This window comes from Stenotrophomonas chelatiphaga (genome assembly GCF_001431535.1).
Classification (GTDB): domain Bacteria; phylum Pseudomonadota; class Gammaproteobacteria; order Xanthomonadales; family Xanthomonadaceae; genus Stenotrophomonas; species Stenotrophomonas chelatiphaga.
In genome coordinates this window covers 1-56,748 of sequence record NZ_LDJK01000019.1, presented here as the reverse complement: position 1 = coordinate 56,748, position 56,748 = coordinate 1, and the positions used below count along the sequence as shown (strand labels likewise).

The window sequence follows — 56,748 nt, the reverse complement described above, 5'->3', positions numbered from 1 at the left end:
GGCCAGCTGCCCGCGTCGGCTGAGTGAGCTGGTGGGCGCGCTGCGTGGCGCGATGGCCGCCAACGACGTCAATCGGCTTTCCACGCTGTACCTGTGGGGAGCGGTATCCGACGCCGGTGCGCAGCGCATCCTGGGCCAGCTGGAGTCCATCGCACGGCGTCCGCTGGTGGATATCGTGCCGGTCTACCCGCAACGGCAGGAACCGCTGCTGCCGGCGGCCGATGGCATGGTCGAAGCCGGGGACGACCGACCCAACCCGATCGCACTGCGGTTGGAACAGGTACTGCCGGGCACCGCCACGCCGGCGCGCAGCGTGCTGGGACTGCGGCGGCAGTACGGGTGTTTCTGGATCACGCTGTAACCGCTGCGTCGCCGATCTTGAAGCTAGCGCCGTGCCATGCTCGGCGGCGCTCCGTTCCGGGATCGCGATGCCGGACGGGATCGCGATGCCGGACGGGATCGCGATGCCGGACGGGATCGCGATGCCGGACGCGAGCCGCGCTACGCGCTCGCCGGGCATGGCTGTGCCGGTCGTCCTGACCGGCACCCTGCGGGCCGTCGCAAGCGACGTTGGCGGCCGCTCCTGCCGCCGCCTTCGGCGCTACCGGTCGGTCGGACGGTCGGTCAGCCTGTCAGGCTGGCCACAGGCCGCGGATGGCGGCGATGCCCTGGGCGCCGTGGCGGCGGGCGGTGACGATGTCATCGGGCCCCAGTCCGCCCAGCGCGTAGATCGGCAGGGCCACCTGCGCGCGCAGCTCGGCGAAGCGCTCCCAGCCCATCGGATCAGCACCGGGATGGCTGGCCGTGGCCTGCACCGGGCCCAGCACCACGAAATCACAGCCCAATTGCTGTGCGGCGCGCAGCTGCGCCAGGTCATGGCATGAAGCCGCGACCAGCTGGTCGGCCGGCAGCGGCCGCTCCTGCAGCGTGGCCAGTTGCTCGGCCCCCAGGTGCACGCCGACACCGAGCGTGCGGGCCAGGTCGATATCGCGGTTGAGCAGCCACTGCCCTGCACGGCGATGGCCGCGTATCACTGCTTCGCACAGCGCCACGCGCCGCGGATGGTCGGGCGGCAGGCGCAGCTGGATGCGCTGGTGCCCGTCCGCCAGGGCACGTCGCAGCTGCTCGTTCCAGCGCAGCTGGTCGCTGTCGTCGTCGGCCGGCGGCGGGGTGATCAGGTAGCGGTCGGGCTGGCGCAGCGCGGCCACCACCGGCAGGTCGGCCGGCGGCATGGAATAGCGTCCCAGCTTTTCCGGCGCCACCCAGGTGATCGCCTGGCCTTCGCGGCCACGCGGAGTGCCCTTCCAGCTGCGGATATGCCGCACCTCCAGCACCAGGTCCTTGTCCGGGTAACACTGCGGCACGTCCATCAGCCAGTCGCCGACGTCGGCCTCGATGCCGAGTTCTTCGTGCAGTTCGCGGGCCAGCGCCTGTTCGGAGCTTTCGCCGGGTTCGCGTTTGCCGCCTGGGAATTCCCACAGGCCGGCCAGATCGCTGTGTTCAGTGCGACGGTTGAGCAGCACCCGACCGCGTGCGTCGGTGATGACGCCAGCCACCACATGGATGGATCGTTTGGGAGAGGACATGGAGGCAGCATGCCGAAAACGGCGGAGATGACGCAAGCTGCATGGATAGGCCGTGACGACCAGCGGTCCTCACTCACCGGAGCAGCAGCTTGACGGCCAGCGGCCGTCACTACCGGAGCAACAGCGGCTGGCGGCCACCGCAGCGGCCGAACGAAAACGGGCTCCCGAAGGAGCCCGTTGCCGTCCTGCTGCTGCTCAGCGATGGATCAGAACGCCACGTTCCAGTTCAGCTGTGCACCGACTTCGCGCTGGCCATCACCGGCACGGCCCTGCGCGGCGAAGGACAGTCGGCTGCGGCTGGAGGTATTGACCGACACGCCCAGCTCGGCGATGCCGACGTTGCGCGCCAGCGGCAGGCCCTGCACGGTGAAGCCGTCGCTGCCGGCCACGAAGCGGTGCGTCGAGTCCGCGCGCAGCTCACCGGCCGCATTCTGCCAGGCCAGCCCCGCTTCCAGCCGCGCACCGTCCTGCTGGCCGCCACTGATGTCCCACGCGGCGCGCACGCCGGCCGTGGTGGTCCACGCTTCGTCCTTGCTGGCAGCGATCGCCAGGGCGGCACTGCCCCCGGTTTCGACGCCGGCATCGGTGGACAGGCGGGTGTAGGCCACGGCCACGTACGGGGTCAGCGTCATTGCATCGTCGATCTGGAAATCCCAGCCGCCTTCGACGAAACCACTGACCGCATGCGCGTCACGGCGGTTGGCAAGGCTCTGCCCCCATGCCGTGCCGGCACCGACGGTACGCCGGGTATCCAGCTGGTAATCGGCATAGCTGGCGCCGCCGTTGAGGTAGGCAGTGTCGCCGCGGAAACCGACATACAGGCCACCGTGCACAGCATCCACGTCGGTTGTCGCGTTGCGCGCATTGACCTGCTGGCGCAGGGACTCCGGGCCACCGGCCACGCCGACGATCCAGCGCTCGCCGATGCTCCAGTCGGCACCGGCCATCAGGCCCTGGCGGTGGTCGCGGGTGCGTGCTGCACTGCCGTTGCCATCGCGCTGGCTGGAGGCACCGCTGCCGCCGATCCAGGCGGACGGGCCGTCGCCGGCCGGCATGCCGCTGCGCAGGCGCTGGCTGATGCCATCGCGCAGGAAGCGGTCTTCCAGCAGCAGGGCGCGGTTGCTGGCGTGGATTTCACCGGACAGGTCATCAAACGCCAGGCGGGCACTGTCCGCGTCCAGCATCAGCAGGCGGTTGTACAGCGCAAGCGCCTCACCGGACTGCTGCAGCGTATCCAGCGCGGCCGCCGTGGCCAGCTGGTTGCCGGTCGCTGCGGCGGTGACGAACACCTCCAGCGGCGGCGGCGGCGGGGTGACCGGATCGACCGGCGGGGTGATCGGATCCACCGGCGGTTCGACCGGCGGGTCGACCGGATCCACCGGCGGGTCCACCGGCGGATCAACCGGGCCGGTGCCCTTCACGGCGATGTTCAGCCGCACATCGTTGGCGGTGTAGCTCAGCGAAGTATCCAGGAACGCCGAACGCGAGATCACATCGTCGAAGGTACCGGCCACGCCCTGTGCTGCGCTCAGGATCGTGTAGGTCTGCCCGTCCTGGTAGCTGGTGGCCGGATCCAGCGCGGTGACGCGCACGCCGGTGTCGCCCATCTGGCCGACGTTGGCACCCCGCCCGATGTAAGCCTTGCCGGTCACGGTCAGCAGGTCGGCCTGCCCGTTGCCCAGCACGTCCACGTCGAAGAAGGCCTTGTTGGCGACCTGCTCAGGCAGCAACCCGTTGGCGTTGTAGAACAGGTCACCGTCGATGGTCATCGTGCCGACGCCGGCATTGCCCGGCGACAGCGCGCCACCGTTGCGCACATAGGTGGTGCCCACCGTGGCGTTGCCGGCCAGCACGCCGCTGCCGCTGACTTCGGCCAGCGAACTGCGCCGCACTTCGCTGCCCAGCCCCGGGCCGAAATCGATGTTCTGCTGGAAGCCTGCCGCGCCGTTCAGCACCAAGGTGCCGCCGCGCACGTCGATCAGCTGCTGCACGGCCTGGCTGGGGCCTGCGTAGCCTGCACCGGTGTACATGTCCGAATTGATCACCAGGCTGCCGCCGTTGACGGTGATATCGCCACCGAAGGCGCGCAGGTCACCGTCCAGCGTGGTGTTGCCGGCAACCTGGGTCAGTGCGCCGCCATGCAGGTGGCCATTGGACGTTCCCGAGGAAACGGTCTGGATGGTGTTGCCCAGGGTGATGTCACCGGTGTGGTTGAACACCAGCCCGCCCGCGTTTGCGTCCATCGAGATCGCCGCGCCGTCCAGCGTGCCGGCCTGTTCGGCGGCCAGCCACTGCGGGCCGCCATCGGCGACCGACCACGTGGCCATGCCGCCGCCCAGCACCAGGTAGCCGCTCTGGTCCAGCAGGATGCCGCTGCCACCGGCCACCCGCCCACCGTTGTTCACGCTCAACATGCCGTAGGGACCGCGCATCAGCACCGCGCCCACGGTCAGGCCGTTCACCGCTTCGATGGCCGAGCCGGCGCCACTGACACGCGTCTGTTCGTCCAGCAATGCCGGCGACATGGTGACGTCGTTGAGGCCGCCGCTGATGTTCACCGAATCACTGCGGATGACCGCACCATCGAGCACGTCCAGATTGGTGCTGATGGCCATGACACCGGTGTTGCTCCAGCGCGTATCCGCACCGGTGATGCGCGCCGTGCTCGCGGTCGGGCCGAAGCTGTCCTTGATCGCCGCGCGATCGGATTCGATCACGCCACCGGCTTCCAGCAGCAGGTGGTTGCTTGCGTCCACGCGCGCGGCGCGGATCGCCGAGCCTGCGCCGGTCACCACGATGCTGCCGGTCTGGCCGAAATCACCACTGCCCAGTGCGTCGTACTTTTCCGCATTGACCTCGTCGGCAGTAACCACGCCGCCGCCTTCGACACGCAGCGTGCCGTCACCGTTCTGGCCTACCCGCACGGTGGTGGCGTCGACCACCGATCCCGCCCCGCTTACCGTCAGCGTGCCGGTGGCGTTGTTGGAGGTGCCGAGCACCAGATCCTGCGATACCAGCTGGCCGCCGCCACTGACGGTGATCTCACCGCGGCCGCCTTGGGTGGCACCGGACTGGGTGCCGGCGCCGACATAGATGCCGCGACCGGCTTCGACCCGGCCGCCGTCCACGTTGAGGCGACCCTGGCCGACCTGGCCGACCAGCAGGTGGTTGTCGGTGACGATCAGCTCGCCGCCGTTGCGGACGTTGATCGTGCCGCTGCCCGCCGTATCCGAACCCAGGCTGATGCCGAAGTTGTTCACCACCGTATACGCCATGGTGCTGGCGACGCGCCCGCCGTCGATGTCCAGCGAGCCGGTGCCCTGACGGCCGACCAGCAGCTGGCGTGCGGTCAGGCTGGAGCCGGCGCCGCTTACCAGCGCGTTGCCGGTGCCGCCTGCGCCATACCCCAGCGATACGGTGTTGTTGGACGTGGCCGTGCCACCGTCGATCAGCTGCAGGGTGCCGGTGCCTGCCTCGCCGACGCGCAGCGCCGCGCCGGTCATCTGCAGGTAGGCGGTCGGGCCGATCACCCGCAGGGTGCCATTGGCGCCGGCAACCGTGCCCAGCGACACCAGGCCATTGGAGGTCAACTGGCCGCTGCCGACCAGGTCGATCGCCACCGTGCCGGTATTGCCGATGAAGAAGCCGTCGGCGTACGCACGGGTGTCGCCGATCACCTCATCGGAGGTGAAGTCGTAGGGCACGGCGAAGGCCGGTGCCGAGGCGGCACCCAGGCCCAGTGCAGCGACCACGGCGATGCCCAGCGTCGAACGGCGGCGCGCTGCACCGACCGCGCGACCCGGCGAGGACGTGCCGGAGGTGAGTTCGGAGGCGACCTGCATGGCGCCAGTGGCGCGGTTGAAGACCAAGCGGTAAATCCTGTTCATGAAACTCCTTGGATGACGATCAGGACGCGGCGAACCGCGTCGCGCGCGGGGGATGCGCGAGAGACCCTGCGTGTGGAAGAACGCGCGGGGCCTGTGACCCTAAGGGGCGTGTCAGGTTAATCCGAGGGGGTGCGCCCTACTTTCGTGTGGGGATATGCCCTACTTATTGGTCAGAGAATTCCGATTAGCTTCAATCGGTGACAGCAATCACACGAGGCACATCGCATGTGATGTGTTTGTGGTCGCGAATTTCTTGCAATTCATGATCTGTTTTCATGGCAGCAACGACGCGGTCTGCCGCTGGCGCTGCAACCGCGACATGTCGGCGCGACGGATACAGCGCAAAAGAAAGTTCATCGCGCGTTGGCGGGACGTTCCAGGTTGATGTTCACCGGAAGTAGCGAAAGCCGAAGCGGCGATAAGGACGACTGGAAGCTCGCCACATCATCGCTGCTGTCACCTGCGGCAACGATCACGTCGAAACAGGCGCACAGCGATGAACACGGACTCGGCGTGATCCACGTCAGGCAGTGCGCTGAGGTGTCGTAGCCAGTCCTTGCAACTGAGCATAGTTGAGTGCGCTTAGGCACTTGCGATGCCGTCGCTTTTCGCCACGGCGGCGGCGAAACAATCATCGCCCACGGGGCTCATTACCCCCGCTACGGGCGTCAACTTGGACTGCGCCTGCGGATGACGCGTTCCGCCTTGATCCATTTTTTTCCGGGGTGATAAGAATCGAGCCTCACAGAAAAAATGCCTTTCGGACGTTGTCTGACGCTCTGTTCCGCAGAGAGGTGCTGGGAGTGCGATGAACAACGCCCAGAAGGCTGCCATGGCTGGCGGATAGCCGCCGCCTGCGGCGGGTGCAGCGGCCTGACCGAGCGCGCTGCTGCCGGTTTTCGGCGTGATTGGCGGCGTGTCCGGCTTGGCAGTTTGTCCATAAGGAGAAGTCATGTTCCTGGTAAAAACCAGTAATTCCAATGCCGTCGTTCCCGGCTTCCTGCTGGGTTGGCGCGGTGGCGTCATGTTGCCCGACTACACGCGCTACATGGCCACGCTCCCGCTTTTCGCGTTGGCCAACTTCGCTTCGGCCGCGCTGGGAACCTATGCACTGGCTGCTGGCGGCAGCTCGCTCGCATTCATTTCATTTTCCGCCTGCATGGCCATCTTCTCGGCAACGATGTTCACCCAACGCCTGGTGCGGGTCGATTTCCCGCAGGCCGGCGCTACCGCAGTGGCCGCTCCCCTCGCCGTAAGGCTTAACACGTTGTTTCGCGCAGCGAGCCTCGCCGCGACAGGCACGGCATTGATTCGGCTTGAAGGCGATTCGACCAGTCCACTCTTCAAGGTGCTTGGCCTGGGACTGCTCGGGGTAGCCGCCGGGCTGGTACTGGCGCTGCGCCGCGGCGGCGCGCATCCCGCCCAGTGACGGCGCCGACCGCTTACGCTGGATGTGCAGATTGTGCATGAGTTCCGCCCGCAAGCCGCGATGTCGTCATCACCTACGGCTTGAAACGAAGAAGCCCCGCTTGGGCGGGGCTTCTTTTTCATCACTACACGCTGTCGATCAGCTCAGCTGGCCGTGGCAGTGCTTGTACTTCTTGCCGCTGCCGCACGGGCACGGATCGTTGCGACCGATCTTCGGCTCGCCGCCCTGCGCCAGGCCGTCCTGCTGCGCGGCCTGCACCTGCGCGGCTTCTTCGTCGGCGCCGTAGCCGCCGGCATCCTGGTGCTGGAACTGCGACTGGCTCAGGCGCGCCTGCACCTGCTGGCGTTCGGCCGCTTCCAGTGCCGCCACTTCCTCGTCGCTGCGGATGCGCACGCGCGAGAGCATGGTCACCACTTCGCGCTTGACGTCTTCCAGCATGCCGGAGAACAGCTCGAACGCTTCCTTCTTGTATTCCTGCTTGGGCTGCTTCTGCGCGTAACCACGCAGGTAGATGCCCTGGCGCAGGTAATCCATGCGTGCCAGGTGCTCCTTCCAGCTCTGGTCGAGCACGGTCAGCATGACGTGCTTTTCCAGCGCGCGCATGGTCTCCGGGCCGACGCCGGTTTCCTTCGCTTCGAAGTGCGCGTTGACGCGCTCCTGCACCTTCTGCGCGATGCCTTCGGCGTCCAGTTCTTCGTGGGCCTTGACCAGGTCGGTGACCGACATCTCCAGGCCGAAATCGGACAGCAGCGTGGCTTCCAGGCCCGGCAGGTCCCACTGTTCGTCGATCGAGTTCGGCGGCACGAAGCGCGCCACGATGTCGAACACAACGTCGTCGCGGATGCCATCGACGTTGTCCTTCACCGACTCGGCGTCCAGCAGCTCATCGCGCTGGGCGTAGATCACCTTGCGCTGGTCGTTGTTGACGTCGTCGAAGTCCAGCAGGTTCTTGCGGATGTCGAAGTTGTGCGCTTCCACCTTGCGCTGCGCCTTTTCGATCTGGCGGCTGACCAGGCGGTCTTCGATGACGTCGTCTTCCTTCATGCCCATCATGCGCATCGCCTTCTGCACCCAGTCCGAGGCGAAGATGCGCATCAGGTTGTCTTCCAGCGACAGGTAGAAACGGGACGAACCCGGGTCACCCTGGCGGCCGGAACGGCCACGCAGCTGGTTGTCGATACGACGCGATTCGTGGCGCTCGGTGCCGACGATGTGCAGGCCGCCGGCGGCCTTGACCGCGTCATGGCGGACCTGCCATTCGGCCTTGGCGCTGGCGCGCTGCGCGTCGCTGGCTTCTTCGCCCATTTCATGCAGTTCGGTTTCCAGCGAACCGCCCAGCACGATGTCGGTACCGCGACCGGCCATGTTGGTGGCGATGGTCACCGCGCCCGGACGACCGGCATTGGCGACGATGGTCGCTTCGCGGTCATGCTGCTTGGCGTTGAGCACTTCGTGGTGCACGCCGGCCTTGCGCAGGTGCTCGGACAGCATCTCCGAGGTTTCGATCGAGGTGGTGCCGACCAGCACCGGCTGGCCGCGCTTGTTGCATTCCTGGATGTCGGCCAGCACCGCGTTGAACTTGCCCTGGCGGTTGAGGAACACCTGGTCCGGCGAGTCCTTGCGGATGGTCGGGCGGTTGGTCGGGATGACCACCACTTCCAGGTTGTAGATGCTCTGGAATTCGAACGCTTCGGTATCGGCGGTGCCGGTCATGCCGGACAGCTTGCCGTACATGCGGAACAGGTTCTGGAAGGTGATGCTGGCCAGGGTCTGGTTTTCACGCTGGACCGGCACGCCTTCCTTCGCTTCCACGGCCTGGTGCAGGCCGTCGGACCAGCGGCGACCGGCCAGGGTGCGGCCGGTGAACTCATCGACGATGACCACTTCGCCATCGCGCACGATGTAATCCACGTCGCGCTGGTAGATGGCGTGCGCGCGCAGGGCGGCGTTGAGGTGGTGTACCACGGTCAGGTTCTGCGCGGCGTACAGGCCTTCGGTTTCCGCATCGAGGATGCCGGCTTCCACCAGCAGGCGCTCGGCGTGTTCCATGCCCGCTTCGGACAGGTGCACCTGCTTGCCCTTCTCGTCGATCCAGAAATCGCCGTCGCCCTCTTCGCTTTCCTGCTTGACCAGGTTCGGCACGATGCGGTTGACGCGGATGTACAGCTCCGGGGAATCATCGGCCGGACCGGAGATGATCAGCGGGGTACGCGCTTCGTCGATCAGGATGGAGTCGACTTCATCGACGATGGCGTAGTGCAGGCCGCGCTGGTAGCGGTCGGCCTTGGACAGCGCCATGTTGTCGCGCAGGTAGTCGAAGCCGAATTCGTTGTTGGTACCGTAGGTGATGTCGCTGCCGTAGGCTTCGCGCTTGTCGCCGTGCGGCATGCCCGGGTAGACCACGCCCACGCTCAGGCCCAGCCAGTTGTACAGCTTGCCCATCTGCGCCGAGTCACGGCGGGCCAGGTAGTCGTTCACCGTGACCACGTGGACGCCCTTGCCTTCCAGCGCGTTCAGGTACACCGGCAGGGTCGCCACCAGGGTCTTGCCTTCACCGGTGCGCATCTCGGCGATCTTGCCCAGGTGCAGCACCATGCCGCCGATCAGCTGCACATCGTAGTGACGCATGCCGAGGACGCGGCGGCTGGCTTCGCGGCAGACCGCGAACGCTTCCGGCAGCACCTTGTCCAAGGCCTCGCCGTCGGCGATGCGCTGCTTGAACTCCGGCGTCTTGGCCTGGAGCTGCGCATCGCTGAGCTTCTCCATGTCCGGCTCCAGCGCATTGACCTTGGCGACGATGCGGTTGAGCTGGCGCAGCTGTCGTTCATTACGACTGCCGAAAACGCGGGTAAGCAGGCTGTTGATCATTGAGGGAACCGGTTGTCAGGTGAACGCCGGCACGGCTCCCTTCAGGAATCCGCCCGCCGCAAACGAAACGGGGCGCCCAGCGCCCCGTCGATGGCATCACCCATTGTAACTTGGGATGGAGGTCGGGGGTTTCAAGCGCTTGGCGGTTCGCGGGCCGGGGGGCCGGCATCGCCATGTTCGGCGGTCGCGGTAGCGCATGTGACGACCAACGGTCGCCACCCACCACTGCGGGGCCCTGAGGCTGCCGCTGCGCTCGCCGGGCATGGCCCGGCGCTACCGCAGGACGATCAGCCGCGGGAAACGCGCCCCACCGGCGTGTTGCCGCCATCGCCGAGGAACTTGCGCGGATTGACCACCCGGCCGCTTTCCCAGACTTCGAAGTGCACGTGGGCACCGGTGGAACGACCGGTGGAACCGGCCTTGGCCACTTCCTGCCCGGCACGGACCAGGTCACCGACCTTCACCACCAGGCGCGAGTTGTGCGCGTAACGGGTGACATAGCCGTTGCCATGGTCGACATCGACCACGTTGCCGTAGCCGCCCTTCACGCCGGAGAAGCTCACCACGCCGTCGGCCACCGACATCACCGGGTCACCGACCTTGGCATGGAAATCGATGCCCTTGTGGTTGCCGGCACCGCGGCCGAACGGATCGGCGCGGGTGCCGAAGCCGGAGGTGACGTAGCTGTTGCGGATCGGCATGCGCGAGGGCACCGCGTTCTGCTGCAGCTGGTGGTCGAACATCAGCGATTCCATCACCGAAAGCTGGCTGCCTGAAGCAGCGAAACGCTGCTCCAGCACCTGTAAGTCGGCGTTGATGTCCTTCACCGGGATGTCCACGGTCGGGCCGCCGGCATCGCCGTCACCCAGGCCGGGGGTTTCCTGGAAGTCGAACTCGCCGTCTTCCAGCTTGCCCATCTGGGTCAGGCGCTCACCCAGGGCGTTGAGCCGGGTGGCCTGCGCCTGCAGCTCGCCGAGGCGGGCCGCCAGTGCGTTGACTTCGGTCTGCGACTGCAGGCGTACCTGCGCCAGTTCGCGTTCCTGGCGGTCGACCTTGGCCTGCAGGCGGGAGTCGCCGAGCAGGTTGGCGCCCATTCCACCGGCGAAGCCGATAATGCAGCCCATGCCCAGCACGCTGCCCAAAAGGGCGCGGGGGCGGTCTTCGAAATAGAAGCGAAGACGCGCAAGGGGCGTTTTTGCCTTTCCATCACGCGTTTTGATTACGATCTTTTTAAATGCCATCAGTGAGTTTTCATGTCTGAGCCGAAATCCAGTACCCGTCCTGCCTCAGCACCGAAACCGGCACTGGATGCAGTCATGGGTGACAAGAGCGGGAACCCGCTGCGTCGTGCCTTGTGGCTCGATGCGTTGGACCTGCAGTTGCGCCCCCATCTGCCGCCCAGCCTGCGCAGCCATTGCCGGCTGGCCAACGTGAACGACGAGCACCTCGTTTTTCTCGTTGAATCTCCCGTGTGGCATGCCAAGGTGCGGCTTGCCGAAGCACAGTTGATCAACGCGGCCCGGTCCATCGGGCTGAAGGCCACCAAAGTGACCATCAAGACTGCGTCCCCCGCTCCACCACGCTCCCCAGCGATCGATAACCGGAATGGACCCCACGCAGTTTCAGCCGCCACGCACAAAGGGCTACGCGACGCCTTGGCTAGCCTCCAGGACACGAAACCGTCCAGGTCCTGATGACGGCGGAGCATCCGGCTCCGCTTCCCCGCGATGCCAACATTCCGTGGAAGTGGCGTGAAACATTTGCGAGGACCGTGGGGCATCCTAACGGCGGATGGCCGATCAGTCGTTAGGGTTTTGTTATTTAAACGTTAAGTTCAGGCTTCCGGCGGAACAGGTTCACAAACTGTGACGCGCTGATCGCTTGGACGCGGCGCGTCACTCAGTGCCGCGCCGCAAACGCAAACGCCGCCCGAAGGCGGCGTCAACCTGTTGAATATCAAGCCTTTTATCAGGCGTATGCGGGTGCGCCGTAAGCGACAGGTTCGGCTGCAGCAGGTGATTCGTAGCTCACCCACTCCCAAGCGGTGGCATCGGCCATCAGGGCCCGCACCAGCTTGTTGTTCAGTGCATGGCCCGACTTGAATCCTTCATAGGCGCCCAGTACCTGGCCGCCGGCCAGGTAGAGATCGCCGATCGCGTCGAGGATCTTGTGACGGACGAACTCGTCGGCGTAGCGCAGGCCGTCTTCGTTCAGCACGCGGAACTCGTCCAGCACGATGGCGTTGTCCATCGACCCGCCAAGGCCGAGGTTGCGCTCGCGCATGTATTCCAGATCGCGCATGAAGCCGAATGTGCGCGCCCGGGAGATTTCCTTGGTGTAGGCCAGGGTCGAGAACTCGATTTCCTGCCGCGACTGCTTGGCCGGGATCATCGGGTGGTCGAACTGGATGGTGAAACCCAGCTTGTAGCCTTCATACGGGTCGAAGCGCGCGACCTTGTCGCCTTCGGTGACTTCGACGGTCTTCAGCACGCGGATGAAGCGCTTGGCCGCGTCCTGTTCGATGATGCCCGCCGACTGCAGCAGGAACACGAACGGACCGGACGAACCGTCCATGATCGGCAGTTCGGCCGACGACAGTTCGACGATGATGTTGTCCACACCCATGCCGGCCAATGCCGACATCAGATGTTCGACGGTCTGGATCTTGGCATCGTTGCAGGTCAGGCCGGTGCACAGGGTGACCTCGGTGACGAGCTCTGCCTTGGCCGGCACGTCGACCACCGGGTCCAGGTCCACGCGACGGAACACGATGCCATGGTTGACCGGTGCCGGGCGCAGGGTCATGTAGACCTTGTCACCACTGTGCAGGCCAACGCCGGTGGCACGGATCGTGTTCTTGAGGGTACGTTGCGGGATCATGGGGTGTGGCCAAGTGCATGCGGCGGGCCGCGATGGCCTGCCCAGGGGGTGGGACAGATTAACACGCGACCGCCCCTACCCCGGCTGAAGCCAAGCGGGTCACGGCGCGATGCAGGTGCAGCTCACGCATGACAGGGCGGCCGGGCCCATCCTGGCCCGGCGCCTGCAATGCAGGACATGGTGCTTGCCGCCGGGGAGGACAACCCCGGCGTCGGCGATCAGTCCGCCTGGCGGCGCAGGAACGCCGGGATGTCCAGGTAGTCGTTGGGCAGTTCGGCGGTCGGCGTGGTGGCGCTGCTGGACGCCGACGACGAGGGAGCCGAGGAGGTCGCAACGCTGTCGCTGCTTGCCCGACGCAGGCCCAGGCCCACGCCGCCGACGGCCTTGGACACGGCGTCGCCGCCGTTGTCGAAGTCGGAGAACTCCGGCTGGCCGGTGGTGGCGTTGCGGACCAGCTTGATCGGCGCACGCTCGCCCGGACGCTGGGTCTTGCCGGCAACGACGCGGTTCAGGCCGGTGGCGACCACGGTGACGCGTACTTCGTCCTGCATGTCCGGATCCAGCACGGTGCCGACCACGACGGTGGCGTCTTCCGATGCGAAGCCGTCGATGGTGCGGCCGATCTCGTCGAATTCGGCCATGGTGAAGTCCGCGCCGGCGGTGATGTTGACCAGAATGCCGTTGGCGCCGGCCAGGTTCACATCGTCCAGCAGCGGGTTCTGGATGGCCGATTCGGCCGCGGCCTGCGCCCGATCATCGCCGCGGGCGGTGCCGGTGCCCATCATCGCCAGGCCCATTTCGGACATCACGGTGCGCACGTCGGCGAAGTCGACGTTGATCAGGCCCGGACGCACGATCAGGTCGGCAATGCCCTGCACGGCGCCCTGCAGCACGTCGTTGGCGGCACGGAAGGCCTGGATCATGGTGGCGTTGCGGCCCAGCACGGTGATCAGCTTTTCGTTCGGGATGGTGATTAGCGAGTCGCAATGCTGGCTCAGCTCCTCGATGCCCTTCAGTGCGACCTGCATGCGGCGACGGCCTTCGAACGGGAACGGCTTGGTGACCACGGCCACGGTCAGGATGCCCATTTCCTTGGCCAGCTGTGCCACCACCGGCGCAGCGCCGGTACCGGTGCCGCCGCCCATGCCGGCGGTGATGAAGACCATGTCCGCACCCTGCAGCGCGTCCATGATGCGTTCGCGGTCTTCCAGCGCGGCCTGGCGGCCGACTTCCGGATTGGCGCCAGCGCCCAGGCCCTTGGTGACGTTGGTGCCCAGCTGCAGCTGCAGCTTCGCACCGCAATTCTTGATGGCCTGCGAATCGGTGTTGGCGGTGATGAATTCCACCCCGTCCACCGCAGAGTTGACCATGTGCGCCACGGCGTTGCCGCCGCCGCCGCCCACGCCAACGACCTTGATCACCGCATTGGGTGCCATCTTTTCGATCAGTTCAAAATGCGCCATGTCCGTGTCCTCGGTTGTATCCGCTTCCTTTGGCATGTTGCGGGGGAGGCATCCTGCCTTCCGCTGCATGCCGCCGTTGCGGCTGTAGTGGTGTGTTGTTGCGATGTGTTGCGGTGTTGCGGTGTTGCGTCTCAAAGCAGCCGGCCGGGGCCGGCATTGCCGCGGTCAGAACTCACCGCGGAACCACGTTTTCAGTTTCTTGAACATGCTTCCCGCGCGCCCGGCCGGCAGTGACGGCCGGCGCGGATGCTCGATCTGGCTGCCCATCAGCAGCAGGCCGACGCCGGTCGCGTGGACGGGGTTGCCGACCACTTCGCCCAGCCCGGTGACGTGCTGCGGAATGCCCACACGTACGGGCATCTGCAGCATTTCCTCGGCCAGTTCGACCACGCCTTCCATCTTCGAAGCACCGCCGGTGAGCACCATGCCGGCGCGCACCAGTTCTTCGAAGCCGGAACGGCGCAGTTCGGCCTGCACCATTTCAAAGATTTCCTCATAACGCCCCTGCACGGCCTGGGCGAGTGCATGGCGCGGCATGCGGCGCGGCGGGCGGTCACCGACGCTCGGCACCTGGATGCTTTCCTCGGCGGTGGCCAGCTGGGCCAGCGCACAGGCGTAACGCACCTTGATCTGCTCCGCTTCCGGGGTCGGCGTGCGCAGCATGTGGGCGATGTCGTTGGTGACGTGGTCACCGGCGATCGGCAGCGAGGCGGTGTGGCAGATCGCGCCCTGCACGAACACCGCGATGTCGGTGGTGCCCGCGCCCATGTCCACCAGCACCACGCCCAGTTCGCGCTCGTCGGCGGTCAGCACCGCCACGCTGGAGGCCAGCGAAGACAGCACCAGGTCGTCCACCTGCAGGCCGCAGCGCTGCACGCACTTGCTGATGTTGGCTGCAGCGGACTGCGCGCAGACCACCAGGTGGGCGTGTACTTCCAGGCGCACGCCGGTCATGCCGACCGGATTGCGGATGCCTTCCTGCGAATCGTCCAGCACGTATTCGCGCGGGATGGCATGCAGGATCTTCTGGTCAGCCGGGATCGCCACGGCCTTGGCCGCGTCGAGCACCCGGTCCAGGTCGCCCCAGGTCACTTCGCCATCGCGGATCGGCACGATGCCGGGCGAGTTCTTGCACTGCACGTGGTTGCCGGAGATCGAGGCGTACACCGAACGGATCTCGCAGCCGGCCATCAGCTCGGCTTCTTCCACCGCCCGCTGGATCGACTGCACCGTCGATTCGATGTCCACCACCACGCCGCGCTTGAGGCCACGCGATTCGTGCGATCCGATGCCGATCACCTCGATCGGGTTGCCCGGCGAGTACTCACCCACCAGCGCCACCACCTTGGAGGTGCCGATGTCGAGGCCGACGATCAACGATTTGTCACCCTTGCGATTCATGTCCTGTCCTGCGTTTTCTTCGGCGCTGCGGCCGGCGGTTCACCCCAGCTGAGGGTGAAGCCATTGGTGTATCGGAGGTCGGCGCGCTCGATCGGCGCGGCCTGGCTGGCCAACTGCGGCAACACACGTACATAGCGCTGCAGGCGCGAACGCGCATCGTCGCGCCCCACCACCACTTCGGTGCCGTTGCTCAGCAGCAGCGACCAGCTGCCACGCGCGTCCATGCTCAACCGGGTCACGTCCAGCCCGGACGGGGCAAACATCGAACGCGCCTCGTTGTACAGGGTCACCACTTCTTCGGTCTGGCTGTCCGGGCCATCCAGCTGCGGCAGCTGCAGGTCGGCCAGCTTCTTCGGCGTGGGGAACAGCTTGCCCTGCTCGGACAGCAGGCGATCGTTGCCCCAGCGCGCGAACGGCTTGTGTTCGACCAGCGTCACTTCCAGCACGTCCGGCCACTGCTTGCGCACGCGGGCGCTTTCCACCCACGGCAGGCGCTCGATGCTGTCCTGGGCGTCCTGCAGGCGCACCGCGAAGAAGCCGGCGTGCGCATACGGCAGCAGTACCTTCTGCAGCTGTTCGGCCGGCACCCGCTTGAACTCACCGTGCACGCGCAGCTTGGCCAGCGGCCAGCGTTCGGCGCCCACCCAGCCGTTGAGCACGGCCACCACGGGCAGTGCCACCACGGACAGGGCGATCAGCCAGACGAAGATGCGCAGCACCGCGTTCATGCGTGGCGATTCTCCTGCGACGGGTCGGCCAGGGTCTGTTCCAGCACGCGCCAGACCAGCTCTTCGAAACCAATACCGGCCTGCCCGGCCGCCTTGGGCACCAGCGAGTGGCTGGTCATGCCCGGGGCGGTGTTCACTTCCAGCAGGAACAGGCGGCCGGTACTGCGGTCACGCATCACGTCCACCCGGCCCCAGCCGCGGCAGCCGGCGGCGCGGAAGGCGGCCAGCGCGAGGTGCCGGATGGCCTCTTCGTCCGCACCGTCCAGGCCCGGGCACAGGTACTGGGTATCGTCGGCCTTGTACTTGGCGTCGTAGTCGTACCACTGGCCTTTCGGCACGATGCGGATCGACGGCAGCGCGACATCGCCGAGGATGCCGACGGTGAGCTCATCGCCGACCACCATCTGTTCCATCAGCAGCTGGCCGTCGTAGCGGGTGGCCAGCGCCACCGCTTCGTCCAGGCCGGCGTCGTCGAAGACCCGGCTGATGCCGACGCTGGAGCCTTCGTTGGCCGGCTTGACCACCACCGGCAGGCCCAGCTCGGCGGCCTGCGCATGCACGTCCGCTGCGGTCACCTTGCGGTACTTCGGGGTGGGCAGGCCGACCGACAGCCACACCTGCTTGGTGCGGATCTTGTCCATGCTCAACGCCGAACCCAGCACGTCAGAGCCGGTGTACGGCACGCCGAAGGCTTCCAGCAGGCCCTGCACGATGCCGTCCTCGCCCCCGCCGTTGTGGCCGTGCAGGATGTTGAAGACACGATCGACCTCGCCGGCGACCAGCGCCCTGGACAGGGCCGGGATGCCATCGATGGCGAACGCGTTCACCCCGCGCGCCTGCAGCGCCTCGAGCACGTTGCGGCCGGAATCCAGCGACACTTCACGTTCGCTGGAGGTGCCGCCGAGGAGCACGCCGACCCGACCGAAGTCGGCCGGATCGCTGCTGCGCGGCGCCGGGAAAGCAAAGCCGCTCATGCCTGGCCCTCCACGCTGAAGCCTTCGGTGGCGATCTGCTGTGCCACCGCGCCGATGTCACCTGCACCCATCATCAGCAACAGGTCACCGTCCTGCAGTACATCGGGCAGCACGTGTGCCAGCTCGGCGGCCTTGCCGACCACCACCGGTTCACCACGGCCGCGTGCGCGGATGGCGCGCGCCAGCGCTTCGGAGTCGGCGCCGGCGATCGGTTCTTCACCGGCCGGGTAGACCTCGCTCAGCACCAGCGCATCGACGCTGGACAGCACCGCGGCGAACTTGTCGAACTGGTCGCGGGTACGGCTGTAGCGGTGCGGCTGGAAGGCCACCACCAGGCGCTTGTCGGCCCAGCCACCGCGGGCGGCGGCGAACACTGCCTCCAGCTCGCTGGGATGGTGTCCGTAATCATCGATGACCTGGACCCTGGCGCCGCTGGCGGTGGTGACTTCACCCAGGTCGTTGAAGCGGCGACCGACGCCGGCGAAGCTTTCCAGCGCGCGCGCGATGGCATCCGGGGCCACGCCCAGCTGCCAGCCGACCGCGGCGGCGGCCAGCGCGTTGAGCACGTTGTGCCTGCCCGGCAGGGCCAGCAGCACTTCCTGGCTGGTGCCCTGCGGCAGGCGCAGGGTGAAGCGCATCCGCGCCCCTTCCTGCACCACGTTTTCGGCGCGCACGTCGGCGTGGTCGCTGAGGCCGTAGCTCATCACGTGGCGCGGCGTCTTCGCCGCCAGCGCGGCCACTTCCGGGTCATCGATGCACAGCACGGCCAGGCCGTAGAACGGCAGCCGCTGCAGGAATTCGGCGAACGCTGCCTGCACCCGGGCAAAGTCGTTGCCGTAGTTTTCCAGGTGGTCGGCATCGATGTTGGTGATGATCGACATCAGCGGATTCAGGCGCAGGAAGCTGCCATCGCTTTCGTCGGCCTCGGCCACCAGCCACTGGCCACTGCCCAGCTTGGCATTGGCTCCGGCCGCCAGCAGCTGGCCACCGATGACGAAGGTCGGATCCAGTCCACCTTCGCTCAGCACCGCCGCGGTGAGGCTGGTGGTGGTGGTCTTGCCGTGCGTGCCCGCCACCGCGATGCCGCGGCGGAAGCGCATCAGTTCGGCCAGCATGGCCGCGCGCGGCATGATAGGGATGCGCTGGCTGCGCGCTTCCATCAGTTCCGGGTTGTCTTCGCGGATCGCGCTGGACACCACCACGCAATCGGTGCCGAGCACGTTGGCAGCGGAGTGGCCGCGCATGATGCGCGCGCCGAGGCCGGCCAGGCGACGGGTCGCGGTGTTGTCGGCGTTGTCCGAACCGGACACTTCATAGCCCAGCGTCAGCATCACTTCGGCGATGCCGCTCATGCCGGTGCCACCGATGCCGACGAAATGCACGCGCGGGAACGCGCGCACCAGGTCGTTGGTGTCGTGCAGGCGGCGGATCATGCGCAGCTCCGCGTGGTGTCGGCGCGGTGGCGCGGCACGTTGTTCATACAGCTTCCTCGAGGATGATATCGGCGATGCGCTCTGCGGCATCGACCTTGGCCAGCGCACGTGCGGCTTTCGCCATCTGCATGCGGCGGGCGGGATTTTCGGATAGTTCACGCAACAGTGACGTGATGCCGGTCACCAGCGCGTCGCCCTGCTTCAACAGCACGGCGGCATCGCGCTCGACCAGGTACTCGGCATTGCGGGTCTGGTGGTCGTCGACGGCGGCCGGGAACGGCACCAGCACGCTGCCCACGCCGACCGCGCACAGCTCGGCCAGGGTGGAAGCACCGGAACGGCAGACCACCACGTCCGCCCATGCGAAGGCGTCGGCCATGTCGGCGATGAAGGGGGTGATCTCTGCCTCGACAGCCGCCTTGGCGTACGCATCCACGGCTTCGCCGTGCATCTTTTCACCGCTCTGGTGACGCACCGTCACCGGGTGCGCTGCACCCAGCGCGGCGATCGCCTGCGGCACGCCGGTGTTGAGTGCGCGCGCGCCCTGGCTGCCGCCCACCACCAGCACGCGCAGCGGACCGCTGCGGCCGGCGAAGCGCTGTTCGGGCGGCGCGATGGCGGCGATCTCGGCACGCACCGGGTTGCCAACGGCTTCTTCGCGGGCGGCGAAGCTGCCGGGAAAACCGGTCAGCACGCGCTGCGCGAAGCGCGACAGGAAGCGGTTGGTCATGCCGGGGGCACGGTTCTGTTCGTGTACCAGCAATGGCAGGCCATGCAGGCGCGCGGCCAGCCCGCCGGGTCCGGAGGCATAACCGCCGAATGCAATCACCGCGCGCGGATGGCGGTCACGCAGGATGAAGCCAGCCTGGCGGATCGCGCGCAGCAGTCGCCACGGCGCGCCCAGCAGGGCCAGCTTGCCCTTGCCGCGCAGGCCGGCGATGTCCAGCGTGTCGATCGGCACGTCATGCTGCGGCACCAGGCGCGTTTCCATCTGACCCACGGCGCCCAGCCAAGTCACCGGGATGCCGCGTTCGCGCAGCACGCGGGCCACGGCCAGGCCCGGGAAGATGTGGCCGCCGGTGCCACCGGCCAGGATCATCACCGGGCGATCGGCAGAAGCGCGCGCGCTCATGACAGCCTCCCGAAGGTCGGCTCGATGCGCGTCTGCAGGCGGCTGGTGCCACGCGGAGCGGTGTCCTGCGCCGGTGCGTCCGCGCTCGTCTGCTGGCGGCTGGCGACGTTGGCCACGCGTCCGGGAACGGCGGCGGGCGCGGCGCCGGCCGGTGCGCGCACCACGTCCTCGCTGGCATCGTCTCCACCGCCCATGCGCACCGCGTGGCGGCGCTCGGCGCGGTCCAGTTCATAGGACACGCGCAGCAGCAGGCCCATCGCCACGCAGGTCATCAGCACGCTGGAACCGCCCGACGAGATCAACGGCAGGGTCAGGCCCTTGGTCGGCAGGATGCCCAGGTTGACGCCGATCGACACGAAGCTCTGCATGCTGATCCACAGCCCGATACCGAAGGCGATGTAGCCGGAGAAGTGGCGCTTCATTTCCACGCAGCGCATGCCCAGCCACATCGTGCGCCCCACCAGCAGCGCATACAGCGCCACGATCAGGCAGGTGCCGATGAAACCGAGCTCTTCGGCGGTCACCGAGAAGATGAAGTCCGTATGGGCTTCAGGCAGGTAGTACAGCTTCTGCACCGAATTGCCCAGGCCGACGCCGGTCCATTCGCCGCGGCCCACGGCCATCAGCGCGTTGGACAGCTGGTAGCCGTCGCCCTGCTGGTCGGCCCACGGATCCAGGAACGAGGTGATGCGGCGCATGCGGTAGGGTTCGAAGATCGCCAGCGCGGTCATGCCGATCATGCCGAAGATGATCGGCATGGACATGCGCGGCATGTTGACCCCACCCAGCACCAGCATGCCGGCGGTGATCGCCAGCAGCAGGGTGGACGAACCGAAATCGGGCTGCAGCAGCATCAGCACCACCAGCGCGCCGGCCACGCCGAGCGGCTTGAGCATCGCCGGCCACGTGGCGTTGACCTCATCGCGGAAGCGCACCAAGTAGCTGGACAGCCACACGATGTACAACACCTTGACCGCTTCGACGGTCTGGAATTTGGAGACGCCGAGATTGATCCAGCGTCGGGCACCGTTGACGCTGCTGCCGAGGCCGGGGATGAACACCACGATCAGCAGCGCGAAGCAGCCCAGCAGCAGCAGCTGGTTGTACTGCTCGATGGTTTTCAGTTCGGTGCGCATGGCCAGCCCGGCCAGCACGATGCCCACCGCCAGGAAGATCAGGTGGCGGTTGAGGTAGTAGAACGGGCTGCTCATCAGCGCGATCGAACTGGACGCGACCATCACCACGCCCAGCCCGGTCAGCGCGATGATCGCGCCGAGCAGCCACTTGTCGAAGTGGCCTCCGATGGCTTCAAGGCGTGTTGCCTGTCGCGACAGGTCATTCATCAGCGCACCTTCAACGTGGCCAGGCCGACCAGCACCAGCACCACCGAGATGATCCAGAAGCGCACGATCACGCGCGGCTCCGGCCAGCCCTTCAGTTCGAAGTGGTGGTGGATGGGGGCCATGCGGAACACCCGCTTGCCGGTGAGCTTGAACGAGGCGACCTGGATCATCACCGACAGCGTCTCGACCACGAACACGCCGCCCATGATCACCAGCACCAGTTCCTGGCGCACGATCACCGCGATGGTGCCCAGCACCGCACCCAGCGCCAGCGCGCCGATGTCACCCATGAACACCATGGCCGGATAGGTGTTGAACCACAGGAAGCCCAGACCGGCACCGGCGATCGCCGCGCAGATGATCACCAGCTCGCCCGCACCCGGGATCTGCGGGATCTGCAGGTAGTTGGAGAACACCACGTTGCCCGATGCGTAGGCGAACACGCCCAGCGCGCACGCCACCAGCACGGTCGGCATGATCGCCAGGCCATCCAGGCCGTCGGTCAGGTTGACCGCGTTGGAAAAGCCGACGATCCAGAAGTAGGCGATGGCCACGAAGCTGATGCCGGCCAGCGGCAGCGCCACTGACTTGAACATCGGGATGTAGAAGGTGAGCGCGGACGGCACGTCGGCGGTGAAGTACAGGAACAGGCCCGCGGCCAGGCCGAAGATCGACTGCAGCAGGTATTTGTAGCGCGACTTCAGGCCGTTCGGGTCGCGGCGCACGATCTTGATCCAGTCGTCGTACCAGCCGATGGCACCGAAGCAGATCATCACCGCCAGCACCAGCCACACGTAGCGGTTGCTCAGGTCGGCCCAGGCCAGCACCGCCAGGGTGACGGTGAGCAGGATCAGCGAGCCGCCCATGGTCGGCGTGCCGGCCTTGGCGAAGTGGGTCTGCGGGCCATCGGTGCGGATCGGCTGGCCGCCCTTGAACTGGGCCAGCCGGCGGATAACCGCAGGGCCCATCCACAGCGACAGGAACAGCGCCGTCAGCGCCGCCAGGATGGCGCGGAACGTCTGGTAGTTGAACAGCCCGAACGAGCTCTCCAGCTGCTGCAACCATCGAGCCAGTTCATACAACATGGGGGGCTTCCTCTCCTTGCGCGAGCAGCGCTTTCACGATCTTGTCCATGGCGCTGCCACGGGATCCCTTGACCAGGCAGCGCACGCCGGCCTGCAGGTCGTCCTGCAGCGCGCGCGCCAGGGCGTCATGGGTTTCGAAATGTCGTCCACCGTCGCCGAATGCAGCCGACGCGGCAGCGCTGAGCGGACCCAGCGTATACAGGCGCTTGATGCCGCCCTGGCGCGCGCGCTGGCCGGCCTGCGCATGCAGTGCCACCGCGTCCGGACCGAGTTCGCGCATGTCGCCCAGCACCAGCCAGCCGTCCTGGCCGCTGCCGGCAAGGGCATCGATGGCCGCCGCCAGCGAGCCGGGGTTGGCGTTGTAGCTGTCATCCACCAGCACCGCGCCATTGGGCAGGCGATGGGCGATCTGGCGGCCCGGCACCGGTTCGGTGACCGCCAGCGCGGCCACGATCTGCTGCAGCGGGATACCCGCCGCCAGCGCCAGCGCGGTGGCTGCCAGCGCATTGCCGATGTTGTGGCGGCCCGGCAACGGCAGCGATACCGATGCCTCGCCGGCCGGCGTGTGCAGCACGAAGTGGCTGCCCGCGGCGTCGAAGCGGATCGCCGATGCGCTCACGTCCGCGCTGTGGTCCAGGCCGAAACGCAGCACGCCGCAACGCGGCGGGGTACCGATGAAATGCTGTTCGAACCACGGCGCGAAGGCGTCGTCGGCGTTGATCACCGCTACGCCATCGGCCGGCAGCGCGGCGTAGATCGCACCCTTGGTGCTGGCCACGCCCTGCAGGCTGCCCATCCGCTCCAGGTGCGCGGCGGCGATGTTGTTCACCAGCGACCAGCGCGGACGCACGATGTCGGTCAGGTAGGCGATGTCGCCGGGCTTGCCGGCGCCCATTTCATAGACAGCGAAGTCCGCATCTTCCGGCGCGGCGATCACCGCCAGCGGCAGGCCGATTTCGTTGTTGAAGTTGCCCGGATTGGCATACACCACCTTGTGCGCGGCCTGCGCATGCTGGCGCAGGATATCCAGCAGCAGGGTCTTCACGCTGGTCTTGCCGTTGCTGCCGGTGATGGCGAACACGCCGGCACTGCGATCGCGCTGCATGCCGGCGGCGATGCGGGCCAGCGCCAGCTCGCTGTCGGCGACCAGCACCTGCGGCAGGTTCAGCGGCAGCAGGCGCTCGACCAGCAGCGCACTCGCACCGCGCGCCTGCGCATCGGTGCCGAAATCATGCCCGTCGAAGCGCTCGCCGCGCAGCGCCACGTACAGGCTGCCGGAGCTCATCTGGCGGGTGTCGTTGCTGATGGCATCGATGGCGACGTCGTCGCCATGGATTTCGCCACCGGCCCAATGCGCGATCAGCGAAAGCAGGGTGCGCCTCATGCCACGCCCTCCACGTGCGCACGTGACGCCAGCGCTGCCGCGGCCACGTCGGTGTCATCGAAGGCGTGGCGGATGCCGTTGATCTCCTGGTAGGGCTCATGGCCCTTGCCGGCGATCAGCACGATATCGCCGTCGCCTGCCGCGGCAACGGCCGCCGCGATGGCGAGCGCGCGGTCGCGCTGCACGTGCACCGCCGAAAGATCACTGAAACCGGCCAGGATGTCGGCCACGATGCGGTCACCGTCTTCACCGCGCGGGTTGTCGTCGGTCACCGTCACCCGGTCGGCGAGGCGTTCGGCGATCGCCGCCATCTGCGGGCGCTTGCCGGCATCACGCTCGCCGCCACAACCGAACACGCAGGCCAACTGGCCGGCGACATGGCCGCGCAGGCTGGACAACGCCTGTTCCAGGGCGTCCGGGGTATGCGCGTAATCGATGACCACGGTGGGCTCGCCCGCCGCGCCGCCGAGGCGGTTCATCCGCCCATGGATCGGCTGCAGCTGGCCCAGCACCGCCGCGATGGTGGCCAGCGGATGGCTCAGCGCATGCAGGGTGCCTGCCACGGCCAGCAGGTTGTCCACGTTGAAGCGACCGAGCAGCGGCGAGCGCACCTCTGCGGTGTCGGCCGCGATCTGCAGGGTGAACGCCAGGCCCTGCCCGTCCAGCACGATGTCGCGCGCGCGTACGGCAGCGCCGGCGGCATCGCGCGAACTCACGCCGATCGCCTGCTGGCCTGCCGGCAGGCGCGCATGCAGCACGCGGCCGAAGGCATCGTCGAGGTTCACCACCGATGCACGCAGGCCCGGGCGGTGGAACAACCGCTCCTTCGCCGCGCCGTAGGTGTCCATGTCGCCGTGGTAATCGAGGTGGTCGCGGGTGAGGTTGGTGAACACCGCCACGTCGTAGTGCACGGCATCGACGCGGCCCTGGTCCAGCGCGTGCGAGCTGACTTCCATCGCCACCGCCTGCGCGCCGGCGTCACGCAGCTCGGCCAGCAGCGCATGCATCTGCAGCACCAGCGGGGTGGTGAAGCCGGTCGGCTGCACAGCGCCGAACAGCCCGGCGCCAAGCGTGCCGATGCTGCCGCTGCGGGTGCCCAGTAGGTGCCAGGCCTGGGCCAGCAGCTGCACGGTGGAGGTCTTGCCGTTGGTGCCGGTCACCCCGACCATGCGCATCGCGCGCGATGGCGCGCCATGGAACTGGTCGGCCATCGCGCCCATGCGCGCGCGCAGCCCGGGCACGGCGATGGCATCGGCCGGTGCGGGCAGCTCCTGCGGCGCAGGGGGTTCGAACAGGATCGCCGACGCACCGGCGCCACGCGCCTGGTCGACGAAACCAAGGCCATGCGCGCCGAAGCCGGCGATGGCCACGAACGCATCGCCGGCACGCACCGCGCGGCTGTCCATCACCAGGCCGGTGATGGTCACCTCGCGGCCGCCCAGGGCGACATCGGGAAGCAGGGTCGAAAGCAGCATGCTACGGCTCATTGCGTGCCTCCCGTCGGTGCGGGGGCAGGCGCGGGGGCCTGCGCGGCGGTCGGCAGCGCGGCGTCGAATTCAGCAGCGGCATCGGCCGGCAACACCACGTCGGCCGGCGGCGTCGGCAGCACCGAGGCCGAATGCCCGGTCTTGCCCGACTGCTGCGCGGTCAACCAGGACTGGATGTCATCCGGCGGCACGTCCATCAGGCGCAGCGCGCCGTCCATGACGTTGTGGAACACCGGCGCCGACACCAGGCCGCCGTAATACTTGCCCGCCTGCGGATCATTGATGACGATCACCGTGGCGAAGCGCGGGTTGCTGGCCGGCACCACGCCGGCGAACAGCGCGTTGTAATGGCCGCGTTCGTAACCGCCGGGGCCGGCCTTGCGTGCGGTACCGGTCTTGCCGGCCACGTGGTAACCCAGCACCGCCGCCTGCTTGGCGCCGCCCTGGGTGACCACGGTTTCCATCATCGCCACCACTTCCTTGGCGACTTCCGAATCGACCACCTGGCGCGCTTCGTTGTGCTGGCCCTTGACGAAGGTCGGCGGGATCAGCTTGCCGCCGTTGCCCAGCGCCGAGTACGCCGTGGCGATCTGCAGCGGGGTCACCGAAAGGCCGTAGCCGTAGGACATGGTGGTCTTGGACGAACCACTCCAGCGCGCCGGGCGCGGCAGCACGCCACCGGATTCACCGGGGAAGCCGCTGCCGGGACGGCTGCCGTAGCCGAAGTTGTGCACCGAATCGTAGAACACCTGGTCGGTCATCTTGGCCACGACCTTGGCCGCGCCGACGTTCGAACTGCGGGTGATCACGCCGGTGACGTTGAGCACGCCGTTGTTACGCGGCACGTCGCGGATGGTGTACCGCCCCAGCGACATGTAGCCGGGGTTGGTGTCGATGATGGTGTCCTTGGTGACCACGCCGGCCTGCAGCGCGGACGCGATCGTCAGCGGCTTCATCGTCGAGCCCGGCTCGACCAGATCGGTCACCGCGCGGTTGCGCCGCGTGTCCGGCACCGCGCCATCCAGCGAGTTCGGGTTGTAGGTGGGCAGATTGACCATCGCCAGCACTTCGCCGGTGGCCACGTCCATGATCACGATCGAACCGCCCGCCGCCTTGTTGGCAACCAGCGCATTGCGCAGTTCGCGGTAGGCCAGGAACTGGATCCGGCGATCGATGCTCAGGGTCAGGTCCTTGCCCGGCGTGGCGGCGCGCAGCAGGTCGCTTTCCACCGTTTCGCCCTTGCGGTTGCGGATCACCCGCTTGGCACCGGCTTCGCCGCGCAGCCATTCGTCGAAGGCCAGCTCCAGTCCTTCCTGGCCGCGGTCGTCGATGTTGGTGAAGCCGAGCACGTGCGCCATCGCTTCGCCCTGCGGGTAGAAGCGGCGGAACTCGCGCTGCGCGGCAACGCCGGGAATCTTCAGCGCGACCACTTTTTCCGCATCGTCCGGGTTGATGCGCCGACGCAGGTACATGAACTCCTTATCCGCCTTCTGGCTCAGGCGGCTGCTCAGGTCGTCCACCGAAAGGCCCAGCGCGGTCGCCAGCTCCGGAATGCGATCCGGCGTGCGCAGCAGTTCCTGCGGGTTGACCCAGATCGAAGCGACCGGGGTGGAGACCGCCACCGGCTCGCCGTTGCGGTCGGTGATCATCCCGCGCGAGGTCTTGATCGGCAGCTCGCGCAGGTAGCGCGCCTCGCCCTGGCGCTGGTAGAAATCACTGTTGATCAACTGCACGTACGCGGCACGACCAACCAGCGACACCGAACACAGGCCGAGCGCCAGCGCCACCCAGCGCAGGCGCTGGCGCAGGTTGAAGGCGTTGCGGGGACGGTTGCGGCCGGTCTTGTTCATGGACGGACCACCACCACGTCGGCGGCTTCCGGGAACTTCATGCCGAGTTTTTCACGCGCCACCTGGTCGACCCGGTTGGCCTCGGCCAGGGTCGCCTGTTCCAGCTGCAACCGGCCGAATTCGATGTTCAGCTCATCGCGCACGCGCTCGGCGCGGGCCAGTTCGATGAAGGTCTGGCGATGGCGATGGCGCACGAACACCACCCCGATCGCCGAAGCGACCGTGCAGGCCAGCAGCACGATCAGGATCAACCGGCTCATCCGGCGACCTCACGCTTCTGCGCCACGCGCAGCACCGCACTGCGGGCGCGCGGGTTGCCGGACAGTTCGTCGTCGTTGGCCTTGATGGCACCGCCGATCAGGTCCAGCGTAGGCACGAACACCTGCTGTTCGGGCAGGCGACGATTGCTCGGAGGCGCTTTGGCCAACCGGTTCATGTACTGCTTGACGATGCGGTCTTCCAGCGAATGGAAGCTGATCACGGCCAGCCGGCCACCGGGCTTGAGCCGTTCCACCGCCGCATCCAGCCCGGCCTCGAGGTCGGCCAGTTCGCGGTTGATGTGGATGCGGATCGCCTGGAAGCTGCGGGTCGCGGGATGAATCTTGTCCTTGCCACGCGGCATCACCGAAGCGATGGCATCGGCCAGTTCGGCGGTGCGGGTGAAGGCCTGCTTCTGCCGGCGGGCGACCAGGGCCCGCGCGATGCGGCGGCTCTGGCGCTCTTCGCCATAGGTCCACAGCACGTCTGCGATTTCGGTGTCGTCGGCGCGCGCCAGCCACTGCGCCGCGCTTTCACCGCTGTCCGGGTCCATCCGCATGTCCAGCGGGCCGTCCTTGCCGAAGCTGAAACCGCGCTCGGCAACGTCCAGCTGCGGCGAAGACACCCCGAGGTCGAACAGCACCCCGTCCAGGCCGGCGGCGGTTGCGTCCCACTGCAGCAGTTGGGCGAAGCTCCCACGGAAAATCGACACGCGCGGGTCCGGCGCGAAGTCGCGCTCGGCCACCGCGATGGCGTCCGGGTCCTTGTCCATGACCAGCAGCCGGCCACCCGCGCCGAGCTGCTCCAGCACGCCACGCGCATGACCGCCGCGGCCGAACGTGCCGTCCAGGTAGGTTCCGTTTTCGATCACCCTCAGGCCGTCAAGGACCTGGGTGTACAGCACCGGCAGATGACCCGCCGGCGACTGCGACACCGGGAGGTGACCGGTCTGCGCTGCTCCGCGCACCCGGGCACCCCGGCTCACAATTTCAGGTCGAGAAGCCCATCGCCCAGATCCTCGTCAGACAACGTCTGCTGGATCAATGCGCGGTGTGCCTGCTCGCTCCACAGTTCAAATTTGTCACCCATGCCCAGCAATACCGCCTTTTTTTCGATGCCCACCGCGCCGCGGTGGCTGGCGGGGATGCTGATGCGGCCATTGCCGTCCAGCTCCAGATGTGCGGCCGAACCGACCAGTTTCTGCTGCAGCAGGCGTACTACCCGCTGCGTGTTCGGCTTGGCCATGACGTCGTCACGGACACGCTCCCACTCCGATTCGGCATACAGCCACAGGCAGCCGGATTCGAAGGGGTTGTAGGTCAGGACCAGGCGGTTGTTGCTCACGCGCGCGACCAGGTCGCGATGAACGGTTGGAACCGCCATGCGCCCTTTATCGTCAACTGTGATGGCCGTCTCGCCCTGAAACACGACGCGTGCACCTTTCCTTCAGCGTGATGAAACATTGAACCACGAAAAACCACAAAAGACCCGGTTTTCCCTCCGTTGCCCACCTTATCAGCGGTCAAAGGGTTGTCAACAACTTTTGGAACAGGAAATCGCCTGTCTCATCAATAGCTTGCAGCGATCTTTAGAGACTTGTTCAAGGCTTATCCACAAGTGGCTGTTTCGTCTCAAATTTTGAGATTTCGGCGAAGTTCAGGGGTGTGCAGAGGGCGTGAAACCGCCGCCTCGCATTCATTGATCGTGCGGATTGCGTAGCGGGCAACTGCGCAAACCAGCACAATGGAACGCATGTGCCTGCTTGCTTTGGCCTGGCTGCATCATCCGCACTGGCGCCTGGTGATGGCCGGCAACCGCGATGAGTTCCACGCCCGGCCGACCGCGCCGCTGTCACGCTGGGCCGACGCGCCGCAGGTGATGGGCGGTCGCGACCTGCGTTCAGGCGGTGGATGGACAGGCGTCGGTGCGGGCGCGCGGATGGCGGTGGTGACCAACGTGCGCGATCCGCTGGCCTCGCAGGCCGGGCCGTCGCGCGGTGCGCTGGTCGCCGATTACCTGCGCGGCAGCGCAGCGGCTGCCGTGCACGCCGACCGGCTGTCGCGCGTCGCCGCGACGTACGCCCCGTTCAATCTGCTGCTGGCAGACGCGCAGGCCCTGCACTTCCTCGGCAACCACCCAGCCGAACAGCAACAGCTGGCACCCGGCATCCACGGCCTTTCCAATGGGGCGCTCGACGCACCGTGGCCGAAGACGCGACGGCTGATGGACGCGCTGGGCACGTGGATCGATACCGGCACGTCGTCGCTGGAGCCCTTGTGGACGGCATTGGCCGATGAGCACCGGCCTGCCGATGCCGACCTCCCGGACACCGGGATCGGACTGGAACGGGAACGCTGGCTCAGCCCGGCCTTCATCCGCGGCGACGACTACGGCACCCGCGCCAGCACCCTGATCCTCATCGACCATGACGGCCGGGGTGCGATCCACGAACGACGGTTCGGGCCGCAGGGCGCGGCCACCGGCAGCGGGCACCTGCATTTCTGAACCGCAGGCCCGGGCAACGTCGTCCGCAGCGAACGCCGACAACTATCCACGCCCCTCCCACTCAACAGCCCCACCGCTACCGCGGATCATTGGTACCTGACAATCGTCCAGGACACTTCAGATGATCACGCGACGCCTCACCCTGCTGTCCGCTTCCCACCTGCTGGTCGCCTGCCTGGGCTTCGCACTGGGCGTTTACCTGCTGCCCATCCTGACCGCACCGCCCGATCCCCCGGCCGCAGCGGTCACCGAGATGATCGACGCGGCCAAATACCGCAGCAATTTCAGGCGCAACCTGCCGGGCAGCGACGCGCTGCATTGGGCCGAAGGAACCGTCGCCGTCAGTCCGGGACGGATCGCATTCGACGGCAAGATGGCGCCCGGACCGGATTACAAGGTCTACCTGACCCGAGAATACGTGGACACCATCGATGGCTTCCTGCGGATCAAGGACCAATCGCGTCGCGTAGGCGAAGCGAAGTCGTTCAAGCGGCTCTCGCTCGAGCTGCCCGCAGACGTCGACGTGGAGGACTACACGACCGTCGTCGTATGGTGCGAGACCTTCTCCAAATTCATTTCCGCGGCTCAGTACCGGCAGATGGCCGAGTCCGGACACGGCATGCAGGGACCGCGAGGGCCCCTGGAAGAAAGTGGCGGAGCCGGCCGATAAGCCGGGTTCTGTCGTGGACAGTCATTCCTCTAGGCGTTACGTCACCGCAACGCTCAAGCAACCTACCCGGACCCGACGCGGGCCGCGCCATGAGGTCCCTATTTGGTCTTGCTCCAGGTGGGGTTTGCCGTACCGGTCTGTTGCCAGACTCGCGGTGCGCTCTTACCGCACCATTTCACCCTTACCACGCGCCCGAAGGCCGTTCGGCGGTATCTCTCTGTTGCACTTTCCGTCGGCTTGCGCCGCCCAGGCGTTACCTGGCACCTTGCCCTGTGGAGCCCGGACTTTCCTCGGCATCCCGAAGGATGACGCGACTGTCTGGCCGACTCCGCCGCGTGCATTCTCCCATATCCGCCCGTTTCCGGGGGCGGCGATGATCAGCTGCCGTACAGCGCCTTGCGCGGGGCACCGGTCAGTTCGGCCGCCAGCTTGGCCGCAGTGGACGGCGGCAGGTGCTCGCTGAGCGTGGCGTAGACCCGACGGCCTTCGGCCAGCTGCGCCTGTTCGTCATCGGCCGCGCCCTGCACCATCACCACGAACTCGCCCTTGCGCTGGTTCTCGTCGGCGTCGACCTGCTGCTGCAGGCTGTGCAGGTCCCCGTCGAGCACGGTTTCGAACAGCTTGGTCAGCTCACGCGCCAGCACCGCCGGGCGCTCTCCGCCGAACACCGCGGCCATGTCGGCCAGCGACTCGGTGATGCGGTGCGAGGATTCGTAGAACACCATCGTGCGCAGTTCCCCGGCCAGGCCCTGCAGCCGATCACGACGGCCACTGGCCTTGGCCGGCAGGAAGCCTTCGAACGTGAAGCGATCACTGGGCAGGCCGGCCACGCTGAGTGCGGCGATCGCCGCGCACGCACCGGGAATCGGGCTGACCCGGATCCCGGCCTGGCGCGCCGCGCGCACCAGCCGGAAGCCTGGATCGCTGACCAGCGGGGTGCCGGCATCGCTGACCAGCGCCAGCGACTCGCCGGCCTGCAGGCGGGCCACGATGCGCTGCGCCAGCAGCTCTTCATTGTGGTCGTGCAGGGCCACCAGCGGCTGGGAGATGCCGAAATGCGACAGCAACTGGCCGGTACGCCGGGTGTCTTCGGCACAGATTGCCGCCACCGTGCGCAGCACCTCCTGCCCGCGCGGGCTCAGGTCGGCAAGGTTGCCGATCGGGGTGGCGACGACATACAGCGTGGCAACGGTCATTTCAGCGGCACTCCAAGGTCAAGGGTAGAATCCTAGCGTGTACCCGGCCACGGCCGCTGCCCTTCCTGCATGGACCTGATCATGAACAAGCCTGTCGTCCGGATCTCCGCCCTGTCCTTGTCGCTGCTGCTGCTGGCTGGCTGCGCCACGACCAGCCTCACCAGCGCACCGGAGTCACCGGCCCAAGGGCAGGCCCTGCTGCTGATCGAACAGGGCCGGCCGCGCGATGCGGCGATGCAGCTGGAAAGCCTGGCAGGCACCCTGCGCGGCGCCGCACGCAGCAATGCGCTGGCCGACGCCGCGTTCGCCTGGCATGAAGCCGGCGATGCAACGCGCGCGCGCAGCCTGCTGTCCCAGCTGCAGCCGCGCCAGCTGTCCGCCGCCAGCCGCCAGCGCTACCTGCTGACCACCGCCGAGCTGGCACTGGCCGACAAGCAACCCGCGCAGGCGCTGGCCGCCCTGTCCGAACCGTCCACCGAGCTGTTGCCGGCACTGGCACCGCGCTGGCAGCTGGCCCGCGCCGCTGCCCTGCAGGCCACCGGGGACACCTTCGGTGCCGCGCAGGAACGCGCCCGCGCCAATGTGGGTCTTGCAGGCAAGCCGCGCACCGACAACCAGTCGGCGATCATCGGCCTGCTCGGCACGCTCGATGACGCGACCCTGCAGTCGCGCGCCGCCGCGCTGCCCGCCAATGACCCGCTGTACAACTTCGCCGGCCGTGCGTTGATCGCACGCGGCCTGCCGCTGCCGCGTCCGTTCGACCGCGATGCAGCCACCGCGCAGTTCGACACCAGCAAGCGCCCGCCGGCGATGAGCGATGGCTACCGGCCGCCGGTGAAGCTGGCCGTGCTGCTGCCGCTGACCGGCCGCCTGGCCACCGCCGCGCAGCCGGTGCGCGATGGCCTGCTGACCGGTTATTACGGCGAAACCCGGCGCAAGCCGGAGATTGATTTCATAGATACCGCCGGTACTGCGGCCGGCGCGCTGTCGGCATACGACCGGGCCGTGACCAGCGGTGCCGACTTCATCGTCGGCCCGCTGGGGCGCGACGAAGTGGATGCCGTCTACGGCCGCGCCCAGCTGCCGGTGCCGGTGCTGGCGCTGAACCGCGGCAAGGACGCACCGCCGGCCGGCAGCGCCGGCTTCTCGCTGGCGCCGGAAGACGACGGCGTGATGGCTGCCGAGTACCTGCGCGGCCGTGAGCGCGCCAAGGTGATCGTGCTGCACAGCGGTGACGACACCGGCCGCCGCACCGCCGCCGCGTTCGCCGAACGCTTCACCCAGCGCGGTGGCCAGGTGCTGGCCACGATCGGCGTGGCGGACACCGTGGGCGACATCAGCGCGCGTCTGCGCGCTGCCGGCCAGGCCGACGGCGTACTGCTGGCGGTACGCGCGCCGCAGGCCCGCCAACTGGCCCCACAGCTTGCCCTTGCCGGCGTCGGCGGCGGCACCCGCGTAGGCACTTCGCAGCTGACCGTGGGCAGCGGCAAGCCCGAAGAAGACGTGGCGCTGGACGGCATCATCTATCCGAACGAAGCCTGGAACGTGCGCGGCGTGGCCGGCCTGCCCAGCGCCGGCACCGCCGGCCAGATGCTGCCGAGCGCACGCGGTGCGGCCGGTCGCCTGTTCGCCTTCGGCTTCGATGCGTGGAAGATCAGCGCGTACATGGAATCGCTGGCCGCCCAGGGCGGACTGTCCGGCGCCACCGGCACCTTGTACCTGGACGGCGGTGGCAACATCCTGCGCGTGCCGGCGTGGTCGACCTTCAGCGGCGGGCGGCCGATGCCGATCGCCAGTGCCAACTGACAGGGCCCGGCGTGGCGCGGCGGTCGAAGCGGCCGCCGAGCGCCTGCTGTGCGAGGCCGGTCTGACGGTGCTGGACCGCAACGTGAACTTCCGCGGCGGTGAGCTGGACCGGGTAATGGACGACGGTGGCACCGTGGTGTTTGTCGAAGTGCGCTACCGCGCCCGCGCCGATTTCGGCGGCGCCGCCGCCTCGGTGGACACCCGCAAGCAGCAGCGGCTGGTGCTGGCCGCGCAGCTGTACCTGCAGGCGCACCCGGCGCTGTGCAACCAGCCGTGCCGCTTCGACGTGGTGCAGGCCAGCGGCGACCCGCCGCGCCTGCAGTGGCTGCGTGACGCGTTCCGGCTGGACGGCTGAGCGCATCCTCCCTTTGCTTCTGCTGGAATCAACATGAACACCGAACTGCCCGCCGCGCTGGTTGCCGAACTGTCCCTGCTGCTCGGTACGGATGGCTGGCGAACCGATGCCGCTGCACGGGATGCAAACGCGCAGGACAATTCCTGGCGCCGCCAGTTGCCGTTGGCGGTCGCGCTGCCGTCCACCCGCGAGCAGGTGCAGGCCATCGTCCGCGCCTGCCGCAGGCATCGGGTGGCCGTGGTCGCGCGCGGCGCAGGCACCGGCACCACCGGCGCCGCCGTCCCGCTGCAGGGCAGCGTGGTGCTGTCGCTGGCACGCATGGCACGGATCCTCGAGGTACGTGCGGGCGATCGCTGTGCAGTGGTGGAACCGGGGGTGCTCAACGGCGACCTGCAGCAGGTGCTTGCGCCGCACGGGCTGTTCTGGCCGCCGGACCCTTCCAGCGCCGACATCTGCAGCATCGGCGGCAACCTGGCCTGCAATGCCGGTGGGCCGCGCGCGGTGAAGTACGGCACCAGCCGCGACAACGTGCTCGGCCTGGTGGCGGTGACCGGTAGCGGTGATCTTATCCGCTGCGGCGGCGCCTACACCAAGGATGCCACCGGATACGACCTGACCCACCTGCTGGTAGGCAGTGAAGGCACGCTGGCGATCATCGTGGAGGCCACCCTGAAGCTGACCCCGCTGGCAGTCGCCCAAGCTGGCCTGCGGGTGCTGTACCGCGATGCCGATGCCGCCGCGCAGGCCGTATCGCGGGTGATGGGGCAGCCGGTGGTGCCGACGCGACTGGAGTTCATGGACGCGCGCAGCCTGGAGTTGCTGAGGCGCAATGGCGCCGATGTACCCGACGCCGGGGCCATGCTGCTGATCGAAGCCGACGGCGACCACGATACCTTGCCCTACCTGCTGCAGGCATTGGCCAACGCCGCCGAGGGCGAAGGCATGATCGCGCTGGACGTGGCGATGGAAGGCGCAGCGCGCGAGAAGCTCTGGGCGGCACGCAAGGCGCTGTCGCCGGCGCTGCGCAGCATCGCGCCGGGCAAGATCAACGAAGACGTGGTGGTGCCGGTATCGCGCATTCCGGAACTGGTCCGCGGCGTGCAGGCACTGGCCGCCGAGTTCGACCTGACCATCGTGACCTTCGGCCATGCCGGCAACGGCAACCTGCACGTGAACATCCTGTACCACCCCGACGACGCGGATGAAAACGCGCGCGCGCAGGCCGCCCTGCCGCGCATCTTCGCGCTGACGCTGGCGCTTGAAGGCACGCTGTCCGGCGAGCATGGGATCGGCCTGGCCAAGCGTGATTTCATGGCGCAGGCCTTCACCCCGGAGACCCTGGCAGCAATGCGCGCGATCAAGGCCGCGTTGGATCCGGACGGTATCCTCAATCCAGGCAAGGTGCTGCCCGGGCCGGACTGAACGCGCCCCGCGAGGCGAGGCACGGGGGGCCTGATCGCTTCAGGCATAGTCGGCGGTCAGCCGCGCCTCGCCGCGCAGTGCCGTCGGTGCGTATGTACTGCGCCTCCAGGCGGATCGTATTGTTACCGTCCTGCCGCGGGTCGTGATCCCACGGCACGCCGAATGCCACTGGCTGGCCGTCGCGCAGCACGCGCAGCTGTCCCCCCTTTACCGTGGCGCCTGCGGCCGGTACCAGCGCGCCGATGCGTGTGCTGGAACCCGTTGCCTCTTCCAACATCAGGCGCACGCTGCTTCCCGCCGAGGGGCAGCGCATGGCCACCTCCTGCAGGCGTGTCTCTGCCGTCGCGCCCGGCTGCCAGGACTGCGCCCCTGCTCATTTGTAATCCGCGGTGATGGTGATTTCGGTGCTGACCTCCCCCGGTGCCAAGCCCGACGCGGGTCCGGCGAGATGGTAGCCGCTGCGGATTTCCAGCTTGCCGGCATCCCCGCTGACCTGCACCGCAACGCTGTCGCCTTTTTTCAGATAGGTGGTGCCGGTGGTACCGGACAGCAGCGCAATGGTCACTCCCGCCGCAGGTGTCTTGCCCGCGGTGTTTTTCCACCGTTCTGCATCGCCATCAGCCGCCGTGCCGTCAAACCTCAGGGTTGCAGTGGATACGCCGACACAGTTCTTTAGTTCCAGCGCACTCGTCTTGATCGCATTGTCGCCCTGCTTCAACTCGTCTGCACGCAACGGGGCGAGTTGGATCGGCGCCGCAACCAGGGTGCAGGTGCCAGGGTTCACCCGGCCGGAAATGCTCAGTTTGGCGGTATCGGCATGACTGGAGGACGCGAAAACAAGCAGGCTGAGCGGCAGCAGTGCACAGGCGGTGGATCGAGCGAAACGATTCATGGGGAACTCCATTGTGGGTTGAAAGAAATCGAGGTCATCGCGCTGCGGAAGCGCTGGGGGTTGAAGTGTCCGTAGACGCGAAGGGCAGGCATTGCGCCGCATCCCACAGCAGTCCGTAGGCATCGGCGGTGGTGGGGATGCGGTACTGCAGACGGCAACGATGCGGTCCATGCGGATCCACGATCAGCACGCCGGCGTCCGACGCGCCGCGCAGCTGGATGACGCCACCCTGCCCTACTGCGCCCTTGGCGTGCCCGTGCTCATCGTGCAGCGCGGCGGCGAAGGGAAGCGGCTGGCCTGCGGCATCGGTCGCATCGATGAACAGCGTGCGGTCGGTACGCGTAGTGAACGTCACCCGCACGATGCTGCCTGCGGTCGGCGCGACGCGCTGCGCGGTCTGCTGCAGTTCAACGTCCAGTGGCAGATCGGCCGGCTCCAGCTCGATCCGGTTCCAGCGGTAAGGGCTGATATGCGGCAGCACCGCGAAGCCGTCGCGCGAGACGCGGATGCCATCCGCGCTGCCGACCCGTGCACCGCGTGCACCCTTGGCCTGGATCAACGCGAACCCATCGCTCACTGAGGGCCCCGCGGTGACACCGCCGGCATGGATGACCACACTACCCGCTACCCCCAGGTTGCCGCTGCGGCTGTCCCCCTGCTGGCTGTAACCGGCCGACAGCGTGCCAGCGCTGGTGCGGTAGGCCGCGTTGCTGCTGAAACTGCGCGCCTGCCCGCCCACGGCATGGGCAGATGCGCTGTAGTTGAGGTTGTGCGTTTCGCCGGCGGTTCCGCTCAGCCCCAGCTGCAGCCGTGAACTCCGCTGCGCGGGGTTCAGCAGGGCGTGCGCACGCGGTGCGCCGGCGCTGTTGCCCAGCGGCAGGCTGGCGGTGAGCGCATAGTGGGTCGTCTGCTGCGATTGTGCAGCCTGGTAGTGCATGACCGAAAGGCCATAGGTGAGGTGGCCGAACGAACCCTGGAAGCCAAGCTGCATATCACTGCGCGGACGTTCTTCGCTCCCGTAGGTGGAGCGCCCGCCGCTGAAGAACAGCGAGCCCCGTGACCCCAGCGGCTGCGACAGCGTCGCCTGGTAGCGCTGCCGCGGACGTGCACCCACGCCCCCCCGGTCGACATCCGCACGCGCTTTTTCCGCCAATGTCACAAAGCCGCTGCGGCTGTAGCGATGGGCCGTCATCGCCACATGGCTGCCGGTAGCGGCGATAGAGCGCTGATAGTTCAGGCGGATGCTGTTGCCGGCAACCGGCTCATGCCCAGGCCACGCCAGCCGTGACCGGGTCAGGTCCAGTCCCACTGCACCCAACGGTGTAGCGAACGCTGCACCCACCAGCGCCGCGATATAGTGATCGGCAAGCTGCGTGCCGGCGAGCAGGGTCAATGGATTGCTGATGCCGCGTGCGTAGGTAGCCTCTACGAAACGCCAGTGGTCTGCCCGACCTCCCGCTTCACGCAGCGTGCCGGCGGTCGCGCTGAGCCGCGTCGCGCCGGGTCGCAGCGCCTGCGCCGCCGCGGAAAATCCCACGCGGAACCGCTGCTCGCGTCCGTCGGCCTCGGTGACGGTGACCTGCAGGTCACCGCCGAAACTGGTCGGATAGAGATCGTCGATCAGGAACGGTCCCGGGGCGACGTGAACTTCATGGATCAACAGACCGTTCTGATGAATGCTGACCCGCGCGTTACTGTTGGCGACGCCCCGAACGGCTGGCGCATAGCCCCGAAGCGCGTCCGGCAGCATGCGTTCGTCGGTGGCGATGCGCACGCCGGTGAAGCCGACCGCAGCGAACAGTTCGCCGCCGGTGTGGGCCTGGCCGATCACCAGCTGGCTGTTCCAGGCAGGCAGGTCGCGCTGCAGTTCGGTGCCCAGCACGGCGTAGCGCGTGGAGGCGGCGTCCTGGCTGAGCGCGGCCCTGTGCCGCAGCCGCCAGGCGCCAGCATTCAGCCCGGTCCGCAGCGCCAGATAGCGTGCACTGCGACGCTGGCTGCGACTTTCACTGAAACTGTAATCGATGAATCCCGCGGTGATTCCCTGATCGCGCTGCCGCATCGGTACGTCACCGCGTCCGCTGGAGGCGAGCGCCGCCTGTGGAATACCGATGCGCAGCGCCAGCTCTGCCTGGTCCACGACGACGGTCGCGCCCTCGATCACCTGTCCCAACGGGCTGCACGCCTCGGGCTGCGCGATCAGTTTTTCCAGCTGATCAGCCTTCAATCCAAGACTCTCGAGGATGGACTGGCCTATGCAGGGTTCGCCGCTCTCGAACGCGATGTCAGCGGTCGCGTGCCTTTCCCCATTTATCACGACGTCGAGTGCGTGCACGCCGTCGGGAAATCGAGCTTGGTCAAGATAATGCTGTGTATCGATTGATTTCCCACCCAGCATGAATCCCGCGCTGAACTGCGGCGGGGGGACGGCTGCTGCGCTTACGGGGGAGCCGGCCAGCAACCACGCAACTGCGACGGCAAGTCGATTTAGCTGTTGAATTGGATCTACGCACTTGGTGGACATTACGTATCGGGCACGCAGCCCGTCGCGTTGGAAGGAGTGCGACGTTAGGAGCCCAGCCGCGTCCGCACCATCGGGAAAATTGTATTTTTTGCAGTGCACAAAACCATCAGATGGAGTAATGACCGAATACAGGTTTTCCCATGGCAACACGAATCAGCCGCGTCAACACTATGCGCATCGCGCTTTTCCGTTCGCCTTCGCGTATTCGTCCTGCAGATTCAAGAGAACCTTGTGACCCTTATTCAACGCCCCTTGCTCGGTTGCACCCTGCTCATCACCGGCATCCCCACCGCGCTCGCCGAGCGCCTGGAGATTACCGGTGAACTGACCCCTTCCACCTGCGTGGTGCAGGTGATCGACGGCACCGTCAGCGTGCGGATGGGAAAGGTCGATCTGGCTTCGGTAAATACCCTTGCACGCGCCGGCCAACAGAATTTCAGCCTCCATCTGGACTGCAGGGGATTGGGCGCAGCGCAGACGGTCGCGGTGCGCTTCAGCGGCGCCCCGCATGGCCTGACCGGCAACCTGGCGCTGACCCCGTCATCCACCGCGACCAACGTGGGCGTGGCGCTTTACGACGTCGATGGCCGGCACCAGAAAATAGACGCCTCACCCACGACCGCCGTCCTGATCGCGGCCAATGGACAGGGCCGCCTCGATTACAGCGCGTGGTATGCCGCGCCCTTCAGGAACGCCACCGCAGGCACCGCCAATGCGCAGGCCAGCGTGGTGGTCCTCTACCGATGAACCCTCCGACGTACCTGCCGCGATCCGCTACCGGCATCGCGCACTGCCGCTCAACGAGGCACCCCCGATGAAACTCAATGACCTGCGTTACAGCATCCTGCTCTGCTCCCTCGTGGCGATTGCGCCGGTATCGGCCGCCGTGACACTGCAGGCCACCCGTATCGTGCATGACGACGCCAAAGGCCGTGATGCGACGCTCCGCGCCGCCAATACCGGCGACCAGCCCGCGCTGACCCAGGTGTGGATCGACGACGGTGACGGTCGTGCGCGTCCTGAAGACATCCGCACGCCGTTCCGCCTGACCCCGGCCGACCCTCGCCTGTTGCAGCCCCGCCAAGGACAGGCCTATCGCATCACCTATGCACCGCGTCCGTCCGACCCGGCGCTGCCCCGCGACCGCGAGTCGGTGTTCTATTTCAATCTGCTGGATATTCCGCCGGCGCCTGCCGGCGCGGAGCAGGCGAACCTGCTGCAATTCGCGGTGCGCACGCGCGTCAAGCTGTTCCATCGCCCGAAGGGCCTGGTCGGCAAAGCAGAAGACGCAGCAGCCGGCCTGCGCTGGAGTGTCGGCGACGGCCGCCGCACGCTGCGCATCCACAACGCCTCTGCATTTCACGTCAGCCTGGACCACATCACGCTGGAAGACGGCACGTCACCGCCGGTGGACATGATCGCCCCGCTCAGTACGGTCGATGTACCCATGCATCAGCCCCCGCGCCTGCCTGCCACGGTCACGTACTGGTGGCTGGACGATTACGGTGCGCAACGTGAGGGCCGCAGCCCCATCAACCCGGCGCCCGCACCATGAGCATTGCCACCCATCCTTGCGCCCAAGGCGATGATCGCGCCACAGCGTTACCAGCGGTTCTCATCGCCGGCGTGCTGCTGGGCCTGCTCAGCACGGACGTGTCAGCGTGCACCGTGACAAAACGTGCCGATGCGGTTGCCGACGGACAGATTCTGATTCCCGACGAAATGCGGCCCGACATCATGCTGCATCAGGGAAGCAACGGCCGCAGCGGATTGCAGTTCAACAACTGCCCGCCGGTGCAGCGGATAGACATTGACAGTATTCCCGCCATGCCTGGCCTGACCTACGTCAGGAATATCCGACATTACGAGGAAGACTATCCAGCCTTCGGCTGGCACCCGACCTCGCCGCTCATTGTGTTCAACCTGCACAAGTACAGTCCGGGTGCTCCGCCGGGTGGGGCCAACACACCCTTCAGGGCGGATCAGGCGAACAGGATTCAGGTCACCACGGGATTCGGCGGCAGATTTACAATGGATCTGAACCTCGGCTACACCATTTACTCGCGCGGCGGGCCGATGTCATCCGTCGACCCGGTGATGCTGTCAGCCGTCACCACGACGCCGGGCTTCCCTGGCAACGGGCCCATGCACCATTCCCTGTCGTTCAGTCTGGTCATTCCCGCCCGCACCTGCACACTGTCCGACACAAACCTGCAGCTTGCACCGGTGACGGCCAATGCGCTGCTCCGGGTGGGGCAATCAGCGGGTGAAATGCCCTTGCGTGTGAAGATGCAGTGCCCCCGCGATGGGATCAGGGTCGATCTGACGCTGCGCGATGCCCTGGACCGCAGCAACACGGGAAGCGCGCTCACGCCGGTGCCAGGGCATGGAAGCGCGGGCATTGCGGTGCAGTTGATGCGTGACAACGCACCGGTACGCTTGGGCAGCACGTGGACGCCGCCGCTACCACACGCCGGCGAACAGACCATCGACCTGGCCGCGCGCTACCTGCGCACCGCCGGTGCGTTGCAGCCAGGCACCGTAGAGGGCCAGGCGATACTGACTGCCGATTACCGCTGAACGCCTTGCGCGTGAGCGTTGCTGAAGTGCACGTAGCCCTGAGCGACCGGCATGCCGGGACAGTCGACGCCGGCACCGTCGACCATCCCGCCGATGCGGGTCAACGGGGTGCCCAGTTGCTCCGCCACGGCATGCAGTCGCGAGCTGTTCGCCGCAGGTGCGCAGAAACACAGTTCGTAATCGTCGCCACCGGCAAGCGCGCTCGAACGCGCACGTTCGAGCGTCATCGTGCGCTGCAGCGCAGGTGACAGGGGCAGCCTATCCGGCTCCACACAGGCCCGCAGGCTGCTGCGTGCCGCAATATGGCCGATATCGGCCAGCAGGCCATCCGACACATCCACGGCGGCTGTGGCAAGGCCGCTCAGGGCCAGGCCCAGCGCCACGCGCGGTGTGGGCCGCAGCAGGCGCTGGCGCAGGAACTCGCGATCAGCATCCTGCGCGACTGCAGTGACATCGAGTTCGCCGCGTTGCCACAGGTGCAGCGCAGCAGCGGCATCACCCAGCGTGCCACTGACCCAGATGTCATCGCCGACCTGCGCGCCATCGCGGCGCAGCGCCTGCCCATGCGGGACCTGCCCGAAGGCGGTGACCGACAGAGAAAGCGGGCCACGCGTGGTGTCGCCGCCGATCAGCCGCCATCCATGCGCATCGGCCAGTGCGAAGAACCCATCGGCGAAGGCATCGATCCATTCTTCGCTGGCTTCCGGCAGGGACAAGGCCAGCGTGCCCCAGGCCGGGGTGGCGCCCATCGCGGCAAGATCGGAAAGATTCACCGCCAGGGTCTTCCAGCCGATATCGGCCGGCATCGTCTCCGGCGGGAAATGCACGCCGCTGTTGAGCGTATCGGCGGTCACTGCCAGCCAGTGGCCGGCCAGTGGCTGCAGCAGCGCCGCATCGTCGCCGATGCCGAGTACGATGTCATCGCGCCCCTTGCTGCGGGCGCGGATACGATCGATCAGGGCGAATTCGGCGAACGACATCGGATGTCAGCGGCGCTCAGTTTCCGCTTTCGGTCTTGCGCCATTCCACGGCGGCACGATCCAGCACGCCGTTTACATAGGTGTGACCGTGTTCGGACCCGAAACGCTTGGCCGATTCGATGGCCTCGTTGATCACCACCCGGTAAGGGACGTCGGCGCGGAAACGCAGTTCGAAGGCCGACAGCCGCAGCACCGCCCGTTCGATCGCATCGACTTCTTCGATGGTACGGTCCAGGTACGGCGCCAGCGCCTGGTCGATATCACGACGGTTGTCGAGCACGCCGTGCACCAGTGCTTCGAAGTACGCCAGGTCGGCGACTTCGCGTGCCTGTTCGTGGGCGAACTGGGCGACCAGCGATTGACCATTGCCGCCGGAAATCTGCCAGGCGTAAATGGCCTGCACGGCACGGCGGCGCGCGCGCGAACGCAGTACGGGATCGACGCCATCGCGGCGCACGGGTCTGCCGGACGGCCTGCCCTGGGAATTATTGTTCATGGCAGCTGCTCCAGAAGATTGATCATTTCCAAGGCGGCCAAGGCCGCCTCTTCACCCTTGTTGCCGTGGCTGCCGCCGGCGCGGGCTTCGGCGTCCTCGGCACGTTCCACCGCCAGTACGCCGTTCAGCACCGGCACGCCGAAGTCCAGCTGCACGCGCATCAGGCCCTCGGCGCAGCGGTCGGCCACGTGCTCGTAATGGCGGGTATCGCCGCGGATCACGCAGCCCAGCGTAATGATGGCGGCGTGCTGGTGGGCAGCCGCCAGGCGCGCGGCGACCAGTGGGATTTCCCAGGCGCCGGGCACCCGGATGACATCCACGGCGTCTTCGCTGATGCCATTGCTGGCCAGGCTCTGCCGGGCGCCGGTGACCAGTGCGTCGGTGATGCGGGCGTTCCAGCGGCTGGCCACGATGGCCAGGCGCGCCGATCCGGGAGAGCGAAGATCGCCTTCGAAATGGCTCATGTGCGGGTTTGGGGTACGTAAGAGGGGGCAAGTTTACCGCGCGCGGGCGGTGCGCGGGCCCTCGGCGGGCCCGCCTGCACGATGCGGGACTCAGCAGCCCAGCGTTTCAACCACTTCCAGGCCATAGCCGGCCAGGCCGATCTGGCGGCGCGGGGTGCCCAGCACGCGCAGCTTGCCCAGCCCGAGGTCGGACAGGATCTGCGCGCCGGCGCCGTTGCGGCGCCACTGGCTTACATCCTTGTCCTTGCCGGGGGCGACCGGCTGCGGCTGCTGGCGCAGGCGTGCCAGCAGTGCCTCGCCATCGCGCGGGGCCGACAGCACCACCATCACGCCGCTGTCTGCAGCAGCGATCGCGCGCAGCGCATCGGTCGCGGCCACGCCGAAATCATCACGACGCCAGTGCAGCAGGTCGGCCAGCGGGTTTTCCACCTGCACCCGCACCAGGGTGGGGGTATCGGCATCCGGGGTGCCGCGGACCAGCGCGAAATGCAGGTCATGCGCGATGCGGTCGCGGTAGGTGACCAGTGTGAACGCACCGAACTCGGTGTCGATATCCCGCTCATCGACGCGCTCGACGGTCTTTTCGGTGGCCAGCCGGTAGGCGATCAGGTCGGCGATGGAGCCCATCTTCAGGCCATGCTCGCGGGCGAACACTTCCAGCTCCGGCCGCCGCGCCATGCTGCCATCGGGGTTCAGGATTTCGACCAGCACGCCGGCCGGCTCCAGCCCGGCCAGCATCGCCAGGTCCACGCCCGCTTCGGTGTGGCCGGCGCGGGTCAGCACGCCGCCCGGCTGGGCGATCAACGGGAAGATGTGGCCCGGCTGGTGCAGGTCGCTGGCCTTGGCCGTGGGCTTCACCGCGGTGCGGATGGTGTGCGCACGGTCGTACGCGGAAATGCCGGTGGTCACGCCCTCGGCGGCTTCGATGCTGACGGTGAAGTTGGTCTGGAACTGCGCCGTATTGGCCTGCACCATCGGCGCCAGGCCGAGGTCGGCGGCCCGTTCGCGGGTCAGCGGCAGGCACACCAGTCCCCGCCCATGGGTGACCATGAAGTTGATGTCGCTGGGCTTGACCAGCTCGGCGGCCATGATCAGGTCGCCTTCGTTCTCGCGGTCTTCGTCGTCGACGATGACCACCATGCGGCCCTGGCGGATGTCTTCCAGGATCTCGGGGATGGGGGCGAAATTCATGCGCGTGCTCCTTCGCCCAGCAGGCGTTCCACGTAGCGGGCGACCAGGTCGATTTCCAGGTTCACCGCACTGCCGACGGCCGTGCTGGAGAACGCGGTGTGCGCGACGGTATGCGGGATCAAGGCGACCTCGAAGCCTTGCTCGTCCACTTCATTGACGGTCAGGCTGACACCGTCGACGCAGATCGAGCCCTTCTTGGCGATGTAACGACGCAGGCCGGCCGGGGCAGCGAAGCGCCAGCGCTGCGCGCGTGCGTCGTCGTGGATGGAGAGGACCTGTCCCAGCCCATCCACATGCCCGCTGACCAGGTGACCGCCGAGGCGATCGGTCGGGCGCATGGCGCGCTCCAGGTTGATCACCGCACCGTCGGCAAGCTGGCCCAGGGTGGTCAGCCCCAGCGTTTCGGTCGACGCATCGGCCTGGAAGGTCTGCGCGTCGAACGCGGTCACGGTCAGGCATACGCCATTGATGGCGATGCTTTCGCCCAGCTGGACGTTGTCGAACGGCAGGCTTCCGACGTGGAAGGTGAAGCGGACATCGCCGCCGATGGTTTCGCGAGCGGCCAGGTGGCCGAGGCCTTCAATGATTCCAGTAAACAAAGTAACGTTCTCCGCGGAAGTGAGCGAAAAACGCCGCAAGGCAAACAGGCACGCACGGCACCGCAAGGTCCCGTGGCACCGTCTTCTTTCATCCGGACTATGACCGTCGGCTCCGGCATCGGACCGGATCTGCTGACCTCCTGCCGGGGTGACCCTGCCGGAGCGCTCGCGGGCTCGTGCCAGAGGCACCTACCGCCGGTGGGGAATCGCACCCCGCCCTGAAGACGTTTGTGTACCGGCGAACCGGCGGGGCTAGTGTAACAAATGCACCTGAAGGCTCGCTTTTTGTGAAAGTTTCGTTAGAATCCGCGCCGAGTGCGACAAAGATGTCGCCCCGGGCGGTCCATCCGGCCGCCTGCAATGGAACGCAACCTCATAGGAACTCACGCATGCGCAAGATGCTGCTGGCCGCCTCCCTGCTCGCCCTGTCGCCGCTGTCGGCCTTCGCCGCCGACGAGCTGAGCTACACCTACGTCGAAGCCGGCTGGACCCAGTTCAAGGTGAACGATGACTTCCTGGACGACCCCAAGGTCGACGGCGGTTACATCCGTGGTTCCTTCGCGATCGCACCGCAGGTCTACCTGTTCGGCGCCTGGTCGCAGGTGTCCAAGTCCTACGGCTTCGACGGCGGCAGCCTGAAGCTGGAACTGGACCAGCCTGAGTTCGGTATCGGTTACCACATGGGCATGAGCGACCGCGTCGACTTCACCGCCGACATCGCCTGGACCCGCCAGAACGCCGAGCTGACCCTGAAGGAAACCGGCTTCGATACGCTGCGCCAGAAGGACCACTTCAACGCGGCCCGCGGCACCCTGGGCGTGCGTGGCAAGCCCTCGGCACGCACCGAAGCCTGGCTGAAAGCCGGCTACATGGATGGCAGCGACATGGACGGCACCTGGGTCGGCAACGTCGGCGGCCAGATCAACATCACCCCGATGTGGGGCGTGGTGGGTGAAGTGCAGGTCATCGAAGACGTGACCCAGTACTCGGCCGGCGTGCGCGCCAGCTTCTGATCTGCGCACCATTGCGACCCAAAGGACGGCCCCTCGCGGGGCCGTTTTTTTTTGGTTCGTCTCCCTCTTGCGCTGTCATCACGGTGATGGCGGCAGTCGATGCCAAATCTGACATATGACGGGCCTGCGTACTGACAGCGGTCGGCGTTGTCTACCGGCTGCGTCCATAGCATGAAACAGGTCAACTACATGCTCACAAGAGAGGAGATTTCAAATGCAACGTCTAGCTGCACATCTGATGATTGCTCTGGCGGCGGGCCTGGCGGCGCCCTCCGGGCATGCCCTCGAGAAACCCTGGCAGCACTTCGTTTTCATTTCTGATACGCAGTATCCGTGGACGGATAAGAACGATCGAGGCGAACCCGAAGACGAAGACACGCGAGATAGGCGATCGCGCGAGTTCATTCTTGCACAGGGCGAGGGCACGCTTCAGTACCGCGAAGACAACGGGGGAATCGACAACGTCCCACTCTTCATCAACGGGGACCTCACCGCGTACGGCCACGCCGAACAGCTCGACTTCATGACCACCCCCCTCCGCACCAAGTACGTCCGCAACTTCTACATCAACCTCGGCAATCATGACTACAAGAACAACGTCGACGATTGCTTTAACAACAACTGTGCACTGCGAATGTACCTGCAGATGGGGGAATGGGCCCAGGGTTACGGTGCAGACACGCTGGACTACCGCAAGGTCAAGACCGACGAAGGGCAAGGCCGGCACAGCATGGATCACTATGGGAGCCTGGCCTACACCAAGACATTTGGGGATGTGCTGGCTATCCAACTGCAGAATGAGCCTACGTATGAGGTCAAGTTCAGGGGAAAACGGTTCGTACGCCATGACGTGAACGTTAATCCTGGGCTGGGCGTGCTCGCCGCAGGACTGAAGGCAGCGCGCCGGGACAGTAAATCGGTGATCATCAACATGCATTCCCCGCCGTACAGCAACTGGAAAGTGGCAAAGAGCCCCGAGTTCATCAAATTGATGAAGGACAACGAAGACATCATCCTGGGCATCTTCGCGGGTCACCTGCACACGAAGGTCGGCCGGTTTTCCAAGGTAGGGAAAATCCCCGTCTATCTCAGCGGCGCCGCTCACTACCGGAATTTTCTGGTGGCGGACTTCAATCCCGCGCTGTGTCAGCTGCAGGTATGGGTAGTCCACGAGAACAATCCGCACGAACGCAAGGAACATGCCGGCTATTCCGAGGCCACTACCTGCGCCGGTTAGCCCGTACCCGCCACGATACGCTGGGGCGCTCGGGACTGATCGCCGAGCGTCTCGCCTGCACTTTTACTACCAATCCGATGGTCGGACCGACCGCGCATCCCATGGATCAGCGCCGCGGCCTCGCCTGAGGATGCCGGTGACGCCTGCCAGCCGGCAGCGTCACCGGCGCGCTTACCGCTATGTACGCATGCGGCTCGTCCAGCGATGAGTAAGGCATCCCCTACCGATCGCGGTAGTCGGCGACAGCTTTTGATAGTGTCGGCGGCCATGCAGCGCACGGCGCCGTCACGCCGCCGTCTTCTGCCCACGCCCCCTTCGCCCTAACCGGAACGTCCAGTGCGGTCAGCCTGCGAGACGCAGCAGCAGGCGCAGGTCGTCGCCGACCTGGCGCTGATCGATGATGCGCAGCCGCAGTTGCTGGTCCATCGCGTCGATACCCAGGCCGGCGAACAGCGGCAAGCCGCGTTCGCCAAGCAACGTCGGCGCCTGGTAAAGCAGCAGTTCGTCCACCCATCCGGCCGCCAGCAAGGCCCCGGCCAAGGTGGCACCGGCTTCAGTGTGCACTTCGTTGATACCCCGCTCTGCGAGCAGGCAAAGGGCCGCACCCAGATCCAGCCGACCGGCCACGCTGGGCACGCTGGCGAACGACGCATCGGCGGCATCCGGGGCGCTGACCGCAGCGTCGTGCAGATACAGCGTAGGCGCCCCACCTTCGCGCACGCGCGCGCACTCAAGCGAACGCAGCCGTGCGTCGAGCACCACGCGCAACGGCGGCATCACCTCGATGCCGGGCAGGCGTACGGTCAGCTGCGGATCATCGGCCAACACCGTGTCGGCCCCGGTCAGGATCGCGCCCGCCCTCGCCCGCCAGTGCTGCACGTCTTCCCGTGCAGCCGGACCGGTGATCCACTTCGAGCGGCCATCGGCCATCGCCGTGCGGCCGTCCAGGCTGGCGGCCAACTTGACCCGCACCCACGGGCGACCGCGCTCGACGCGCGACAGGAAACCCCGGTTGAGCTCCCGTGCCTGCACGGCCATCAGCCCTTCGTCGACCTCGATCCCCGCAGCGCGCAGCAGATCGAATCCGCCGCCGTCGACCTGCGGGAACGGATCACGCAGGGCGGCGACGACGCGGCTGACGCCGGCCTCGATCAGTGCCAATGCACAGGGTGGCGTGCGGCCAAAATGCGCACACGGTTCAAGGGTGACGTAGGCGGTGGCCCCGCGGGCCTGGTCGCCCGCTTCGCGCAGTGCGAACACTTCGGCATGCGGGCCGCCGGCACGTTGATGCCAGCCCTGCCCCACCACCTGCTCGCCGCGGGCGATCACGCACCCGACCATGGGATTGGGGCGGGTGGTGTAGGCAGCACGTTCGGCCAGGCGCAGCGCACGTGCCATGTGCAGGTGGTCCAGCGCGGAGAAAGCGCTCATCGGTGCTCCTTGGACACAGGCGCGCAGCGGCGCGCGTCAGCCTTTCTTTTTCTTGGTCAGGGCGATCACATCGCCCAGCAGCTGCAGTTGTTCGGTGCTGGCCGGCAGGTCGCGTTCCAGCTTTTCAATCTCTTCGCGGAAGTCTGCGACATCCTCGAAGCTGCGGTAGACCGAGGCGAAGCGAACGTAGCCGACATGGTCGAGCTTGCGCAGTTCGTTCATCACGAACTCGCCAACGCGGATGGAGGGCACTTCGCGCTCACCGCAGATGCGCAGCTGGTGGATCACCGAACGCACCGCCGCTTCGATCTTGTCTTCCGGCACGGGACGCTTCTGCAGCGCGCGGTCGAAGCCGGCGCGCACCTTGCGCGCTTCGAACGCCTCGCGGCTGCCATCGCCCTTGACGATGGTCGGCAGCTTCAGCTCGATGGTTTCCAGCGTACTGAAGCGCTCGCTGCAGGCCTCGCACTCACGCCGACGCCGAATCGTCGCGCCGTCTTCAGAGACGCGCGAATCGATTACACGGGTGTCGGCATGTTGGCAGAACGGACAATGCATGGGGCGCCTTGAGTCTCGGAAACGTCATGCGATGGACATGGCGGCGTCGCAACGGTACCTGAGAAGGCCATGAGCAGCAAACAAAGGCCGCTCATGGCAGGGGCAGGCGCACGGCCGGGCGTTACCGCCCCGACCGCTGGGGCCGTGATCGCTCAGCCGTAGACCGGATACTTCCGGCATTGCGCGCTGACCGCATCGCGCACGCGTGCGATCACCGCTTCGTCCGCCGGTGCGTCCAGCACGTCGGCGATCCAGTTGGCCAGATCGACACAGTCCTGTTCGCCATAGCCGCGGGTGGTCACCGCCGGGGTACCCAGGCGCAGGCCGGAGGTCACGAACGGCGAACGCGGGTCGTTGGGGACCGAGTTCTTGTTGACCGTGATGTGGGCCTTGCCGAGGGCCGCTTCAGCGTCCTTGCCGGACACGTCCTTGCCGATCATGTCGACCAGCATCAGGTGGTTTTCGGTGCCGCCGGAGACGATCTTGTAGCCACGGGCGATCAGGGTCTTCGCCATGGCCTGGGCGTTCTTCACCACCTGCTGCTGGTAGCGGGTGAAGTCCGGCTCCAGCGCTTCCTTGAACGCCACGGCCTTGGCCGCGATGACGTGCATCAGCGGGCCGCCCTGGATGCCCGGGAAGACGATCGACTGCAGCTTTTTGACCAGTTCTTCGCTGGCGCCCTTGGCGATGATGATGCCGCCACGCGGACCGCGCAGGGTCTTGTGGGTGGTGGAGGTCACCACGTGGGCGTGCTCCAGCGGGCTCGGGTAGACGCCGGCGGCGACCAGGCCCGCCACGTGCGCCATGTCCACGAACAGGTACGCACCGACCTTGTCGGCAATGGCGCGGAAACGCGCCCAATCGACCACCTGCGAATAGGCCGAGAAGCCGGCGACGACCATCTTCGGCTTGTGCTCGACGGCGAGGCGCTCGACTTCGTCGTAATCAATCAGGCCCTGGTCGTTCACACCGTACTGCACCGCATTGAACAGCTTGCCCGAAGCATTGACCTTGGCGCCGTGAGTCAGGTGGCCGCCATGCGCCAGGCTCATGCCCAGGATGGTGTCACCGGCCTGCAGCAGGGCGAAGTAGACCGCCTGGTTGGCCTGCGAGCCGCTGTGCGGCTGCACGTTGGCGTAATCAGCGCCATACAGCTGCTTCAGACGATCAATCGCCAGCTGTTCGGCGATATCCACGTACTCACAACCGCCGTAATAGCGCTTGCCCGGATAGCCTTCGGCGTACTTGTTGGTCAGCTGGCTGCCCTGGGCTTCCATCACCATCGGGCTGGCGTAGTTCTCGCTCGCGATCAGCTCGACGTGGTCTTCCTGGCGCTGGGACTCATCGGCGATGGCCTTGGCCAGTTCGGGGTCGTAGCTTTCGATTCGGACGTCGCGCGGGAACATCGGTTTCTCCGGGGGCAGGCAGGAAAGGAACAGCGAGGCGGTCAATTGTAGTGCCTGCGCCCGGAGAGGGGCCATCGCCGCAGAACGCGGTGAACGACGACGGCGCCCTTATCGGGCGCCGTCGGGGCGATGCGGGGTACTGCTCTCAGCGGCCGTTGATCACGAAGTCAGCGAGGATCCCGGTGGCGATCGCCACCAGCAGCAGGTTGCCGCGGTCATCGCGGACCCAGTGGTGACCGCGGGGCGGACGACGCACGTGATAGCTGTTGTAATCATTCACGACATAGATCGGACCACGGTAGTAATCGCGGTAGCGGTGACCGACCTTCCAGCCATAGCCGGGGCCCGGGCCATACGCCGGGCGGTAGGCCGGTCGATAGACCACGCGCGGCGGCGGGGCTGGACGGTAGTAACCCGGATGGCGCCGGTCATCCCGCCATTCGCGGCGGTCATGCCGCCGGTCGTCACGCCAGTCGCGGCGCGCTTCACGGCGATGATCACGATCGTCGCGACGATCATCGCGGCGATCATCCCGCCACTCACGACGGTCATGACCACGGTGACGGTCGTTGTCGGCAAATGCCGGAGTGACGGCGGCAAAGGCCAGCGCGGAGGCCATGGCACCGGCCAGGAATCGATTGATGCGCATGGTCTACCTCTGCAGGATGGGTGGGCGATGTCCATATTGCCCATGCGATCTGAATGGATTCCGGCTGGAAACGCTTCCTCCGCGTGCGGAAACGTCCCTGTTCATTTTTCGGCAAGGCTTCAGCCGCCCTCGCTGGCCGTCCAACTTCCAAGCACGTTGACCGGCGCGCCGGTGCCTTCAACGGACACGTAGTAGACGCCGGCCCTCAGTGCGGGCAGGTGGCAGCGCCGCCAGGCATCGCCTTCGTCCTTGCACACCGACACCGGGAACCCGCCCCCTGCCGCTGCGCCCTTCACCTGCAGGGTGACGGTGGCATCCCCGCCCCAGGTGCGCAGGTCCACGTCGGATGCCTTGCTCAGGCGCAGCTCCAGGGTCTCGGCAAAAGTGGCTGCGCTGCGACGACGGGGAAAGACCGGCACCACCTGCCCGGACCTGAGCTGCGGACGCGACGGCATCAATGAAAAGTCGGCGCGCATATCAGTGGCGCCGCCCCGCAGGCTGATCCGCAGGCGGCGCCTGGAGCTGCTGGAGGGCAGCGCCACCAGCCCGCCGACGAAGCGCGAGCCATCCAACCTCACCTCCCGCAGCGGCTGGCCGTCGGCGAGCGACACCAGCAACGTGCCGGACAGACCCGCGCTGTCCGCTGCGGCGACCAGCTCGTACGGCAGCCATTTTTCGGTCGCCGCCACTTCGACATCGAACTCCCTCACCCCGCCCGGGGCCAGCTGCAGATCCAGCACCTTGACGTTCGGCAACAGCAGGGGAGGCGCCTGCTGGGCGGCCACCGATACCGGCAGCAGGGCGCTGAGCAACAACAAACCGAACGCTTTCATGCGTGATCTCCATGGGTTGGAGCCATCAGCCTGGACGCTGCCCCGGGCGATCACAGTCAGGTTTCAGGCCGCCGTCCGGTGTGCAGGCACACCTGTCCCGGTCGGCGTTTTCCCAGGGCTGAACCCGCCATCGGCTGCCATGGCAGTGAAAGGGGGGATCGGCGATAATGCTGGGTCAAATATTCCGTTTTCCGCCGGCCCGGGCTCTCGGCCCGGTGGATCGACCCTCTGGGAGACTTCATGTCCTCGCAATACATCTACACCATGAACCGCGTGTCCAAGGTGGTTCCGCCCAAGCGGCAGATCATCAAGGACATCTCGCTGTCGTTCTTCCCGGGGGCGAAGATCGGCCTGCTGGGCCTGAATGGCTCGGGCAAATCCACCGTGCTGAAGATCATGGCCGGCGTGGACAACGATTTCGAGGGCGAAGCCCGCCCGCAGGCCGGCATCAAGGTCGGTTACCTAGCGCAGGAACCGGAGCTGGACCCGACCAAGACCGTACGTGAATCGGTCGAGGAAGGCGTGGGCGAAGTGCTGCAGGCGCAGGCCGCGCTGGATGCGGTGTACCTGGCCTACGCCGAAGAAGGTGCCGACTTCGACAAGCTGGCCAAGGAACAGGAGCGGCTGGAGGCGATCCTCGCCGCCGGTGACGCGCACACCCTGGAAAACCAGCTGGACGTGGCCGCCGATGCGCTGCGCCTGCCGCCGTGGGAAGCCATCGTCGGCACCCTGTCCGGTGGTGAAAAGCGCCGCGTGGCACTGTGCCGCCTGCTGCTGCAGAAGCCGGACATGCTGCTGCTCGATGAACCGACCAACCATCTCGATGCCGAATCGGTGGAATGGCTGGAACAGTTCCTGGCGCGCTACACCGGCACCGTGGTGGCCGTCACCCATGACCGCTACTTCCTGGACAACGCCGCCGAGTGGATCCTGGAACTGGACCGCGGTCGCGGCATTCCGTGGAAGGGCAACTACACCGACTGGCTGACCCAGAAGGACGAGCGCCTGAAGCAGGAAGACAACCAGGAAAAGTCGCGCCAGAAGGCGATCCAGAAGGAACTGGAATGGTCGCGCCAGAATGCCAAGGGCGGCCGCACCAAGGGCAAGGCCCGCCTGGCGCGCCTGGAAGAGCTGCAGTCGGTCGATTACCAGAAGCGCAACGAGACCAATGAAATCTTCATCCCGCCGGGCGAACGCCTGGGCAACGCGGTGATGGAGTTCAAGAACGTCTCGAAGAAGTTCGGCGATCGCCTGCTGTTCGACAACCTGAACTTCCTGGTGCCGGGCGGCGCCATCGTCGGCATCATCGGCCCCAACGGCGCCGGCAAGTCGACCCTGTTCAAGATGATCACCGGCCAGGAAAAGCCGGATACCGGCGAAATCGTGGTCGGCCCGACCGTCAAGCTGTCCTACGTGGACCAGAGCCGCGACGCGCTGGAAGGCAACCACAACGTCTTCCAGGAAATCGCCGGCGGCCTGGACATCCTCAACATCAACGGCGTGGAGATCCAGTCGCGCGCCTACATCGGCCGCTTCAACTTCAAGGGCCAGGACCAGCAGAAGCTGGTCGGTTCGCTGTCCGGTGGTGAGCGTGGCCGCCTGCACATGGCCAAGACCCTGCTGCAGGGTGGCAACGTGCTGCTGCTCGATGAACCGTCCAACGATCTGGACATCGAAACCCTGCGTGCACTGGAAGATGCGCTGCTGGAGTTCCCGGGCAACACCTTCGTCATTTCGCATGACCGTTGGTTCCTGGATCGCATCGCCACGCACATCCTGGCCTTCGAAGGCGATTCGCACGTGGAGTTCTTCCAGGGCAACTACCGCGAGTACGAAGAAGACAAGCGCCGCCGCATGGGCGACGATGCCGCGCCCAAGCGCCTGCGCTTCAAGGCACTGAAGTAAGGCAACCGGAAAGGCCGCGCTCGCGCGGCCTTTCTGCATTCCGGCAGGTCACGACCGTGGGTCGTGACACCTGATCGTCACGAGACTCTCATGGCCCTCTTCGAACGCCTGTTCCAGCTGCAGCAGCACGGCACCACCGTGCGCACCGAACTGCTGGCCGGCCTGACCACCTTCCTGACGATGTCCTACATCGTCTTCGTCAACCCGGACATCCTGTCCACCACCGGCATGGATGCCGGCGCGGTGTTTGTGGCTACCTGCCTGGCCGCCGCGCTGGGTTCGCTGGTGATGGCCTTTGCCGCCAACTTCCCGGTCGGCATGGCGCCGGGCATGGGGCTGAACGCATTCTTTGCCTTCACCGTGGTCGGCGCGGCCGGCCTGCCGTGGCAGCAGGCGCTGGCGGCGGTGTTCATTTCCGGGCTGGTGTTCCTGGTGCTGTCGCTGACCGGTGTCCGCGCCTGGCTGGTGGCCGGCATCCCGGCTTCGCTGCGCTCGGCGATCGTGGCCGGCATCGGGCTGTTCCTGGCGATCATCGCGCTGCAGAAATCCGGTGTGATCGTCGGTAACGAAGACACCCTGGTGGCGCTGGGGCCGCTCACTACCGCCCCGCCGCTGCTGGCCCTGGCCGGCTTCCTGCTGATCGCCGTGCTGGAGGCGCGCCGCGTGCGTGGTGCCATCCTGATCGGCATCCTGGCGGTCACCGGCGCCGGCTGGCTGCTCGGCAGCGTGCAGTACCAGGGGCTGGTGTCGCTGCCCCCGAGCCTGGCACCCACGTTCATGCAGCTGGACCTGCCCGGCCTGCTGCACCATGACGGTGGCGCGCCGCTGGCGGTGCTGCTGCAGGTGGTGCTGGTGTTCGTGCTGGTGGAAGTCTTCGATGCCACCGGCACGCTGTACGGCGTGGTGGGCCGGGCCGGACTGCTGAAACTGCCCGGCGCGCAGAAGCGCTTCGGCCGCGCGCTGCTGGCCGACAGCACGGCGATCGTCGCCGGCTCGCTGCTGGGCACCAGCAGCACCACCGCCTTTGCTGAAAGCGCTTCCGGCGTGCAGGTGGGGGGGCGCACCGGACTGACCGCGCTGGTGGTCGCCGCGTTGTTCCTGGCGGCGTTGCTGTTCTCGCCGCTTGCCGCGATGGTGCCCGGCTATGCAACGGCCCCGGCACTGCTGTTCGTGGCCGGCCTGATGCTGCGCGAACTGGTGGAAGTGGAGTGGAACGACCTCACCGAGTCGGTCCCGGCGGCGTTGTGTGCGCTGGCGATGCCGTTCACCTATTCCATCGCCAATGGCCTGGCATTCGGCTTCATTGCCTATGCAGCGCTGAAGGCCGGCACCGGGCGCTGGCGCGAGGTCCACCCCGCGGTATGGCTGGTGGCCGGATTGTTCGTGCTGCGCTTCGCGCTGGAGTGAGCGCGTTGCCGGAGCGCTCGCCGAGCATGGCGCGGCGCTGCCGGAGCCATGCGTAACGTCACGCCACGCGCGCCGACTGTTGGTAGCGCCGAGCCATGCTCGGCGAGCGCAGCGGTAGGCGCAGCGGATCAGGCGCCAGGCGGCAGCTCGAAAACCTGGCGCAGGTAGGCCAGGTAACCGGGATCGTCGCACATGCTCTTGCCCGGCGAATCACTCAGCTTGGCCACCGGCTGTCCGTTGCAGCGGACCATCTTGATCACGATGTTCAACGGCGTCGGGCCGAGGTCGTTGGTCAAGTGCGTGCCAACGCCGAAGGCCACCTGGCAGCGGCCGCGGAAGTAATCGAACAGGCGCATGACCTTTTCGATGTCCAGCCCGTCACTGAACACCAGCACCTTGCTGCGGGGATCGACGCGGCGCTGCTGGAAGTGCGCCAGCATGCGGTCGCCCCAGTCGAAGGGGTCGCCGGAGTCATGCCGCACGCCGTCGAACAGCTTGCAGAAATACATGTCGAAATCGCGCAGGAACGCATCCAGGCCGACCACGTCGGACAGCGCGATGCCGAGGTCGCCGCGGTATTCGCGTGCCCAGGATTCCAGCGCGGCCACCTGCGAATCGCGCAGGCGCGGACCAATCGCCTGGAAGGCCTGCAGGTACTCGTGGGCCATCGTGCCGTGCGGGGTCATGCCGTACAGCCGGGCGAAGTGCACGTTGCTGGTACCCACCAGCTGGGTGCCCAGCGCGTCACGCAGCAACGGCAACAGACGTGCATGCCAATCACGCGAGTAGCGTCGGCGCGTACCGTAGTCGGCGACCCGGCACTGGTCGAAACCCGGGGTGTCACGCAGCAGCGCCGCCTTGGCCTGCAGCCGTCGTTCGCCTTCGGCGATGTCGGCGGTGGTGGTGTTGCGGAACCAGACCTCGTTGATGATCGCCAGCAGCGGCACTTCGAACATGATCGTGTGCAGCCACGGCCCGGTGATGTCCAGTTCGATCTCGCCGGGCACGCTGTCCGAGGCACGCAGGGTGATGTACTTGCGGTCCAGGTGGAACAGGCCGAGGAAGTCGGCGAAGTCGGGCTTCACGAAGCGCAGGCCGCGCATGTAATCCAGTTCTTCGCTGCTGAAGCGCAGGCTGCACAGGTGGTCGATCTCCGCGTCGATCTGATCGATGAACTGCGCGAGGTCGATGCCCGGTGTACGGCACTTGAACCGGTACTGCACCGTGGCGCCGGGGTACTGGTGCAGCACCGCCTGCATCATGGTGAATTTGTACAGGTCGGTGTCGAGCAGGGATTGGATGATCATGCCGCCATTATGCGCCGCGTGCGGGGGTTGTTGCCGGGCCTGCGGCCCGGCGCCCGCAGAGACAACGTCAAGAGCGACGGCAACGGCAACGGCAACGGCAACGGCTGCAGGGCTGGTGGGTTGGCGGGGCGGGGTGG

The 56,748-nt window shown here is 66.8% G+C and carries 48 protein-coding genes, 1 other RNA gene, 1 pseudogene and 1 riboswitch (1 of these 51 only partly in view); of the genes and pseudogenes, 15 read left to right on the top strand and 35 right to left on the bottom strand.

Annotated elements, in window-relative coordinates; genetic code table 11:
• Positions 1–361 carry the 3' portion of a DUF4124 domain-containing protein gene (locus tag ABB28_RS06275; RefSeq protein WP_057507821.1) on the top strand. 215 nt of this gene lie to the left of the window's left edge, so the window shows 361 of its 576 coding nt (coding positions 216–576); the start codon falls outside the window, past its left edge; its stop codon occupies positions 359–361.
• 271 nt (positions 362–632) lie between these two features.
• On the opposite strand, the gene ABB28_RS06270 is transcribed toward ABB28_RS06275, so the two are convergent.
• From ABB28_RS06270 to ABB28_RS17970, 3 genes are all read right to left on the bottom strand, one after another.
• Positions 633–1,586 carry a Nudix family hydrolase gene (locus ABB28_RS06270; RefSeq protein ID WP_057507820.1) on the bottom strand — a complete coding sequence of 318 codons (954 nt, stop codon included), beginning with the start codon at positions 1,584–1,586 and terminating at the stop codon, positions 633–635.
• Between the two features lie 206 nt (positions 1,587–1,792).
• Complete coding sequence (locus ABB28_RS06265; protein ID WP_057507819.1) at positions 1,793–5,473, bottom strand: autotransporter outer membrane beta-barrel domain-containing protein; 3,681 nt, start codon at positions 5,471–5,473, stop codon at positions 1,793–1,795.
• Positions 5,474–6,055: 582 nt separating this feature from the next.
• Positions 6,056–6,427: a hypothetical protein gene (locus tag ABB28_RS17970; RefSeq protein ID WP_152983410.1), complete on the bottom strand. Its 372-nt coding sequence runs from the start codon at positions 6,425–6,427 to the stop codon at positions 6,056–6,058.
• Between ABB28_RS17970 and ABB28_RS06260 the strand changes: the two genes are divergently transcribed.
• A complete protein-coding gene (locus ABB28_RS06260; protein WP_057507818.1) occupies positions 6,426–6,902 on the top strand; it encodes a hypothetical protein in 477 nt (158 codons plus the stop codon). The two genes, ABB28_RS17970 and ABB28_RS06260, sit on opposite strands and share 2 nt — an antisense overlap.
• 138 nt (positions 6,903–7,040) lie before the next feature.
• Here the strand turns inward: ABB28_RS06260 and secA are convergent, their stop codons facing one another.
• Both secA and ABB28_RS06250 read right to left on the bottom strand, forming a co-directional pair.
• Positions 7,041–9,770, bottom strand: coding sequence for a preprotein translocase subunit SecA (gene secA, locus ABB28_RS06255; RefSeq protein WP_057507817.1), 2,730 nt, complete (start codon positions 9,768–9,770; stop codon positions 7,041–7,043).
• A gap of 287 nt (positions 9,771–10,057) precedes the next feature.
• Entirely contained in the window at positions 10,058–11,011 is a 954-nt protein-coding gene (locus ABB28_RS06250) for a M23 family metallopeptidase (protein ID WP_057507816.1), read from the bottom strand.
• A gap of 12 nt (positions 11,012–11,023) precedes the next feature.
• Here ABB28_RS06250 and ABB28_RS06245 point away from each other — a divergent pair, with 12 nt between their 5' ends.
• Complete coding sequence (locus tag ABB28_RS06245) at positions 11,024–11,464, top strand: DciA family protein (RefSeq protein WP_042613655.1); 441 nt, start codon at positions 11,024–11,026, stop codon at positions 11,462–11,464.
• Positions 11,465–11,738: 274 nt separating this feature from the next.
• Here ABB28_RS06245 and lpxC read toward each other — a convergent pair whose 3' ends face one another.
• From lpxC to mraZ, 15 genes are all read right to left on the bottom strand, one after another.
• Positions 11,739–12,650, bottom strand: a complete 912-nt coding sequence (gene lpxC, locus ABB28_RS06240; RefSeq protein ID WP_057507815.1) for a UDP-3-O-acyl-N-acetylglucosamine deacetylase — start codon at positions 12,648–12,650, stop codon at positions 11,739–11,741.
• Between the two features lie 218 nt (positions 12,651–12,868).
• Positions 12,869–14,113 carry a cell division protein FtsZ gene (gene ftsZ / locus ABB28_RS06235; protein ID WP_057507814.1) on the bottom strand — a complete coding sequence of 415 codons (1,245 nt, stop codon included), beginning with the start codon at positions 14,111–14,113 and terminating at the stop codon, positions 12,869–12,871.
• Between the two features lie 165 nt (positions 14,114–14,278).
• Positions 14,279–15,514, bottom strand: a complete 1,236-nt coding sequence (ftsA, locus tag ABB28_RS06230; protein WP_042613652.1) for a cell division protein FtsA — start codon at positions 15,512–15,514, stop codon at positions 14,279–14,281.
• The gene (locus ABB28_RS06225; RefSeq protein ID WP_057507813.1) at positions 15,511–16,242 is read right to left on the bottom strand and encodes a cell division protein FtsQ/DivIB; all 732 of its coding nucleotides are present in this window, start codon (positions 16,240–16,242) and stop codon (positions 15,511–15,513) included. The genes ftsA and ABB28_RS06225 overlap by 4 nt, the downstream gene beginning before the upstream one ends.
• A complete protein-coding gene (locus tag ABB28_RS06220; protein WP_057507812.1) occupies positions 16,239–17,216 on the bottom strand; it encodes a D-alanine--D-alanine ligase in 978 nt (325 codons plus the stop codon). The genes ABB28_RS06225 and ABB28_RS06220 overlap by 4 nt, the downstream gene beginning before the upstream one ends.
• Complete coding sequence (murC, locus tag ABB28_RS06215) at positions 17,213–18,649, bottom strand: UDP-N-acetylmuramate--L-alanine ligase (protein WP_057507811.1); 1,437 nt, start codon at positions 18,647–18,649, stop codon at positions 17,213–17,215. Before murC ends, ABB28_RS06220 begins: the two co-directional genes overlap by 4 nt.
• Before the next feature lie 43 nt (positions 18,650–18,692).
• Positions 18,693–19,781: an undecaprenyldiphospho-muramoylpentapeptide beta-N-acetylglucosaminyltransferase gene (gene murG / locus ABB28_RS06210; RefSeq protein ID WP_057507810.1), complete on the bottom strand. Its 1,089-nt coding sequence runs from the start codon at positions 19,779–19,781 to the stop codon at positions 18,693–18,695.
• Positions 19,778–21,124 (bottom strand): putative lipid II flippase FtsW, encoded by a 1,347-nt coding sequence (ftsW, locus tag ABB28_RS06205; RefSeq protein ID WP_057507809.1) that lies wholly within the window; start codon positions 21,122–21,124, stop codon positions 19,778–19,780. Before ftsW ends, murG begins: the two co-directional genes overlap by 4 nt.
• Positions 21,124–22,209: a phospho-N-acetylmuramoyl-pentapeptide-transferase gene (gene mraY, locus ABB28_RS06200; RefSeq protein ID WP_057507808.1), complete on the bottom strand. Its 1,086-nt coding sequence runs from the start codon at positions 22,207–22,209 to the stop codon at positions 21,124–21,126. The genes ftsW and mraY overlap by 1 nt, the downstream gene beginning before the upstream one ends.
• Positions 22,199–23,593, bottom strand: a complete 1,395-nt coding sequence (locus ABB28_RS06195; protein WP_057507807.1) for a UDP-N-acetylmuramoyl-tripeptide--D-alanyl-D-alanine ligase — start codon at positions 23,591–23,593, stop codon at positions 22,199–22,201. Before ABB28_RS06195 ends, mraY begins: the two co-directional genes overlap by 11 nt.
• Positions 23,590–25,080: a UDP-N-acetylmuramoyl-L-alanyl-D-glutamate--2,6-diaminopimelate ligase gene (locus tag ABB28_RS06190; RefSeq protein WP_057507806.1), complete on the bottom strand. Its 1,491-nt coding sequence runs from the start codon at positions 25,078–25,080 to the stop codon at positions 23,590–23,592. The genes ABB28_RS06195 and ABB28_RS06190 overlap by 4 nt, the downstream gene beginning before the upstream one ends.
• Positions 25,077–26,930: a peptidoglycan D,D-transpeptidase FtsI family protein gene (locus ABB28_RS06185; protein ID WP_057507805.1), complete on the bottom strand. Its 1,854-nt coding sequence runs from the start codon at positions 26,928–26,930 to the stop codon at positions 25,077–25,079. The genes ABB28_RS06190 and ABB28_RS06185 overlap by 4 nt, the downstream gene beginning before the upstream one ends.
• The gene (gene ftsL, locus ABB28_RS06180; RefSeq protein ID WP_042613642.1) at positions 26,927–27,190 is read right to left on the bottom strand and encodes a cell division protein FtsL; all 264 of its coding nucleotides are present in this window, start codon (positions 27,188–27,190) and stop codon (positions 26,927–26,929) included. Before ftsL ends, ABB28_RS06185 begins: the two co-directional genes overlap by 4 nt.
• Positions 27,187–28,155, bottom strand: coding sequence for a 16S rRNA (cytosine(1402)-N(4))-methyltransferase RsmH (rsmH, locus tag ABB28_RS06175; RefSeq protein WP_057507804.1), 969 nt, complete (start codon positions 28,153–28,155; stop codon positions 27,187–27,189). The genes ftsL and rsmH overlap by 4 nt, the downstream gene beginning before the upstream one ends.
• A 14-nt stretch (positions 28,156–28,169) precedes the next feature.
• Positions 28,170–28,616 carry a division/cell wall cluster transcriptional repressor MraZ gene (mraZ, locus tag ABB28_RS06170; RefSeq protein WP_042613641.1) on the bottom strand — a complete coding sequence of 149 codons (447 nt, stop codon included), beginning with the start codon at positions 28,614–28,616 and terminating at the stop codon, positions 28,170–28,172.
• Between the two features lie 324 nt (positions 28,617–28,940).
• Here mraZ and ABB28_RS06165 point away from each other — a divergent pair, with 324 nt between their 5' ends.
• Both ABB28_RS06165 and ABB28_RS18360 read left to right on the top strand, forming a co-directional pair.
• A complete protein-coding gene (locus ABB28_RS06165; RefSeq protein ID WP_057507843.1) occupies positions 28,941–29,693 on the top strand; it encodes an NRDE family protein in 753 nt (250 codons plus the stop codon).
• Between the two features lie 121 nt (positions 29,694–29,814).
• Positions 29,815–30,273 (top strand): annotated as a pseudogene (locus tag ABB28_RS18360) (DM13 domain-containing protein); the annotation flags it as partial.
• Between the two features lie 71 nt (positions 30,274–30,344).
• Here ABB28_RS18360 and rnpB read toward each other — a convergent pair.
• An RNA gene (gene rnpB, locus ABB28_RS06395) (RNase P RNA component class A) lies at positions 30,345–30,693 on the bottom strand.
• Positions 30,694–30,740: 47 nt separating this feature from the next.
• Positions 30,741–31,559 carry a 16S rRNA (cytidine(1402)-2'-O)-methyltransferase gene (gene rsmI / locus ABB28_RS06155; protein WP_057507802.1) on the bottom strand — a complete coding sequence of 273 codons (819 nt, stop codon included), beginning with the start codon at positions 31,557–31,559 and terminating at the stop codon, positions 30,741–30,743.
• Positions 31,560–31,640: 81 nt separating this feature from the next.
• Between rsmI and ABB28_RS06150 the strand changes: the two genes are divergently transcribed.
• Genes ABB28_RS06150 through ABB28_RS06140 form a run of 3 tightly spaced genes read left to right on the top strand, consistent with a single transcriptional unit; the run spans position 31,641 to position 35,142 of the window.
• The gene (locus tag ABB28_RS06150) at positions 31,641–33,365 is read left to right on the top strand and encodes a penicillin-binding protein activator (RefSeq protein WP_057507842.1); all 1,725 of its coding nucleotides are present in this window, start codon (positions 31,641–31,643) and stop codon (positions 33,363–33,365) included.
• Complete coding sequence (locus tag ABB28_RS06145; protein ID WP_057507801.1) at positions 33,355–33,720, top strand: YraN family protein; 366 nt, start codon at positions 33,355–33,357, stop codon at positions 33,718–33,720. The genes ABB28_RS06150 and ABB28_RS06145 overlap by 11 nt, the downstream gene beginning before the upstream one ends.
• A gap of 33 nt (positions 33,721–33,753) precedes the next feature.
• Positions 33,754–35,142: an FAD-binding oxidoreductase gene (locus tag ABB28_RS06140; RefSeq protein ID WP_057507800.1), complete on the top strand. Its 1,389-nt coding sequence runs from the start codon at positions 33,754–33,756 to the stop codon at positions 35,140–35,142.
• Between the two features lie 373 nt (positions 35,143–35,515).
• Here the strand turns inward: ABB28_RS06140 and ABB28_RS06135 are convergent, their stop codons facing one another.
• Together ABB28_RS06135 and ABB28_RS06130 are read right to left on the bottom strand one after the other, a co-directional pair.
• Positions 35,516–36,034 (bottom strand): fimbrial protein, encoded by a 519-nt coding sequence (locus ABB28_RS06135; RefSeq protein WP_057507799.1) that lies wholly within the window; start codon positions 36,032–36,034, stop codon positions 35,516–35,518.
• Positions 36,035–36,068: 34 nt separating this feature from the next.
• Complete coding sequence (locus ABB28_RS06130; RefSeq protein WP_152983409.1) at positions 36,069–38,705, bottom strand: fimbria/pilus outer membrane usher protein; 2,637 nt, start codon at positions 38,703–38,705, stop codon at positions 36,069–36,071.
• An 81-nt stretch (positions 38,706–38,786) separates the two neighbouring features.
• Here ABB28_RS06130 and ABB28_RS06125 point away from each other — a divergent pair, with 81 nt between their 5' ends.
• From ABB28_RS06125 to ABB28_RS06115, 3 genes are all read left to right on the top strand, one after another.
• The gene (locus tag ABB28_RS06125; RefSeq protein ID WP_057507797.1) at positions 38,787–39,302 is read left to right on the top strand and encodes a fimbrial protein; all 516 of its coding nucleotides are present in this window, start codon (positions 38,787–38,789) and stop codon (positions 39,300–39,302) included.
• Positions 39,303–39,369: 67 nt separating this feature from the next.
• A complete protein-coding gene (locus tag ABB28_RS06120; RefSeq protein ID WP_057507796.1) occupies positions 39,370–40,110 on the top strand; it encodes a fimbrial biogenesis chaperone in 741 nt (246 codons plus the stop codon).
• Complete coding sequence (locus tag ABB28_RS06115; RefSeq protein WP_057507795.1) at positions 40,107–41,135, top strand: fimbrial protein; 1,029 nt, start codon at positions 40,107–40,109, stop codon at positions 41,133–41,135. The genes ABB28_RS06120 and ABB28_RS06115 overlap by 4 nt, the downstream gene beginning before the upstream one ends.
• On the opposite strand, the gene thiL is transcribed toward ABB28_RS06115, so the two are convergent.
• From thiL to ABB28_RS06090, 5 genes are all read right to left on the bottom strand, one after another.
• The gene (gene thiL, locus ABB28_RS06110; RefSeq protein WP_057507794.1) at positions 41,126–42,115 is read right to left on the bottom strand and encodes a thiamine-phosphate kinase; all 990 of its coding nucleotides are present in this window, start codon (positions 42,113–42,115) and stop codon (positions 41,126–41,128) included. The genes ABB28_RS06115 and thiL overlap by 10 nt on opposite strands.
• A 16-nt stretch (positions 42,116–42,131) precedes the next feature.
• The gene (gene nusB, locus ABB28_RS06105) at positions 42,132–42,611 is read right to left on the bottom strand and encodes a transcription antitermination factor NusB (protein WP_057507793.1); all 480 of its coding nucleotides are present in this window, start codon (positions 42,609–42,611) and stop codon (positions 42,132–42,134) included.
• The gene (ribH, locus tag ABB28_RS06100; RefSeq protein WP_057507792.1) at positions 42,608–43,075 is read right to left on the bottom strand and encodes a 6,7-dimethyl-8-ribityllumazine synthase; all 468 of its coding nucleotides are present in this window, start codon (positions 43,073–43,075) and stop codon (positions 42,608–42,610) included. Before ribH ends, nusB begins: the two co-directional genes overlap by 4 nt.
• 90 nt (positions 43,076–43,165) lie before the next feature.
• Positions 43,166–44,266, bottom strand: a complete 1,101-nt coding sequence (ribB, locus tag ABB28_RS06095) for a 3,4-dihydroxy-2-butanone-4-phosphate synthase (RefSeq protein ID WP_057507791.1) — start codon at positions 44,264–44,266, stop codon at positions 43,166–43,168.
• Positions 44,263–44,865: a riboflavin synthase gene (locus tag ABB28_RS06090; protein WP_057507790.1), complete on the bottom strand. Its 603-nt coding sequence runs from the start codon at positions 44,863–44,865 to the stop codon at positions 44,263–44,265. The genes ribB and ABB28_RS06090 overlap by 4 nt, the downstream gene beginning before the upstream one ends.
• A 76-nt stretch (positions 44,866–44,941) precedes the next feature.
• Positions 44,942–45,095, bottom strand: a riboswitch (FMN riboswitch).
• Positions 45,096–45,254: 159 nt separating this feature from the next.
• On the opposite strand from ABB28_RS06090, the gene ABB28_RS06085 reads away from it, so the two are divergent.
• Positions 45,255–45,878, top strand: coding sequence for an outer membrane beta-barrel protein (locus ABB28_RS06085; RefSeq protein ID WP_057507789.1), 624 nt, complete (start codon positions 45,255–45,257; stop codon positions 45,876–45,878).
• A 214-nt stretch (positions 45,879–46,092) separates the two neighbouring features.
• Positions 46,093–47,115, top strand: coding sequence for a metallophosphoesterase (locus tag ABB28_RS06080; protein WP_083491955.1), 1,023 nt, complete (start codon positions 46,093–46,095; stop codon positions 47,113–47,115).
• 342 nt (positions 47,116–47,457) lie between these two features.
• On the opposite strand, the gene ribD is transcribed toward ABB28_RS06080, so the two are convergent.
• The 5 genes from ribD to ABB28_RS06055 form a co-directional block, all read right to left on the bottom strand.
• Positions 47,458–48,546: a bifunctional diaminohydroxyphosphoribosylaminopyrimidine deaminase/5-amino-6-(5-phosphoribosylamino)uracil reductase RibD gene (gene ribD / locus ABB28_RS06075; protein ID WP_057507787.1), complete on the bottom strand. Its 1,089-nt coding sequence runs from the start codon at positions 48,544–48,546 to the stop codon at positions 47,458–47,460.
• 36 nt (positions 48,547–48,582) lie between these two features.
• Positions 48,583–49,104, bottom strand: coding sequence for a transcriptional regulator NrdR (gene nrdR / locus ABB28_RS06070; RefSeq protein ID WP_042613625.1), 522 nt, complete (start codon positions 49,102–49,104; stop codon positions 48,583–48,585).
• A gap of 152 nt (positions 49,105–49,256) precedes the next feature.
• The gene (gene glyA / locus ABB28_RS06065; RefSeq protein WP_057507786.1) at positions 49,257–50,510 is read right to left on the bottom strand and encodes a serine hydroxymethyltransferase; all 1,254 of its coding nucleotides are present in this window, start codon (positions 50,508–50,510) and stop codon (positions 49,257–49,259) included.
• 145 nt (positions 50,511–50,655) lie between these two features.
• Entirely contained in the window at positions 50,656–51,159 is a 504-nt protein-coding gene (locus tag ABB28_RS06060) for an RcnB family protein (protein WP_057507785.1), read from the bottom strand.
• A gap of 119 nt (positions 51,160–51,278) precedes the next feature.
• Entirely contained in the window at positions 51,279–51,992 is a 714-nt protein-coding gene (locus ABB28_RS06055) for a hypothetical protein (protein ID WP_057507784.1), read from the bottom strand.
• A 240-nt stretch (positions 51,993–52,232) separates the two neighbouring features.
• Between ABB28_RS06055 and ettA the strand changes: the two genes are divergently transcribed.
• Positions 52,233–53,897 carry an energy-dependent translational throttle protein EttA gene (gene ettA, locus ABB28_RS06050; RefSeq protein WP_057507783.1) on the top strand — a complete coding sequence of 555 codons (1,665 nt, stop codon included), beginning with the start codon at positions 52,233–52,235 and terminating at the stop codon, positions 53,895–53,897.
• A gap of 90 nt (positions 53,898–53,987) precedes the next feature.
• Positions 53,988–55,304 carry an NCS2 family permease gene (locus ABB28_RS06045; RefSeq protein WP_057507782.1) on the top strand — a complete coding sequence of 439 codons (1,317 nt, stop codon included), beginning with the start codon at positions 53,988–53,990 and terminating at the stop codon, positions 55,302–55,304.
• A 128-nt stretch (positions 55,305–55,432) separates the two neighbouring features.
• Here the strand turns inward: ABB28_RS06045 and pncB are convergent, their stop codons facing one another.
• Positions 55,433–56,611 (bottom strand): nicotinate phosphoribosyltransferase, encoded by a 1,179-nt coding sequence (gene pncB, locus ABB28_RS06040; RefSeq protein WP_057507781.1) that lies wholly within the window; start codon positions 56,609–56,611, stop codon positions 55,433–55,435.
• Positions 56,612–56,748: the final 137 nt, after the last annotated feature.

What these genes read in the sequence shown, in the direction of transcription:
- ABB28_RS06270 (WP_057507820.1), bottom strand. Translation starts at nt 1,586, where the DNA reads ATGTCCTCTCCCAAACGATCCATCCATGTGGTGGCTGGCGTCATCACC.
- ABB28_RS06265 (WP_057507819.1), bottom strand. Translation starts at nt 5,473, where the DNA reads ATGAACAGGATTTACCGCTTGGTCTTCAACCGCGCCACTGGCGCCATG.
- ABB28_RS06260 (WP_057507818.1), top strand. Translation starts at nt 6,426, where the DNA reads ATGTTCCTGGTAAAAACCAGTAATTCCAATGCCGTCGTTCCCGGCTTC.
- ABB28_RS17970 (WP_152983410.1), bottom strand. Translation starts at nt 6,427, where the DNA reads ATGACTTCTCCTTATGGACAAACTGCCAAGCCGGACACGCCGCCAATC.
- secA (WP_057507817.1), bottom strand. Translation starts at nt 9,770, where the DNA reads ATGATCAACAGCCTGCTTACCCGCGTTTTCGGCAGTCGTAATGAACGA.
- ABB28_RS06250 (WP_057507816.1), bottom strand. Translation starts at nt 11,011, where the DNA reads ATGGCATTTAAAAAGATCGTAATCAAAACGCGTGATGGAAAGGCAAAA.
- ABB28_RS06245 (WP_042613655.1), top strand. Translation starts at nt 11,024, where the DNA reads ATGTCTGAGCCGAAATCCAGTACCCGTCCTGCCTCAGCACCGAAACCG.
- lpxC (WP_057507815.1), bottom strand. Translation starts at nt 12,650, where the DNA reads ATGATCCCGCAACGTACCCTCAAGAACACGATCCGTGCCACCGGCGTT.
- ftsZ (WP_057507814.1), bottom strand. Translation starts at nt 14,113, where the DNA reads ATGGCGCATTTTGAACTGATCGAAAAGATGGCACCCAATGCGGTGATC.
- ftsA (WP_042613652.1), bottom strand. Translation starts at nt 15,514, where the DNA reads ATGAATCGCAAGGGTGACAAATCGTTGATCGTCGGCCTCGACATCGGC.
- ABB28_RS06225 (WP_057507813.1), bottom strand. Translation starts at nt 16,242, where the DNA reads ATGAACGCGGTGCTGCGCATCTTCGTCTGGCTGATCGCCCTGTCCGTG.
- ABB28_RS06220 (WP_057507812.1), bottom strand. Translation starts at nt 17,216, where the DNA reads ATGAGCGGCTTTGCTTTCCCGGCGCCGCGCAGCAGCGATCCGGCCGAC.
- murC (WP_057507811.1), bottom strand. Translation starts at nt 18,649, where the DNA reads ATGATCCGCCGCCTGCACGACACCAACGACCTGGTGCGCGCGTTCCCG.
- murG (WP_057507810.1), bottom strand. Translation starts at nt 19,781, where the DNA reads ATGAGCGCGCGCGCTTCTGCCGATCGCCCGGTGATGATCCTGGCCGGT.
- ftsW (WP_057507809.1), bottom strand. Translation starts at nt 21,124, where the DNA reads ATGAATGACCTGTCGCGACAGGCAACACGCCTTGAAGCCATCGGAGGC.
- mraY (WP_057507808.1), bottom strand. Translation starts at nt 22,209, where the DNA reads ATGTTGTATGAACTGGCTCGATGGTTGCAGCAGCTGGAGAGCTCGTTC.
- ABB28_RS06195 (WP_057507807.1), bottom strand. Translation starts at nt 23,593, where the DNA reads ATGAGGCGCACCCTGCTTTCGCTGATCGCGCATTGGGCCGGTGGCGAA.
- ABB28_RS06190 (WP_057507806.1), bottom strand. Translation starts at nt 25,080, where the DNA reads ATGAGCCGTAGCATGCTGCTTTCGACCCTGCTTCCCGATGTCGCCCTG.
- ABB28_RS06185 (WP_057507805.1), bottom strand. Translation starts at nt 26,930, where the DNA reads ATGAACAAGACCGGCCGCAACCGTCCCCGCAACGCCTTCAACCTGCGC.
- ftsL (WP_042613642.1), bottom strand. Translation starts at nt 27,190, where the DNA reads ATGAGCCGGTTGATCCTGATCGTGCTGCTGGCCTGCACGGTCGCTTCG.
- ABB28_RS06165 (WP_057507843.1), top strand. Translation starts at nt 28,941, where the DNA reads ATGTGCCTGCTTGCTTTGGCCTGGCTGCATCATCCGCACTGGCGCCTG.
- rsmI (WP_057507802.1), bottom strand. Translation starts at nt 31,559, where the DNA reads ATGACCGTTGCCACGCTGTATGTCGTCGCCACCCCGATCGGCAACCTT.
- ABB28_RS06150 (WP_057507842.1), top strand. Translation starts at nt 31,641, where the DNA reads ATGAACAAGCCTGTCGTCCGGATCTCCGCCCTGTCCTTGTCGCTGCTG.
- ABB28_RS06140 (WP_057507800.1), top strand. Translation starts at nt 33,754, where the DNA reads ATGAACACCGAACTGCCCGCCGCGCTGGTTGCCGAACTGTCCCTGCTG.
- ABB28_RS06135 (WP_057507799.1), bottom strand. Translation starts at nt 36,034, where the DNA reads ATGAATCGTTTCGCTCGATCCACCGCCTGTGCACTGCTGCCGCTCAGC.
- ABB28_RS06120 (WP_057507796.1), top strand. Translation starts at nt 39,370, where the DNA reads ATGAAACTCAATGACCTGCGTTACAGCATCCTGCTCTGCTCCCTCGTG.
- ABB28_RS06115 (WP_057507795.1), top strand. Translation starts at nt 40,107, where the DNA reads ATGAGCATTGCCACCCATCCTTGCGCCCAAGGCGATGATCGCGCCACA.
- thiL (WP_057507794.1), bottom strand. Translation starts at nt 42,115, where the DNA reads ATGTCGTTCGCCGAATTCGCCCTGATCGATCGTATCCGCGCCCGCAGC.
- nusB (WP_057507793.1), bottom strand. Translation starts at nt 42,611, where the DNA reads ATGAACAATAATTCCCAGGGCAGGCCGTCCGGCAGACCCGTGCGCCGC.
- ribH (WP_057507792.1), bottom strand. Translation starts at nt 43,075, where the DNA reads ATGAGCCATTTCGAAGGCGATCTTCGCTCTCCCGGATCGGCGCGCCTG.
- ribB (WP_057507791.1), bottom strand. Translation starts at nt 44,266, where the DNA reads ATGAATTTCGCCCCCATCCCCGAGATCCTGGAAGACATCCGCCAGGGC.
- ABB28_RS06085 (WP_057507789.1), top strand. Translation starts at nt 45,255, where the DNA reads ATGCGCAAGATGCTGCTGGCCGCCTCCCTGCTCGCCCTGTCGCCGCTG.
- ABB28_RS06080 (WP_083491955.1), top strand. Translation starts at nt 46,093, where the DNA reads ATGCAACGTCTAGCTGCACATCTGATGATTGCTCTGGCGGCGGGCCTG.
- ribD (WP_057507787.1), bottom strand. Translation starts at nt 48,546, where the DNA reads ATGAGCGCTTTCTCCGCGCTGGACCACCTGCACATGGCACGTGCGCTG.
- nrdR (WP_042613625.1), bottom strand. Translation starts at nt 49,104, where the DNA reads ATGCATTGTCCGTTCTGCCAACATGCCGACACCCGTGTAATCGATTCG.
- glyA (WP_057507786.1), bottom strand. Translation starts at nt 50,510, where the DNA reads ATGTTCCCGCGCGACGTCCGAATCGAAAGCTACGACCCCGAACTGGCC.
- ABB28_RS06060 (WP_057507785.1), bottom strand. Translation starts at nt 51,159, where the DNA reads ATGCGCATCAATCGATTCCTGGCCGGTGCCATGGCCTCCGCGCTGGCC.
- ABB28_RS06055 (WP_057507784.1), bottom strand. Translation starts at nt 51,992, where the DNA reads ATGAAAGCGTTCGGTTTGTTGTTGCTCAGCGCCCTGCTGCCGGTATCG.
- ettA (WP_057507783.1), top strand. Translation starts at nt 52,233, where the DNA reads ATGTCCTCGCAATACATCTACACCATGAACCGCGTGTCCAAGGTGGTT.
- ABB28_RS06045 (WP_057507782.1), top strand. Translation starts at nt 53,988, where the DNA reads ATGGCCCTCTTCGAACGCCTGTTCCAGCTGCAGCAGCACGGCACCACC.
- pncB (WP_057507781.1), bottom strand. Translation starts at nt 56,611, where the DNA reads ATGATCATCCAATCCCTGCTCGACACCGACCTGTACAAATTCACCATG.